The 57,671-nt window shown below is 59.5% G+C and carries 50 protein-coding genes, 1 tRNA gene and 1 pseudogene (2 of these 52 cut by a window edge); 16 read left to right on the top strand and 36 right to left on the bottom strand.

Annotated elements, in window-relative coordinates; all coding sequences use genetic code 11:
* The 4 genes and pseudogenes from GCN74_RS10990 to GCN74_RS10975 all read left to right on the top strand — a co-directional run.
* Positions 1–543, top strand: a pseudogene (locus tag GCN74_RS10990) (malic enzyme-like NAD(P)-binding protein); its annotated part reaches 696 nt to the left of the window's first position; the annotation flags it as partial.
* Between the two features lie 325 nt (positions 544–868).
* Complete coding sequence (locus GCN74_RS10985; RefSeq protein ID WP_226938986.1) at positions 869–2,008, top strand: O-antigen ligase family protein; 1,140 nt, start codon at positions 869–871, stop codon at positions 2,006–2,008.
* A 51-nt stretch (positions 2,009–2,059) separates the two neighbouring features.
* Positions 2,060–3,793, top strand: a complete 1,734-nt coding sequence (msbA, locus tag GCN74_RS10980) for a lipid A export permease/ATP-binding protein MsbA (RefSeq protein WP_152256715.1) — start codon at positions 2,060–2,062, stop codon at positions 3,791–3,793.
* A 34-nt stretch (positions 3,794–3,827) separates the two neighbouring features.
* Entirely contained in the window at positions 3,828–4,928 is a 1,101-nt protein-coding gene (locus GCN74_RS10975; RefSeq protein ID WP_152256714.1) for a glycosyltransferase family 9 protein, read from the top strand.
* Between the two features lie 15 nt (positions 4,929–4,943).
* Here GCN74_RS10975 and GCN74_RS10970 read toward each other — a convergent pair whose 3' ends face one another.
* The 4 genes from GCN74_RS10970 to GCN74_RS10955 all read right to left on the bottom strand — a co-directional run bounded on the left by GCN74_RS10970 (position 4,944) and on the right by GCN74_RS10955 (position 9,327).
* Positions 4,944–5,555 carry a response regulator transcription factor gene (locus GCN74_RS10970; protein WP_152256713.1) on the bottom strand — a complete coding sequence of 204 codons (612 nt, stop codon included), beginning with the start codon at positions 5,553–5,555 and terminating at the stop codon, positions 4,944–4,946.
* On the bottom strand, positions 5,542–7,137 hold the full coding sequence (locus GCN74_RS10965) for an ATP-binding protein (protein WP_152256712.1): 1,596 nt from the start codon (positions 7,135–7,137) through the stop codon (positions 5,542–5,544). Before GCN74_RS10965 ends, GCN74_RS10970 begins: the two co-directional genes overlap by 14 nt.
* Positions 7,138–7,255: 118 nt before the next feature.
* Positions 7,256–8,644 (bottom strand): ATP-binding protein, encoded by a 1,389-nt coding sequence (locus GCN74_RS10960; protein WP_152256711.1) that lies wholly within the window; start codon positions 8,642–8,644, stop codon positions 7,256–7,258.
* Entirely contained in the window at positions 8,641–9,327 is a 687-nt protein-coding gene (locus GCN74_RS10955; protein WP_152256710.1) for a response regulator, read from the bottom strand. The genes GCN74_RS10960 and GCN74_RS10955 overlap by 4 nt, the downstream gene beginning before the upstream one ends.
* 157 nt (positions 9,328–9,484) lie before the next feature.
* Between GCN74_RS10955 and GCN74_RS10950 the strand changes: the two genes are divergently transcribed.
* The 4 genes from GCN74_RS10950 (at position 9,485) to GCN74_RS10935 (ending at position 12,400) form a co-directional block, all read left to right on the top strand.
* Complete coding sequence (locus GCN74_RS10950; protein ID WP_193317039.1) at positions 9,485–10,306, top strand: MipA/OmpV family protein; 822 nt, start codon at positions 9,485–9,487, stop codon at positions 10,304–10,306.
* A gap of 169 nt (positions 10,307–10,475) precedes the next feature.
* Positions 10,476–10,949, top strand: coding sequence for a universal stress protein (locus GCN74_RS10945; protein WP_193317038.1), 474 nt, complete (start codon positions 10,476–10,478; stop codon positions 10,947–10,949).
* Positions 10,950–10,994: 45 nt separating this feature from the next.
* The gene (locus GCN74_RS10940; protein ID WP_193317037.1) at positions 10,995–11,987 is read left to right on the top strand and encodes a VirK/YbjX family protein; all 993 of its coding nucleotides are present in this window, start codon (positions 10,995–10,997) and stop codon (positions 11,985–11,987) included.
* Between the two features lie 182 nt (positions 11,988–12,169).
* Positions 12,170–12,400, top strand: coding sequence for a DUF6139 family protein (locus GCN74_RS10935; protein WP_152256706.1), 231 nt, complete (start codon positions 12,170–12,172; stop codon positions 12,398–12,400).
* Positions 12,401–12,463: 63 nt separating this feature from the next.
* Here the strand turns inward: GCN74_RS10935 and dnaE are convergent, their stop codons facing one another.
* Positions 12,464–16,009: a DNA polymerase III subunit alpha gene (gene dnaE / locus GCN74_RS10930; protein WP_226938985.1), complete on the bottom strand. Its 3,546-nt coding sequence runs from the start codon at positions 16,007–16,009 to the stop codon at positions 12,464–12,466.
* Between the two features lie 213 nt (positions 16,010–16,222).
* On the opposite strand from dnaE, the gene GCN74_RS10925 reads away from it, so the two are divergent.
* On the top strand, positions 16,223–17,131 hold the full coding sequence (locus GCN74_RS10925; RefSeq protein WP_226938984.1) for a sulfurtransferase: 909 nt from the start codon (positions 16,223–16,225) through the stop codon (positions 17,129–17,131).
* 118 nt (positions 17,132–17,249) lie between these two features.
* Here GCN74_RS10925 and GCN74_RS10920 read toward each other — a convergent pair whose 3' ends face one another.
* The 19 genes from GCN74_RS10920 to GCN74_RS10830 form a co-directional block, all read right to left on the bottom strand.
* On the bottom strand, positions 17,250–18,512 hold the full coding sequence (locus tag GCN74_RS10920) for a lipopolysaccharide biosynthesis protein (RefSeq protein ID WP_152256705.1): 1,263 nt from the start codon (positions 18,510–18,512) through the stop codon (positions 17,250–17,252).
* 52 nt (positions 18,513–18,564) lie between these two features.
* Positions 18,565–20,511, bottom strand: a complete 1,947-nt coding sequence (locus tag GCN74_RS10915) for a polysaccharide biosynthesis protein (RefSeq protein WP_152256704.1) — start codon at positions 20,509–20,511, stop codon at positions 18,565–18,567.
* Between the two features lie 115 nt (positions 20,512–20,626).
* The gene (locus GCN74_RS10910) at positions 20,627–21,187 is read right to left on the bottom strand and encodes a sugar transferase (RefSeq protein ID WP_152256703.1); all 561 of its coding nucleotides are present in this window, start codon (positions 21,185–21,187) and stop codon (positions 20,627–20,629) included.
* Positions 21,171–22,157 carry an NAD-dependent epimerase/dehydratase family protein gene (locus GCN74_RS10905; protein ID WP_193317036.1) on the bottom strand — a complete coding sequence of 329 codons (987 nt, stop codon included), beginning with the start codon at positions 22,155–22,157 and terminating at the stop codon, positions 21,171–21,173. The genes GCN74_RS10910 and GCN74_RS10905 overlap by 17 nt, the downstream gene beginning before the upstream one ends.
* A gap of 61 nt (positions 22,158–22,218) precedes the next feature.
* Positions 22,219–22,977 (bottom strand): glycosyltransferase family 2 protein, encoded by a 759-nt coding sequence (locus GCN74_RS10900; RefSeq protein ID WP_152256701.1) that lies wholly within the window; start codon positions 22,975–22,977, stop codon positions 22,219–22,221.
* Complete coding sequence (locus tag GCN74_RS10895) at positions 22,967–24,535, bottom strand: capsule biosynthesis protein (protein ID WP_152256700.1); 1,569 nt, start codon at positions 24,533–24,535, stop codon at positions 22,967–22,969. Before GCN74_RS10895 ends, GCN74_RS10900 begins: the two co-directional genes overlap by 11 nt.
* 13 nt (positions 24,536–24,548) lie before the next feature.
* Positions 24,549–25,832, bottom strand: a complete 1,284-nt coding sequence (locus GCN74_RS10890; RefSeq protein WP_152256699.1) for an O-antigen polysaccharide polymerase Wzy — start codon at positions 25,830–25,832, stop codon at positions 24,549–24,551.
* An 80-nt stretch (positions 25,833–25,912) separates the two neighbouring features.
* A complete protein-coding gene (locus tag GCN74_RS10885; RefSeq protein WP_152256698.1) occupies positions 25,913–27,172 on the bottom strand; it encodes a hypothetical protein in 1,260 nt (419 codons plus the stop codon).
* 132 nt (positions 27,173–27,304) lie between these two features.
* On the bottom strand, positions 27,305–28,243 hold the full coding sequence (locus GCN74_RS10880) for a UDP-glucuronic acid decarboxylase family protein (RefSeq protein WP_152256697.1): 939 nt from the start codon (positions 28,241–28,243) through the stop codon (positions 27,305–27,307).
* Positions 28,244–28,358: 115 nt separating this feature from the next.
* Positions 28,359–29,684, bottom strand: coding sequence for a UDP-glucose dehydrogenase family protein (locus GCN74_RS10875; protein ID WP_152256696.1), 1,326 nt, complete (start codon positions 29,682–29,684; stop codon positions 28,359–28,361).
* A 118-nt stretch (positions 29,685–29,802) separates the two neighbouring features.
* Positions 29,803–30,846, bottom strand: coding sequence for a pseudaminic acid synthase (gene pseI / locus GCN74_RS10870; RefSeq protein ID WP_152256695.1), 1,044 nt, complete (start codon positions 30,844–30,846; stop codon positions 29,803–29,805).
* A gap of 5 nt (positions 30,847–30,851) precedes the next feature.
* Positions 30,852–31,400, bottom strand: coding sequence for a UDP-4-amino-4,6-dideoxy-N-acetyl-beta-L-altrosamine N-acetyltransferase (gene pseH, locus GCN74_RS10865; RefSeq protein WP_152256694.1), 549 nt, complete (start codon positions 31,398–31,400; stop codon positions 30,852–30,854).
* Between the two features lie 6 nt (positions 31,401–31,406).
* Complete coding sequence (gene pseG / locus GCN74_RS10860; RefSeq protein WP_152256693.1) at positions 31,407–32,504, bottom strand: UDP-2,4-diacetamido-2,4,6-trideoxy-beta-L-altropyranose hydrolase; 1,098 nt, start codon at positions 32,502–32,504, stop codon at positions 31,407–31,409.
* Entirely contained in the window at positions 32,501–33,790 is a 1,290-nt protein-coding gene (locus GCN74_RS10855; RefSeq protein WP_152256692.1) for an aminotransferase class III-fold pyridoxal phosphate-dependent enzyme, read from the bottom strand. Before GCN74_RS10855 ends, pseG begins: the two co-directional genes overlap by 4 nt.
* Before the next feature lies 1 nt (position 33,791).
* Positions 33,792–34,571 carry a cytidylyltransferase domain-containing protein gene (locus GCN74_RS10850; RefSeq protein ID WP_152256691.1) on the bottom strand — a complete coding sequence of 260 codons (780 nt, stop codon included), beginning with the start codon at positions 34,569–34,571 and terminating at the stop codon, positions 33,792–33,794.
* Positions 34,568–35,470, bottom strand: a complete 903-nt coding sequence (locus GCN74_RS10845; protein WP_152256690.1) for an aldo/keto reductase — start codon at positions 35,468–35,470, stop codon at positions 34,568–34,570. Before GCN74_RS10845 ends, GCN74_RS10850 begins: the two co-directional genes overlap by 4 nt.
* Complete coding sequence (gene pseC / locus GCN74_RS10840; RefSeq protein ID WP_152256741.1) at positions 35,467–36,624, bottom strand: UDP-4-amino-4,6-dideoxy-N-acetyl-beta-L-altrosamine transaminase; 1,158 nt, start codon at positions 36,622–36,624, stop codon at positions 35,467–35,469. The genes GCN74_RS10845 and pseC overlap by 4 nt, the downstream gene beginning before the upstream one ends.
* 9 nt (positions 36,625–36,633) lie before the next feature.
* Complete coding sequence (gene pseB / locus GCN74_RS10835) at positions 36,634–37,644, bottom strand: UDP-N-acetylglucosamine 4,6-dehydratase (inverting) (RefSeq protein WP_152256689.1); 1,011 nt, start codon at positions 37,642–37,644, stop codon at positions 36,634–36,636.
* A gap of 1,202 nt (positions 37,645–38,846) precedes the next feature.
* Positions 38,847–40,385, bottom strand: coding sequence for a DEAD/DEAH box helicase (locus GCN74_RS10830; RefSeq protein ID WP_152256688.1), 1,539 nt, complete (start codon positions 40,383–40,385; stop codon positions 38,847–38,849).
* A 363-nt stretch (positions 40,386–40,748) separates the two neighbouring features.
* On the opposite strand from GCN74_RS10830, the gene GCN74_RS10825 reads away from it, so the two are divergent.
* A complete protein-coding gene (locus tag GCN74_RS10825; RefSeq protein ID WP_152256687.1) occupies positions 40,749–40,967 on the top strand; it encodes an oxidoreductase-like domain-containing protein in 219 nt (72 codons plus the stop codon).
* Here GCN74_RS10825 and GCN74_RS10820 read toward each other — a convergent pair.
* Positions 40,964–42,646: a methyl-accepting chemotaxis protein gene (locus tag GCN74_RS10820; RefSeq protein ID WP_152256686.1), complete on the bottom strand. Its 1,683-nt coding sequence runs from the start codon at positions 42,644–42,646 to the stop codon at positions 40,964–40,966. The genes GCN74_RS10825 and GCN74_RS10820 overlap by 4 nt on opposite strands.
* A gap of 614 nt (positions 42,647–43,260) precedes the next feature.
* On the opposite strand from GCN74_RS10820, the gene GCN74_RS10815 reads away from it, so the two are divergent.
* Both GCN74_RS10815 and GCN74_RS10810 read left to right on the top strand, forming a co-directional pair.
* Positions 43,261–43,980 carry a Crp/Fnr family transcriptional regulator gene (locus GCN74_RS10815; protein ID WP_152256740.1) on the top strand — a complete coding sequence of 240 codons (720 nt, stop codon included), beginning with the start codon at positions 43,261–43,263 and terminating at the stop codon, positions 43,978–43,980.
* Between the two features lie 68 nt (positions 43,981–44,048).
* Positions 44,049–44,654, top strand: coding sequence for a glutathione S-transferase (locus tag GCN74_RS10810; protein ID WP_152256685.1), 606 nt, complete (start codon positions 44,049–44,051; stop codon positions 44,652–44,654).
* Positions 44,655–44,665: 11 nt separating this feature from the next.
* Here the strand turns inward: GCN74_RS10810 and GCN74_RS10805 are convergent, their stop codons facing one another.
* Positions 44,666–45,082, bottom strand: a complete 417-nt coding sequence (locus GCN74_RS10805; protein ID WP_152256684.1) for a GFA family protein — start codon at positions 45,080–45,082, stop codon at positions 44,666–44,668.
* Between the two features lie 120 nt (positions 45,083–45,202).
* On the opposite strand from GCN74_RS10805, the gene GCN74_RS10800 reads away from it, so the two are divergent.
* Entirely contained in the window at positions 45,203–45,694 is a 492-nt protein-coding gene (locus tag GCN74_RS10800; RefSeq protein WP_152256683.1) for a DUF4265 domain-containing protein, read from the top strand.
* Positions 45,695–45,709: 15 nt separating this feature from the next.
* On the opposite strand, the gene GCN74_RS10795 is transcribed toward GCN74_RS10800, so the two are convergent.
* Positions 45,710–46,243 carry a hypothetical protein gene (locus GCN74_RS10795; protein WP_152256682.1) on the bottom strand — a complete coding sequence of 178 codons (534 nt, stop codon included), beginning with the start codon at positions 46,241–46,243 and terminating at the stop codon, positions 45,710–45,712.
* Positions 46,231–46,956, bottom strand: a complete 726-nt coding sequence (locus GCN74_RS10790; protein WP_152256681.1) for a pyridoxine 5'-phosphate synthase — start codon at positions 46,954–46,956, stop codon at positions 46,231–46,233. Before GCN74_RS10790 ends, GCN74_RS10795 begins: the two co-directional genes overlap by 13 nt.
* 130 nt (positions 46,957–47,086) lie before the next feature.
* Here GCN74_RS10790 and GCN74_RS10785 point away from each other — a divergent pair, with 130 nt between their 5' ends.
* Positions 47,087–47,800, top strand: a complete 714-nt coding sequence (locus GCN74_RS10785; protein ID WP_152256680.1) for a YjjG family noncanonical pyrimidine nucleotidase — start codon at positions 47,087–47,089, stop codon at positions 47,798–47,800.
* Positions 47,801–47,872: 72 nt separating this feature from the next.
* On the opposite strand, the gene GCN74_RS10780 is transcribed toward GCN74_RS10785, so the two are convergent.
* The 8 genes from GCN74_RS10780 to ybiB all read right to left on the bottom strand — a co-directional run bounded on the left by GCN74_RS10780 (position 47,873) and on the right by ybiB (position 56,559).
* Complete coding sequence (locus GCN74_RS10780; protein ID WP_152256739.1) at positions 47,873–48,208, bottom strand: FKBP-type peptidyl-prolyl cis-trans isomerase; 336 nt, start codon at positions 48,206–48,208, stop codon at positions 47,873–47,875.
* Positions 48,209–48,308: 100 nt separating this feature from the next.
* Positions 48,309–48,387 (bottom strand) — tRNA-Ile (locus GCN74_RS10775).
* Positions 48,388–48,495: 108 nt separating this feature from the next.
* Entirely contained in the window at positions 48,496–50,736 is a 2,241-nt protein-coding gene (gene rpoD, locus GCN74_RS10770) for an RNA polymerase sigma factor RpoD (protein ID WP_092796101.1), read from the bottom strand.
* A 464-nt stretch (positions 50,737–51,200) separates the two neighbouring features.
* Entirely contained in the window at positions 51,201–52,997 is a 1,797-nt protein-coding gene (gene dnaG, locus GCN74_RS10765) for a DNA primase (protein ID WP_152256679.1), read from the bottom strand.
* Positions 52,998–53,127: 130 nt separating this feature from the next.
* Positions 53,128–53,580 (bottom strand): GatB/YqeY domain-containing protein, encoded by a 453-nt coding sequence (locus GCN74_RS10760; RefSeq protein ID WP_152256678.1) that lies wholly within the window; start codon positions 53,578–53,580, stop codon positions 53,128–53,130.
* 319 nt (positions 53,581–53,899) lie between these two features.
* Positions 53,900–54,112, bottom strand: coding sequence for a 30S ribosomal protein S21 (gene rpsU / locus GCN74_RS10755; RefSeq protein WP_008451879.1), 213 nt, complete (start codon positions 54,110–54,112; stop codon positions 53,900–53,902).
* 183 nt (positions 54,113–54,295) lie between these two features.
* On the bottom strand, positions 54,296–55,510 hold the full coding sequence (locus GCN74_RS10750; RefSeq protein ID WP_152256677.1) for an NAD(P)/FAD-dependent oxidoreductase: 1,215 nt from the start codon (positions 55,508–55,510) through the stop codon (positions 54,296–54,298).
* A 56-nt stretch (positions 55,511–55,566) separates the two neighbouring features.
* Positions 55,567–56,559 carry a DNA-binding protein YbiB gene (ybiB, locus tag GCN74_RS10745; RefSeq protein WP_152256676.1) on the bottom strand — a complete coding sequence of 331 codons (993 nt, stop codon included), beginning with the start codon at positions 56,557–56,559 and terminating at the stop codon, positions 55,567–55,569.
* A gap of 160 nt (positions 56,560–56,719) precedes the next feature.
* Between ybiB and GCN74_RS10740 the strand changes: the two genes are divergently transcribed.
* Both GCN74_RS10740 and GCN74_RS10735 read left to right on the top strand, forming a co-directional pair.
* Complete coding sequence (locus GCN74_RS10740) at positions 56,720–57,397, top strand: hypothetical protein (RefSeq protein ID WP_152256675.1); 678 nt, start codon at positions 56,720–56,722, stop codon at positions 57,395–57,397.
* A 150-nt stretch (positions 57,398–57,547) separates the two neighbouring features.
* On the top strand, positions 57,548–57,671 hold the beginning of the coding sequence (locus GCN74_RS10735) for a 3-deoxy-7-phosphoheptulonate synthase (RefSeq protein WP_099666639.1). Its footprint extends 938 nt past the window's final position; only the first 124 of its 1,062 coding nucleotides appear in the window; the start codon lies at positions 57,548–57,550; the stop codon falls past the right edge of the window.

The following is a 57,671-nucleotide window of genomic DNA, read 5'->3' as shown; positions in this document are numbered from 1 at the left end:
GACAGCCAGGGCGTGATCTACCCGGGCCGCGACGCCAACATGGAAGAGAACAAGGCGCGCTACGCGAACGACACCAGCGACCGCGACCTGGCCGACGCCATGGTCGGCGCCGACATCTTCATCGGCGTCTCGAAGGGCGGCGTGGTCAGCGCGCAGATGGTCGAATCGATGGCCGCCAAGCCCTTGATCTTCGCCCTGGCCAATCCGCATCCGGAAATCGCTCCCGAGAAGGTGCATGCCGTGCGCGACGACGCCATCGTGGCCACGGGCCGTTCCGACTACCCGAACCAGATCAATAACGTGCTGTGCTTCCCGTACATCTTCCGCGGCGCGCTCGACGTGGGCGCCACCACCATCAACGAAGAGATGAAGCTGGCCTGCGTGCGCGCCATCGCCGCACTGGCCAAGGAACCATTGCCAGGCCATACCACCAGCGCGCTGACGCCGTTGCAACTGATTCCGTCGCCGTTCGACGAGCGCCTGCGCAGCTGGGTCGCGCCCGCCGTATCGCAAGCGGCCATCGCCACCAGCGTCGCCACCCGCGTGCCGGCAAACGCCTGATCCGCCTGACAGGCCTGCGGGCCTCGTCCAATTAACGGCAAGTTACCATTGCTTACAAAAAAACCATGGCTGAAAACCATGGTTTTTTGCATTCTCCCCCTTGAGAACGCCCATACCGTTATCGAAGAGCAAATTCCCCAGGGGCGTTTTTGCAGCCACCTTCGATTACAATGACGCCTACTTTATGTTGCAACAGTTGCCATAACGGCGATGACATGCGTTACCAAGGATATTCATGCTCGGCCTGACCTCTGTTTGTGTTTTTCTCTTTTCGGCATTGGCACTGGCTGTCACCAGCGGATATTCATTGGGCGCCCTGGTTCTTTTACTTGCCAGCATGTGCCTGGTATGGAAACGCCCCCGCCTGAACCTGCAACGCCGCGATTATCTGCTGCTGGGCACCCTGCTGCTGTACTTCGGTATTTTCACGGCCAACATGCTGTATCACGGCGATCCCGCGCGCGAACTCGACATGCCATTGCGGGCACTGCTGGCCATGCCCGTGCTGCTGCTGCTGATTGCCTATCCACCGCGCCCCGCGGCCTGGTGGAGCGGCCTGGCCATCGGCGCCATCAGCGGTGCGGCTCTGGCTTCCTGGCAATTTCTCGTGCTCGAAATGTACCGCCCGCAAGCGGCAACCAGCAATGCCATCCATTATGGCAATGTCAGCATGCTGCTGGGCATGCTGGCCCTGTGCGGCCTGGGCTGGGCGCGTGAGCAAAACCATCGCCTGGCATGGAGCCTGCTCCTGGTGGCTGGCGGCCTGGCCGGCATTCTGGGATCGGTCATCAGCGGCAGCCGCAGCGGCTGGCTGGTCTTACCCGCCTGCGGCTGCCTTTTTGCCTGCCATTATTCGAAAGGCCGCGGCGCCCGCTATCTGGCCGCGCTGCTGGGCGCACTGCTGGCGGCGTTCGTCCTTGCCTACACGCTTCCCAACTCCCGCGTGCCCCAGCGTGTGGCGGTGGCGGTCAATGACATCAAACAGTTTCAGGACAGCGACAACGTGACCACGTCCATCGGCCAGCGCATGGAAATGTGGCGCACCGCCTGGGCGCTGTCGAGCGAGCATCTCTGGCTCGGCATGGGACGCAACGGCTATCTGGCGGCCAAGCAGGAGATGGCCGACGAAGGCAAAATGGATAAAATCATCAAGGACTACACCAATGCCCACAACGACTACCTCGACGCCCTGGTCAAGCGCGGCATCATCGGCGCAATGGCCTTGCTTGCGCTCTTCCTCGTTCCGCTGACCCTGTTTGCCCGCGGCGTGCGCCACAGCGCCGCTGCAGCCCAGCCATATGCGCTGGCCGGCGTGATACTGTGCTCCTGCTACATGATTTTTGGCCTGACGACCAGTTCGCTCACCCTGAATATCGGCATCATCATGCTGGTCTTCCCCATGGTGATCCTGTGGGCCATGCTGCGCCGGCAGGAGCAAACCGCCTGAGCTCGATTTCCGCCCGACCGTTTTTGCCGTCCCCTGCAAGGAACCTTACCGATGCTCACGCCCGACCTGAAGCGCCTCACCGCACTGCACGCGCCCTACAAGAAACACCTGGCCCTGGCCCTGCTGGCGATGGTCGTCACGGCGGCCACGGAACCGCTGCTGCCGTATGCACTCAAGTTGCTGCTCGACAATGGTTTTGGCGGCAAGGTGAGTTTTTCCTTCTGGCTGGTGCCGCTGATCGTCATCGGCATCTTTGCCATGCGCGGCGCGTCGACGTTTGCCAGCAGCTACCTGATGAGCTATGTCTCCACGCGCATCCTCAACGAATTGCGGCGCCGCATGTTTGCCAGCATGCTCAACCTGCCCATCGACTTCTACAACACGCACACGGTGGGCAAAGTCATCAATTCCATCATGTTCGAAGTGCAGCAGATCATTGAAATGGTGACCAAGGTGTTTACCTCGATCGTGCGCTCCTCGCTGACCGTGCTGGGCCTGCTGGCATGGCTGCTGTACCTGAACTGGGTGCTGACCCTCGTCACCCTGGTGCTGCTGCCCCTGCTGACCATCGTCGTGCGCACCACGGGCAAGCGCCTGAAAAAGCTCAACCGCGACTCGCTGGCCGTCAATGCCGAACTGACCCAGGTCATCGAGGAAACCACGCGCGCGCAGCAAGTAATCAAGATCTTCGGCGGCCAGGACTACGAAAAATCGCGTTTCGAAGAGCGCGCCGAACAATTGCGCCGCTACAGCATGCGCATGACCACGACCTTTTCCGCCACCGTGCCCATCACGCAGGTGATCACGGCCGCCGCCGTGGCCCTGGTCATCGTGATGGCTCTGTTCCAGTCGGAGCAGGGACAGATCACGGTCGGCGGCTTTGTTTCCTTCATCACGGCCATGCTGATGCTGCTCACGCCCCTGAAGCAGCTGGCCGAAGTCAACGGCCCCCTGCAACGCGGCATGGCTGCCGCCGAGGAAGTCTTCCAGCTGATCGACAAGACACCGGAACGCACGGGCGGCATGCCCTTGGCTGGCCGCAGCAAAGGCCGCATCGAGTTCCGGGACGTGAGCTTTGCCTACCCCGGGCACCAGGAACTGGCCCTGCGGCACATCGACCTGAGCATCGCTCCCGGGCAAACGGTGGCCTTTGTCGGCATGTCCGGCGGCGGCAAATCGACGCTGGTCAGCCTGCTGCCCGGCTTTTATTCGGCCAGCAGCGGTGAAATCCTGCTCGATGGACAGAATATCGATGCCATCGCCCTGACCAGCCTGCGCAGCCAGATCGCCATGGTCAGCCAGCAGGTGGTGCTGTTCGACGATACCCTGGCCGCCAATATCGCGTATGGCGACGCGGCCCCGGACCGGCAGCGCGTCGAAGCGGCGGCAGCGGCGGCCTTCCTGTCGGACGTCATCGACGGCTTGCCCGACGGCCTGGAAACGCGCCTGGGCGACAACGGCTCGCGCCTGTCCGGCGGCCAGCGCCAGCGCGTGGCCATCGCCCGCGCGATCTACAAGGATGCGCCCATCCTGATCCTCGATGAAGCCACCTCGGCATTGGATACGGAGGCGGAACGGGCCGTGCAAGCGGCACTGGAACACTTAATGCAAGGTAAAACCACCCTGGTTATTGCTCATAGGCTATCAACAATTGAACGTGCGGACCGTATCGTGGTATTGTCACATGGGAAAATAATGGAAACCGGCAGTCACCAGCAATTATTGGATGCCGACGGCGCGTATGCCAATCTGCATCGCCTGCAATTTTCCCAGCAAGTGGCTTGACCCATCGAATGAATACCTGAAATCGTACTGATACATGACGCCTTTGATTCCCGCCGAACTTCTACAAAAGTCGGACAAAATTCTGTTCATCGCCCATCTGGCGCTGGGAGACTTTACATACCTGCAAAACGGTTTCCGCGCCTTTGCCGCGGCCTATCCCCATATCCAGATCCACCTGTGGGTTGATGAAGTACGCCGCACGGCCGACGCACGACAGTGGGAAGGCTTGCGCACCTATTCGCTGTACGACTGGGTGGAGCAATCGGGCCTGTTCACCAAGGTATACCGCAAGACCTACAGCCCCGCCCTCTACGAAGAGTCACTGCGCGAAGCACAGGCAGAGCACTATCCTGTCGTCGTGTCGCTGGCCCACGTCCGGCCGCAGCAATATGCGGACCTTGCCCGCGCGATCAGCCCGAACGGGCTGGTGATCGGCACGCGCAAACCGTTCAGCCCGCTGCGCCCCTGGCATTACCTGGCCTATCGCAAGATCGATGCCGTCCTGGCGTCATATGCTGGGCAGGATGCCGGCGAGCACCATATCAGCAGCGTGTATGCCGACTGGTTCCATCAATTGACGGGACTCGACATTCCCGTGGCCGAACGCTATCCCTTCGTGCACATTCCCCAGCCCGCATTGCAGCAGGCACAGGAACAGTTGGCCGCCTGGGGCTTTGCCCCGCGCCAGGGCCCGCTCGTACTGCTGAACCCGTTTGCCAAGTCGCACAAGCGCGGCTGGCCGCTGGAGCGCATTACCGAGCTGATCGCACGCATGCAAACGCTGCCGAAATGGCAGCACGCCTGCTTTCTGATCAATGCCATGCCGCAGGAACTGGCCAAGGTGAATGCCGTCGTGCAAGCGCACAACTTGCCGCGCACGCAAGCCTTCAGCGCCGTCGACAACTTTTTCCAGCTGCCGGCCATGCTGGCGCAATGCGATCTGATTATCTCGGTGGAAACATCGATCATGCACCTGGCGAATGCCGTGCATGTGCCCGTGGTGGCCTTGATGCGCAAGAAGAATCCCGAATGGGCGCCATTCGACAGCGCCAACAGCACCGTCATCACGGTGGCGCGGCGCAGCGACTGGGTCAAGGCGATTTCAGTCGATCAGGTATTGAAGACCATCGCGTAGACGACTGCTCAACGGCTAGCCGGTGCCCAGCATGCTGATGCGCACCAGGTCGGCCACATTGTCGACCCCCAGCTTGTCCATCAGGCGCGCCTTGTGCACTTCCACCGTACGCACGGAAATGCCCAGCGCCGGGGCGATATCGCGGTTGTGCTGCCCCGTCACCACCAGATGCATCACTTCCCGCTCGCGCGGCGTCAACGCGCGCAGCAGCGCTTGCCCCTCCGCCTGGCGCTGCAGCTGGCCGCGCGCATGCGCCTCGCGCGAAAACGCTTCTTCTATGGCTGCCAGCAACTTGTCGTGATCAAATGGCTTTTCCAGGAAATCGCTGGCCTGCGCCTTGAAGGCCTGGCGTGCCAGGGCGACGTCGCCATGCCCCGTGATAATAATGATGGGCAACATGCATTCCAGTTCCAGCAGGCGGCGCTGCAGGCTCAGGCCATCCATGCCCGACATGCGGATATCGATCAGCAGACAGCCGGCCCACTCGGGCCGCCAGCCTTGCAGGAAATCCTCGCCGCAGGAAAACAGGGCCGTGCGATAGCCGCGTATGCCCAACAGCAAACCCAGCGCATCGCGCACGGCGGGATCATCGTCCACGATAAACACCGTCAAGTTACTTGTCACCATACTCTCCCGTAGCGGCCGCACTGGCACGCGCCAGGGGCAGGATAAACCGAAAAATGCCATGCTTGCCCACTTCGGCCCACAACTGGCCGCCATGTGCCTCGACGATGGTGCGGCTGAGTACCAGCCCCAGCCCCAGGCCGCTGGCCTTGGTCGAGACAAACGGTTCGAACAGGCGTGCCGCCAGGCTGTTGGAAATGCCAGGGCCGCTGTCTTCCACGGACAGGCGCAGCCGCCCGCCCTCGAGCCGCTCGGCCGACACCGTGATGCGACGCTGGCCGCGCGGCTGGCCCATCACCGCATCCTGCGCATTGGCCAGCAAGTTACGCAGCACCAGCTCGATCTGCAGGCGGTCGGCATTGACGGCCAGCGGCGACGTCGGCGCCAGCACCAGCTCGATGCCATGCTCATGGAACAGGGGAGTGAACTGGCGCGCCATGCCCTCGATCAAGGCGCTCGCCTCCACCGCCTCGAGCTGCATCGCGCCAGTACGGAAAAAATCGCGCAGGCGACGCACCACGTCTGCGGCGCGCCCCGATTCCACGATCATATGTCCCACTGCGCCTTGCAGCAAGGCGCCGCTCTCGCCCCGTTCCAGCAGGTATTCGCACGCCTTGCCATAGGTCGACAAGGCCGTCAGCGGCTGGTTCAGCTCATGCGCGAGCGCGGCGGCCATCTCGCCGGCCGCCGCCAGGCGCATCGTGTGCTTGAGTTCATCGGCCACCTGGCGCATTTCATCGACGACAATGCCGATAAAAAATCCCACCAGCGCCAGCACGGCATCGAGCAGTTGCAATTCATAAAACTGGATATCGACGGCATGCGTCCATTTCACAAGAGTAATGATGCATAACTGCAATACAAACACGGCCAGCACGGCGCCATGCAAGCCCTGGCGCGAGGCGGCCCAGATCACGGGGAGAAACAGGAAATAGAAATGCTTGTATTCGGAGCGCACGATGGAACCGAAGACGCTCCACAGCACGAAGCTGGCCAGGGCCAGATACGCGAGGGTTTCCCAGCGCCAGACGGCGGCATGCAGGCGCTCGCGCCCCCGCTCGCTGAACAGCACCCAGATCAGCGGCATCGAGACCAGCAAGCCGACCGTGTCGCCGATGCCGAAACGCCATACGGCCGTCCCCCATTCACCGGCCGGGATGCGTCCCGTCAGCGACAGCAATGAAATATAGCCGAGCGCATTGAGCGCGGTGCCAAGCAGCACGATGGCGACCCAGGCCCCCAGGCGGCGCCGGTTGTCGAAGATATCGCTGCTGCTGAAACTGCGGCGCAGGGCCACGCCGATGCCGCCATAGCCGAGCACCAGCCACGCCGAACAAAGCAGGGTCAGGGGCAGGCCCGCCGGCATGCCGCGCACCAGCACTTCGCCGGCGAGCAAGGCGATAAACCACGGCAACGCCGCCTTGCGGCCATGGATCAGCCAAAATACGAGGCCCAGCGCGGGATCGGGATTCCAGGGGGTAATGTTCAACCCATACATCGGGTCGATGTATGTCGCCCAGTCAAACAGCAGATACAGGCCGACAAAGGCGGGATAGGACAGGTAGCGGGACAGGAATGGGCGCATAACGGTGTTTTCTGACTGTCCCGCATTATGCATCGCAGGCGTGCGCCACGCCATGGCATCTTGCGTTATCGGCACATAAAATAATTTTCATGCAATATCGCAAGACACGCCAGCGGCGTCAGGCCCCGGCCAGCGGCAGGCGCACCTCCACCAGCAAGCCCAGGCCGCCATTGCCTCTGTGCAATTGAATCGTGCCGCCATGCTGGTGCACGACGGAAGCGACGATGGACAAGCCCAGGCCACTGCCTGGCTGCGCCTGCTGCGGCGCGCGGAAAAAGCGGTCGAACACGCGCGCATACAGCTCTGGCGCGATGCCCGGCCCCTGGTCGGCCACATGCAGCACGGCCTGGCCCCGCTCCGCATGCAGCGACACCGTCACGCTGCTGCCGCGCGGGCTGTACTTGATGGCGTTTTCCACCAGGTTGTCGATCAGCGACACGAGGCTCTCGCGCTGTCCGGGCACGCTGAGCGAAACGCTGGCTTGCAGCTCGAGCTCGATATCGCCCGCCTGCGCCAGGCCGGACAGGGCCGCCAGCCGGTCTTGCAGCAAGGTATCGAGGGCCTGCCGCCGCGGCTGCTCGCCCGCGCCCGCCTGCACGTCGCTGCGCGTCAGCTGCAGCAACTGGCCCACCAGGCGCGCGGCCCGGTTGCCGCTATTCAAGATACCGTCCAGCAACTCTTGCTGGCGCGCGTCATGCGCCTGGCCTTGCAAGGCTTCGACATTCACGCGCATGGCCGCCAGCGGCGTGCGCAGCTCATGCGTGGCATCGGCGATGAAACTGCGCTCGCGCGCGGCACTGGCGTCGACGCGCTGCAGCAGCGCATTGATATTGTCGACCAGTGCCGCCAGTTCGCCATGCGGCGGCTTGAACGCCAGCGGACGCAAATCCTGCGGCCCGCGCGCCGCCACCTCCTGCGCCACCTTGCGCCACGGGCGCATGGCAAGGCGGATCGACAGCCAGGCCGGCACCAGCAGGAATGGCAGGCTGATCAGCAGCGGCAGCAGGTAATAGCCGTGCGAATTGATCGTGATGAAAAACTGCCAGGCCCCGCCCACCTCCAGTACCGTCACGCGCGTCTCCCCTTCGACCAGGCTGCGGCTGCGCCAGGCCTGTCCCTTGACGTACACCACTTCCATCTGTTCCGGGCCGGCGCTGCGGATGCCGCTGGGCGCATTCGGCGACTTGTAGACCAGCTTGCCCTCGCGCCAGACCAGGATGCGCGGCGCAAGTTCCGGCACTTTCCCCATTTCAAACTCTTCGCGCAAGGCTTCGTCGATGGCACGCAAGCTTTGCTCCTGGCGCACGGGCTGCTCAGCCAGGTTGTCCGTCACGCTGATAATGGCGTGCAAGACCCCGCGGGTCACATTGCTCGCTTCGCCCGTGCCCTCGAACAGCACGTAGGCCACGGCCAGGCTCCACAGCACGGTCAGCATCAGCATTTGCGCAAGCATCAGGCGGCGCACCAGGGTGGGCCGGCGCAGCATGGCCCAGAAACGCCCCATCATGCGCCAGCGCCCGGCGGAGCGGGGGTGTCGCCTTGCTGGTCGATGACATAGCCAACGCCGCGCACGGTACGGATATATCCTTCCCCTATCTTGCGGCGCAAGTTGCCCATATGCACATCCAGGGTATTGCTGGCATTGGCCAGCCCGCCGGGCAGGATATGTTCCTCCAGCACGCGGCGCGTGATGACGCGGTTGGCGCGCATCAGCAAAGTCTTCAGCAGGGCGTATTCGCTGGCCGTCAGCTCCACCGGCCGGCCGTGCACGCTGACCCGCCGCGTGGGCACCTGCAGCAGCAGGCCGCGCAACTCGATGGTGTCGCCGTCGAAGCCATAGCTGCGGCGTGCCAGCGCGCGCACGCGCGACAGCAGCTCGGCCAGCACGAACGGCTTCACCAGGTAATCATCGGCGCCGCCATCGAGGCCCCGCAGGCGCTGCTCCAGCGTGTCGCGGGCACTGAGGATGAGCACCGGCAAGCGGGCCGCGCGCAGCCGGGCCAGCAAATCGAGGCCATCGCCATCCGGCAAGCCCAGGTCCAGCAGCACCAGCTCGCAACTGTCATGCTCGATGCTGCGCGCCGCATCCTCGAGGCTGCGCACCCAGACCACCTGCATGCCCTGGTCGCGCAGGGCAATGCGCACGCCATTGCCCAGGTCCATATCGTCTTCTATCAGCAGTATCTTCATGGTGAGTATTAAACCACCACAAGCTGAAGAATGGGTAAAGAAGCCGTCTTCATGCAATCTTAATAAAAGGCTCATTCTTCCTTCATGGCACGGGCCGATACTGTCGGCAGTCAATCGAGCCACTCCGGACTCGGTTCTCCACCTGACGGAAAACTCCATGCACGCATCTACAACCTTGTTGACCTCGTTGGCACTGGCCTGCGGCCTGAGCCTGAACCCCCTGGCCGCCGCGGCAGCCGAACCGGCGCCGGAAAATGTCTTCACCATCGGCGGCGGCGTCGCCGCCGTGTCCAGCTATTCCGGCTCCGACAAGCTGTCGGCCTCGCCGCTGATCATCCTCGACTACGCCATGGCCAATGGCCTGTTCATCAGCACCTCGCGCGGCATCGGCTACGGCGGCCAGGCGGGCGCCTTCAGCTACAGCGCCGCACTGGGCTACCGCGGCAACCGCGAAGACCACAAGCGCAAGGGCATCAACGGCTGGGGCGGCAGCGATTACCTGAAGGGCATGGGCGAAGTCAAGGGCAACGCCAGCGCCCTGCTGAGCGCGGGGTACTCGCCAATGCCGGGCCTGTCGCTGAGCGTCTCGAGCGACATTCCCCTGTCGAACCGCGAAAATGGCGCGAATGTGCATTTCGGCGCCACAGGCCAGGTCTACGGCCGGGCCGACGCCAAGGGCATGCAGCAAGACAGCGTGAGCATCGGCGGCCAGCTGGGCTGGGGCGAGCGCAAGTACGTGCAGACCATGTATGGCGTGACGGCCACCCAGGCCGCGAATACCTCGTTCAAGCAATACACGCCCAAGGGCGGCTTCTATGAAGCACAGGCCACCGTCAACTGGGAGCACCGCTTCGATGCGCGCTGGAGCCTCAATACCCTGGTCGGCGTCGAGCACCGCATGGGCGACGCGGCCAAGAGCCCCATCGTGCAACGCAAGACGGCACCGATCGGTGCCGTGTATGTCACCTACCGCTATTAAAACAGGGCTGGCGTAAGGGAAACCCGTACGCCGTTTCGCCAATTTACAGGGGGCAGGGGCGTGGATAAGATGGCATGGTTTTTCCACCACGGCCAACCCTTCCATGCATGCATCGCGCCCTGCCCCGCAACGCCACCGCGCCCCGGATAGCGCCGCGGATGCGTGCGGCATGCCGGGCCAGGATACCTTGCTGCTGCTCTTGCCCGTCAAGCGCGCCAGCGACATCGTGTATGGCGCGCGCTATGCCAGGCGCTTGCAGGAATGGGGCATCAAGGTGCGCGTCAGCCTGCTGCACGTGACACCGGCGCCGCCGCGCCAGGCCAGTGGCGTGCCCCAGCACAGCGCCAGCGAGGGCCATGCGCTGGACCTGGCCACACAACAGTTGATGCACGAGGCGGGCCTGTACCTGAGCCGCACTCATATCGAATTCAACACCCATATTTTCGCCGGCGAACTGCTGTTTACGATCCTCGATACGGCTGAACTGCTGGGTTGCCACGAAGTTGTCTTGCCGGCGCACAGGCACAGCAGCTGGCCGCGCCATTTTTCCGGCGGGCTGGCCGGCAAGCTGGCGCGCGGCAGCCGCGGCACCACCATTCTGCTGGCAAACCACGAGGGCGTCAGCAGCCCGGTACCCGCCTGAGCCGAAACGGCCTGGACGTTCTCTCTTTACATGGACATGCGCACGATGATGCCAACTATTACCCTGTCTGACGGCCTGATGGCGATGCCGCCCGGCATGCGCCGCTGGCGCGAAGTATTCAAGCTACACTTGCGGGCCCGCGTGCAGCAGCGCCCCACCCGCCTCTGGCTACAACTGCTGAACTCGCATCCGGCGTTTCAGGATCTGGTACACGCCTATCCGCACATGATCCACAAGGTCTACCGCCCTTACCTGAGCCTGACCTTGAACTGCCAGCAGCGCGTGGAATTGCTGGCCGAGCACTACCGTTTCATCCTGCAGCAAGGCTGGGGCACGCTGATGGCGCAGGCGGCCCGCGGTCCCGTGCGCCTCGGCACGGTGCCGGGCAAATCGGGCGCGCCCTACCATTTGCAACTGTGTTCGCTGCACCCCATGGACCGCGAAGGCGAGATGGTGCTGCAACTGATGCATGACGACAACGTGCTCTATTCGATCGCCTTCTCCTTCTTCGGCTGCCCGCTGCGCGCCACCCTGGGCATGCGCATCGGCTGCGTGCAAGGCCCGAAGGGGCAGGAAAGCGCACAGCGCGTGCGCGAAGCAACGCGCGACTTGCACGGCTTGCGTCCCAAGACCCTGATGGTGCGCCTGGTGCGCCAGCTGGGACATGAACACGGCTGCCGCAAGATGATTCTTGTCGGTAATATCAACCGCGCCGTGCATCATTCCGCCAAGAAAGGCCGTCTGTTCGCCGACTACAATGCACTATGGCAAGAACTGGGAGCGCAAGCCCGCCAGGATGGCGATTTTGAGTTGCCGTGCGAAAACCTGCCCTCGCCGGTCATGGAAGACATCCCCTCGAAGAAGCGCTCGGAAGCGCGCAAACGCCACGAATTGACACTGGCCATGATCGGCAGCCTGCGTAGCGGCCTCGACGACCATCGCTGCCCCGTGCAGATCGCCTTGCCAGGCGCCGCGGCAACCTCCAGCGAGGTACGGCAATCGGCCATCGACGACGACTACGCTTCCGCTATCGCCTGAACGGCCCTGGCCACCGCACGACGCCCCGCCCCCGCGTCCTTGCCTGCCTTCACCAGCCACTCTCCCTTCCGCTTCCCTCGCCCACACGCTTAAACCCGTCCGCGGCACAATCCTGTTACGCTAGCGCTATCGGCATGCATTACGGTGCGCCGGTTTCCCCAACGCTTACTAGGAGGCAAGTCATGCGCGTAGACATCTACCGCCGGGCCGAGCACGACGGCATTTTTTCCTACCTCGCCGTGCCGGAAGGAAAGATCATTCCTGAAGAAGTGACCAATACCGACTGGCAACTCGAAGCACGCGCCAGCGAAGTAGCCGACGATGCCCAGGTCTTGCCCGACTACCATATTGAACAGCCGCACCAGCAGATCGCCGCCAAGGGCTATGCGATCACGGGCCTGAAAGACATGTAAACGTAAAAAAGCCAAACCAGAATGTCTCCGGTTTGGCTTTGTCATTTGCAACGCGGCCAGCGGTCAGTACTCGACCGCCACCTCTTGCGCACCGAGCACCTGCTCGAGCGCCGTCTGCAACTCGTCCGATGGCGCCACGCGCCACGCATCGCCAAACTGCAGCACGCAGCTGACGCCCTGCGGACTGACCTTGGCGGCGATCGGCAATCCATCCTCGGCCCGGTGCGGCATGATCACATCGCTGATGCGTTTCATGTCCAGCGTCGTGGGCAGGGTCAGGCCCAGCTGGCGGCCATACTGCACGCGCGCGGCGATGATGTCGAAGGCGCTCTCGGCCGTGATGCGCAAGCCGCCCGAGAAACGGTCTTCCGACACCTTGCCCACGACGGCCAGGAATTCATCTTCCTTGAAGATTTTCCGGTTGGAATCGAACAATTCGCCGTACACCGTCACTTCCACCGTGCCGCTCTTGTCGTCCAGGGTGACGATGAGGATCTTGCCCCGCTGCGTCATCTGCGTGCGCAAGCCCGTGATGACGCCGGCCATCATGCGCGGTTCGCGCGACGGCGACAGTTCCGACAATTTCGTGCGCGCAAAACGGCGTGCCTCGGGCGCATACGAATCGAACAGGTGGCCGGACAGGTAGAAGCCCAGCGCGATCTTTTCCTCCGTCAGGCGCTGTTTATCGGTCCACACGGGTACCTTGACGTACTCGGGCGGCGCCACCATGTCGCTGTCGTCGCCGCCGAACAGGCTCACCTGGTTGGCCGCCTTGGCCGCCTGGTCGGCGCATTCCATGGCAAAGGCCACGGAGGCGAGCAGGATGGCGCGGTCGACCTTCAGGCAGTCGAAGGCGCCGCTGCGGATCAGCGATTCGATGGTGCGGCGGTTGATTTGCTTTTTATCAACACGTTTGCAGAAATCGAACAGGCTCGTAAACGGCCCGCCCGCCTCGCGCGCGGCGATGATGGCTTCGATGGCGTTCTGGCCCGAGCCCTTCACAGCGCCCAGGCCATAGCGGATCTGCGTAACCTTCTTGCCGCTGACGGACGGCGCCGCGCCGCTCGGCGTGAAGCGGTAATCGGATTCGTTGATATCGGGCGGCAACAAGGTCAGCTTGCAGATTTCCAGCGAGTCTTCCACCAGGATCTTGATCTTGTCCGTGTCGTCCATGGCCAGCGACAAGTTGGCTGCCATGAAGGCGGCCGTGTGGTGCGCTTTTAAATATGCCGTGTGGTAGGACAGCAAGGCGTAGGCGGCGGCGTGCGATTTGTTGAAACCGTAGCCGGCGAACTTTTCCATCAAGTCGAAGATCTCGTCGGCCTTTTCCGCCGTCAAGCCGTCTTTTGCCGCACCGGCGCGGAAGATCTCGCGGTGCTCGGCCATCTCCTCGGCCTTCTTCTTGCCCATGGCGCGGCGCAGCATGTCGGCGCCGCCCAGCGAGTAGCCGCCGACGATCTGCGCCATCTGCATCACCTGCTCCTGGTACACCATGATGCCGTAGGTTTCGGACAGAATCGATTCCGTGCGCGGATCGGGATAGTCGAAACGTTCGCCGTGCTTGCGCTTGCAGAAGTCGGGAATCAGGTCCATCGGGCCCGGACGGTACAGGGCCACGAGCGCGATAATGTCTTCGAAGCGGTCGGGACGCGCATCTTTCAGCATGCCCTGCATGCCGCGCGACTCCAGCTGGAACACGGCCACGGTCTTGGCCTTGGTCAGCAGGTCGTAGGACGGCTTGTCGTTCAGCGGCAAGGTCGCCAGGTCGAAGTTCGCCTGCGCCGGATCGAGCTGCTTGATGTAGCGCACGGCACGGTCGAGAATGGTGAGGGTCGTCAGACCCAGGAAGTCGAACTTCACCAGGCCGACGGCTTCCACGTCATCCTTGTCGTACTGCGACACGACGCCGGAATCGCCGCCCTGCGTGTACAGCGGACAGAAATCCGTCAGCTTGCCCGGGGCGATCAGCACGCCCCCCGCGTGCATGCCGATATTGCGCGTGATGCCTTCGACCTGCTGCGCCAGGTCCAGCAGCTGCTTGACCTCTTCCTCGTTTTCCAGGCGCTCCTTGAGCAGCGGTTCCTCTTCGATGGCGTCGGCGATCGACACGGGCTTGCCGGGCTTGAACGGGATCAGCTTGGAAATGCCGTCGCAGAAGTTGTAGCCGAAATCCATCACGCGGCCCACGTCGCGGATCGCGCCCTTGGCCGCCATGGTACCGAAGGTGGCGATCTGCGAGACGGCCTCCTTGCCATACAAATCCTTGACGTGCTGGATCACCAGTTCGCGCTTTTCCTGGCAGAAGTCGATATCGAAGTCGGGCATCGATACCCGTTCAGGGTTCAGGAAACGCTCGAACAGCAGGTTGTACTTGAGCGGATCGAGGTCGGTAATCTTCAGCGCATATGCCACCAGCGAGCCCGCACCCGAGCCACGGCCCGGGCCGATCGGCACGTCATTGTTCTTGCCCCACTGAATAAACTCGGCCACGATCAGGAAGTAACCAGGGAACTTCATGTTGATGATGGTGTTGTTCTCGAACTCCAGGCGCGCCTCGTAGCGGGGACGCTCCTTCTCGCGCTGCTCCGGGTCCGGATACAACTGGATCAGGCGCTCTTCCAGGCCCTTTTTGGTTTCCGCCCGCAGGAAATCGTCGATGGTCATGCCCGGCGTCGGAAAGTTCGGCAATTGCGGCTTGCCCAGGGTCAGCGTCAGATTGCAACGCTTGGCGATTTCCACCGAGTTTCGCAGCGCGGCCGGCAGATCGTGGAACAGCTGGCTCATTTCATCCTGCGTGAGGAAGCGCATCTGCTCGTTGAAGCGTTTGACACGCTTGGCGTTGGCCAGCATCTCGCCTTCGGCGATACAGACGCGCGCCTCGTGGGCAATAAATTCTTCCTGCGAAATGAACTGCACGGGATGCGTAGCCACAACCGGCAGACCCAGCTTCGACGCCAGCGCGACCGAATGCCGTACCTGCAGCTCCTGGTTGGGCTGTCCGGCGCGCTGGATTTCGATATAGAAATGGCCGGGGAACAGCGCCGCCCACTTGCTGGCATGGGCTTCAGCCAGCGCCAGGTTGCCGTTTTCAATCGCCGTGCCGACATCGCCAAAGTGCGCGCCAGAGAGCGCAATCAGGCCATTGGCCGCGCTATCGTCCGGATACAGTTCGTATCGATTGCTGGGCAGCGCCTGCAACCATTCGTAGCGCACCTCGGCGCGCCCCTTGTGCTGATTGGTCAGCCAGGCCTGCGACAGCAGCTCGCACAGCTGCAAATAGCCCATGCGATTCTTCGCCAACAACAGCAAACGCGACGGCTTGTCGCGGTTATCGTCGTTGGTGATCCATACCTCGACGCCGACCACCGGCTTGACGCCCTTGCCGCGCGCTTCCTTGTAGAACTTGACCATGCCAAACAGGTTGGACAGGTCGGTGACGGCCAGCGCCACCTGCTTGTCCTTCGCCGCCGCCTTGACCACGTCGTCGATGCGCACCAGGCCGTCGACGATCGAGTACTCCGAATGCACGCGCAGGTGAACAAATCCGGGACCTTGCGGGACTTGCTGCATCGCTTGCGGTGAACCTGCCGGAGCGCCGGCCTCTTGCATTACCATTTCCATCCTGTGTACCGTTTCCTGCAAAATTCAATGGGGTCTATTCTACCGCGTCGCGGCCAGGGACCGGCGATGTGGCGCCCGGTTGCAAGCAAGAAATTCCTGTCGCGCGCGGCCCGCCGGCATGCGACAAGGCGGCATGGCGGGTATCCCGCCCGGCCCGCCGGGCTTATAATATCGGCTGTTCAGTCTAAGCCGATCGCCATCATGCAAGCCATCACCCCAGCAACACCGTCCGTTTCCGCTGCCGCCAGCCCGCTGGGCGCCACGCCCGCCGCCACTTTTGTCAATATTGCAGCGTATAAATTCATTACGCTCGACGATACGGAAGCCATGCGCCCCTTGTATCAGGAGCAATGTCTGGCGCTGGGCCTGAAGGGAACGATCCTGCTGACGCCGGAGGGCATCAATATGTTCCTGTCGGGCACGCGCGAGCATATCGACGCCTTCCTCGCGTGGGTGCGCAGCGACGCCCGCCTGGCGGACCTGGAGTGGAAGGAAAGCTTGTCGAATGAGCAATCGCACAAGCGCATGCTGGTCAAGCTCAAAAAAGAAATCATCACCATGCGCATGCCGCTGATCAAGCCGGAACTGGGCCGCGCGCCGTCCGTCGACGCGCATACGCTCAAGCGCTGGCTGGACGCCGGCGTCGACGATGCGGGCAAGCCCGTGGTCATGATGGAAACGCGCAACGCGTTCGAAGTGGATGTGGGTACGTTCAACAACACGCTGGATTACCGTATCGACAAGTTTACGGAATTCCCGGCCGTCGCCGCTGCCCACAAGGATGAACTGGAAGGCAAGACCGTCGTCACCTTCTGCACGGGCGGCATCCGCTGCGAAAAGGCGGCCATCCACATGAAGGAAATCGGCTACGACAGCGTGTACCAGCTCGACGGCGGCATTCTCAAGTATTTTGAAGAAGTGGGCGGCGAGCACTACACGGGCGACTGCTTCGTGTTCGACTACCGCACGGCCCTGAACCCGAAACTGGAACCGACGGAAACCGTGCAGTGTTTCGTCTGCCGCGCCGTCGTCACGCCGCGCCAGCAGCTGGCGCCGGAATACGTGTATGAAGTGTCATGCCCGCATTGCTACAAAAACAAGGAAGAATAACACCCCGCTCCCCGGACCGGCAGTAAACTGAAACGCCCATCCTGGCCATTGCCTGCCAGGATGGGCGTTTCCAATTCCGCCAGCACATTGCTGCACATGGCGGTCATTGCAGCGATATTCAGTCCGCCATCTTCAGGCGGTTCGCCTGCCACCAGCTGCGGCCAAATACCAGCAGCGAGAAGAATGCCAGGCCGGCCAGGAAGCCTGCCAGCAAACTGTTCGACAACCGGCTGGTGCGGTTTTCCGGCAAGGTTGGTCCCGCAATAAAGCGGCTCTTTTCCAGGTAGACAGCCGTGGCTTTCTGGTTGTCGACAGTAATCATGTTGAAGACTTCCTTGACGGACTCATCATTCAAGTCGCGCTTCTTGAAGACGTTTTCCTTGATCGCTTCCAGCGCCAGCAAGAGCGCTTCGCCCGACTTGTTGCTATCGAGCGCAGCCTTGGCGCCATCATAGTACTCGCGCAATATGATATTTTGCTTCTGTTCGCGCTGCGCCTTGAGAATCGCTTCGTTGGCCATCAGGGCATCGACCTCGGTCGACATCAACTGCGTCGCTGGCGACAGATATCGGGCATTATCCTCGGTCACGCTGACCACCTGGCGGCCGCCCTGCGCCGCAGCGTCAGGATAGCGCGCAACAATTTTCCTCAAGGTCTCGCCTTTACGGGCGAAACTTTCCAGCCGCTCTTTGTTGCTGATAATCTCGTTATCGAGCTTGGTGATCTTGCTGGTCAAATCCAGATGCTTGGAACGCAGGAAGTCCGAATACACCAGATAGATCACGCTATCCATCGTATAGCGGCCCAGCAGGGTAACCATGCGCTGCGCATCCTGGGGCGTTGTTGCCTGGTAGCTGATACGCAAACCGATGACATTATTGCTGATATCCTTGGCCGTATCCATCAACTCCTTGGCATCGAGCTTGGTCATCGGGTAAATCGGCTCCAGGAATTTGGAAAAATTGTCGCGCGCGATCAAGGTACGGCGCAACTCCTGCACCGTAGGATCATTGTTCAGCTTGACTTGTTGCATGTAGTCGTCAAAGCGGCCGCTGCTGCTCAAGGCCGCCACATAGCGTTTATAGTCGCCCAGCGCGATACCGGGAGGCGCTTCCTTTTCTTTTTCCTTGTCCTTTTCCTTGTCTTTCTCAGCAATCACCTGTTCTTTAGGCACGGGTATCGCACCGCCAAACTGGTAGAAGCCTTCGCTTTTGTACGTTGCCATATACAAGGTAAACAACACGCACAAGATCATCACGGCCACCGTACCGCCGACGATCAGCTTGCGGCCTTTCCATAAAACGATCAGTATCTCCGTCAAGGAGAATTCAGGCGCACCTTGCTGCTCCGGCGCTTGCTTCATTTCTGCCAATTTGTCCATGATTCTTCTTTAGCTAATAAGTACATCAAAAATAAAAACGTCTGTCTGACCGTCAGTCGGCATTGGCCTGGCGCGCCATCACCACGACCGGGCTATTGCCCTGCGCAGCGCGCTGGGCATTCCAGACCCAGTCCTCGATGCCGCACTGCGGTTCATATTCGCTAACGATCTCCAGCAACAGCGTTCGTACGGCGGCCTGGTCGAACTGATCGCATGCCCTCGTCAATTCGCCAAGCATGCCTTCCAGCTTCGCCCAAGGAATTTCCACCTCGCGCGCGCGCATGATCAAAGGATGGTCCGTGCCTTCAACATTATCGCCAATCAACAACTCTTCATACAGCTTCTCGCCTGGACGCAAGCCTACGTGATGAATTTCAATCGTGCCATCGGGTGCCTGCTCACTTTTCACTTCCAGACCACTCAAATGCACCATGCGCTTGGCCAGGTCGACGATTTTGACGGGGTCGCCCATATCGAGCACGAACACGTCGCCCCCCTGTCCCATGGCGCCCGCCTGCAATACCAGCTGCGCGGCTTCGGGAATCGTCATGAAATAACGCGTGATTTCCGGATGCGTGATCGTAATCGGTCCGCCCGCCATGATCTGCTTGCGGAACAGCGGCACAACCGATCCCGAAGAGCCCAGTACATTGCCAAAACGGACCATGCAAAACCGCGTCTTGTCCTGTTTGCGGGCAAATGCCTGCAAAATCAGCTCTGCCAGCCGCTTGGTGGAACCCATGACATTGGTCGGACGAACGGCCTTGTCCGTAGAAATGAGCACAAAACGCTTCACCTGGGCATCGACCGCGGCACGCGCCATGCTTAGTGTTCCCAATGCATTGTTACGTATGCCTTCGATGGGATTATGTTCCACCAGTGGCACATGCTTATATGCGGCCGCATGATACAAAGTTTCAACACGGAAGGTCCGCAAAATTCTTTCGCACTTGGCGGTTTCCAGCACGGAACCCAGAAACGGCAGCAACTCCACGTCGACCCGCAAGACTTTTTTCAATGCCTGCAATTCCTGTTCGATGGAATACAAGGCAAATTCCGACATTTCATACAGAAGCAGACAGGCCGGCCGCTGACGCAATATCTGGCGGCACAATTCCGAACCGATCGACCCGCCAGCCCCCGTCACCATGACCGTCTTGCCAGAAATACACATGGCCATCAAGTCCTGGTCCGGCTCCACCGCGTCGCGCCCCAGCAAATCCTCGATTTCGATTTCGCGCAAATCCTGCACCTGCGTACTGGCGCGTATCAAGCTCTTGATTGGCGAAGTCACCAAGGTCTTGATTTTCAGCGGTTCCAGTTTTTCCAGGATACGCCGTTGCTGCGCCTTGCTCAGGGACGGCATGGCAAGCAGCACCTTGCTGATGTTCTTGCTTGCCACCAAATCCGGCAAGGCGTCGGGCGCATATACCCGCATGCCGCCGATACTGGCGCCATGCAGCTCTTTCTTGTCGTCAATTAAAGCGACTACCTTGTACTCGCCAGCATGGTTCAAGGCCTGCGCCAGCTGATTGCCGGAAGCGCCTGCGCCATAAACGACCACGCGAATGCCATCCGCACGCCGGTTGGTGTACAGGAAATACGCGCGCGCCAGGAAACGGCTGGCCGCCACATACATGATGGCGCACACCCAGAAGATGCCGAAAACGCCGCGCGACAAGCCATTCATGCCATTCAAAAACACCGCCATGGCCAGCAATACGGCCACGGACAAACTGACGCCAAGAAACACCACATAAACGATCTTGTAGTCGATAAAGCGGATCACCGCGCGGTACAGCCCCAATTTGATAAAAATAGGCAATGAGACGAGCGGTGCCGCCAGGATCAGCCAGATGTAGGGGGAAAACTGGGCATTTGCCAAGCCATCGAAACGCAAGGCAATCGCAATGCAAAAAGTCAGCGGCAAGAAAAACAGATCGGCAAATGCCGCCACAATCTGCTTGTGAAAACGCGAAAAATTGAATACGGGCTTCATTCAAAGCTTCCTTTTTCTACAGCGGCTGGCGCCAGTGCCGGGCGGCACCGGGCCTGCGCCATCACCGATACGCGATTGCCAGACACAATCGCTGGCAGACCGGACGAGATATTCATCAATGGGTCACTCCATCCCGGCGCACCACTTTCAGGAAAGTCAGGAACAGAATGCGCAGATCGAGCGCCAGCGAACGGCGCTGCAAATAATCGACGTCCAGTTTGACCTTGTCCACGATAGGCAACTCATCGCGCCCATTGATTTGCGCCCATCCCGTCAAGCCAGGCAAGATGCCGTCGACACCATGGCGGCTGCGCAATTCGATCAGGTCGTACTGGTTGAACAAAGCGGGACGCGGCCCCACAAAGCTCATGTCGCCCTTCAATATACTCCACAGTTGCGGCAATTCGTCGAGGCTGGACTTGCGTAAAAAGGAGCCCACCGGGGTCAGGAATTGCTTGGGGTCCGGCAGCAAATGTGTCGCAACAGCGGGGGTATCGACACGCATGGTGCGAAACTTCGGCATCTTGAAGATCTTGTTGTGCCGCCCCACACGATCGGACCAGTAAACGATGGGACCCGCGGACGTCAGCCGCACCATCAGGGCGACCAGGCCAACCGGAATAAGCAGCAATAACGACGCGATCAACGCCAATACCAAATCAAATACTCGTTTCATTCATCTTCCCTGATATGTATTCCCGTCCCGCGCGCTCGAGTGCCGCGCTACTGTCGTATGGCGCGCGCCACCCAAGCATGGTCCTGGCTTTAGTCGTATCAACCAGCAATTGTGCGGTCAATTTCGCATACATTTGCCGCTTTCCGCAGAGCGTCGCCACGGCACGCACCACGGCCGCAGGAATGGGCCATATATGTTGGCTTTTGCCCATGCCCGTCCCTATGTGCCGGAAAATATCGCCCAGCGTCAAACTTTGCTCATCGGACACAAGAAATGTTTCTCCGGCAGCAGCCGGATGCGTGGCGCACACGTGCAGAAAATCCACCAGATTCCAGATGCTCAACAAACTGCGCCGGGCGGGTATTCTACCAAAGGGCAATGGCAGGGATTTGGTTGCCAGCTTGAGCAACAAGGCAAAATTGCCCGGTGCGTCAGGGCCGAAAACCAGCGTCGGCCGCACAATGACAAATTGCATTTCGGATCCGGGAATCAGCTCTCCAATCATTTGCTCCGCTTCATGCTTGCTGATCGCATACAAATCATGCGGAGCCGCCGCATCCTTCTCCGTAAATGGATGCGCAGCGCTGGCATTGCCATTCACGCCGATCGAGCTGACAAAGACGAAGCGCTTGACACCGCAACGGGCCGCATCGGCAATCAAGTGCCGCGTCAGCTCCACATTTACTTTACGAAACTCCGCCAACGGATCGGCCACGTCATCGTGCAAGACATGGGCACGCCCGGCAAGGTGGATGACGACATCGCAGCCCTCAAACACCCGGCTGTCCGGCGCCAGCGCAGCCAGATCCTGGACGACTTGCTTTACCTTGACCGGCTGCGCACCCTGCGCACGCACGATCGCCCGCACCTGGTGCTGCCGGTCGCTCAAGTGGACGCATAACTGCCTGCCGATAAAGCCATTTGCACCGGTCACGGCGATGTGTCTGGATGCACCTTGATTATTTTGCACAATATAATTACCTGAAGAAAAACTACGTTGCCAGCTCGCACCGGCAACGGTGAATGGCCGTCTATGAATTGCGATACTTTCTGGAGGCGTTCCAGGCATAGTTCACGAAATACCACGACGAAGCGAGGACGCCCAGTTTTTCCAGGTCGCGATAGGCGCGCCACACTTTCATGGCCGACTTGCTCTTGTTGCGGGAGAGCGACTGATTCACCACGCGGTAACGCATCAGGTCCTCGCGCAAGCCATGCGCCACCAGCCCGCGCTTGAGCACGGTCAGCCACAAGGCAAAATCATCATAATAAGTACGCGTGATGGCAAACGGCCCCGTCTTCTCGCGATCGATGATGGCCGTGGACGTGGCAATTGCCGTATTGCCCAGCAACTGGCGATACGTGAGGCTCAAGGGGATGGCAATCGGTTCGCCGCAGCTATCGCCGTTTTCGGAAATACGCCGGAAACTGGTGTAGGACAAGGGGGCCGCCGTGCTTTCCATGAAAGCCAGCTGGCGCGTGAGCTTTTCCGGCAGCCACACGTCATCGCTATCGAGAAATGCGATATAGCGGCCGCTGGCCGCCTTCAAGGCCGTTTCGCGCGCCACCGCCGCGCCGCCGTTTTTTTCATGGCGAATCAGGCGTATGCGCGCATCCTCCGCAGCCAGGCGCTCGATGACCGCGCAGGTATCATCCTTCGAACAATCATCGACGATCAACATTTCCCAGTGCGGGTAAGACTGGCTTTGCGCCGAACGTATCGTCTCTTCCACAAACCTGGCCGCGTTATAGGCCGGTGTGATGATCGATACCAGTTTATTATTTTCCATGCCACAAATCCCCTGTAGGTAACTTTTCACGCGCGCGGTCCAGCCAGCGCAAACCAACGCGACGGCCGATGTCGATTTCCGGACGTACAGGCCTGCCCTCATCGAATACCGCCAGCTGATCCCATTTCTTGTCCAGCATCTTGGCCACCACTTCCATTTCACTGCGGTCATCGGCGGCCACTTCCGGATCATCGCTTTCAAGCATGCCGGAGCACAGCGCACGCACGATCCTGCCGGCGTCGGCGCCCGCAAAATAGCGGAAGCGCGACGGCGTCAACGCTTCGACATAGTCAGTGAATTGCGCAAAACGGCGCGCCATCGTATAACCGTAGCGCAAGGTGCGGCGAATTACATCCAGCGGTTCATGCTGCTCCAATGCCTGCAGCTTGTACAATTCGCCACGATTATCCAGATGCACGGCGATGCCCGCTTCCTGATACGTGGAATGGCCCAGGCAGATAATCTTCTTGCCGCAGGCACCCGCCTCAAACGCCGCGCTGCTGCCATTGACCAGCAAGATGTCGCATTGCTGGATCAAGTCAAAAGTACTGGCTGTTTCGCGTGCGCCGATGCAGCGGATGCCCTGGCCTTTTGCCCAGTCGGCGTAATAGCGTTCGGAACTGGCGCCGTCGGCGACGCCAATCTTTTCGCTCCAATTGGGATGACAACGCAGCACCACATTCGCCGCGGGAATACCCAGCGATGCCAGCACCAGTTCAAAGCCTTCCACATAGCTTTCCCAGCCGCTTTCCTGTTCAGGGTGTCCCTGGAATTCATTACGGCTGCTTGGCAGTATCAGCACCTTGGGACCGGCAACGGCATCGGTCGGCCAGTCGGCTTGGGTGGCATTCAGGTTATACGCCCGCCACTCCTTCAAATTCGTGCGCACAAAGCGCGAGGCAATTAATTGGGCTGCCACGCCGGCCTGGCGCGCGGTCAGCGGCACGTCGCGGTACTGGGTATTCAGACGGTCGACGTCTTTCAAGGACAGGCAGTTGGCCTGAGGGATGAATTGCAACCCATCACTAAACCACGACCGTTCCATCGTCAGGTAAGGAATGGACAGCTGTTCGCACGCATAAGTGATGGCACGTGTGCCATCCATCCTGCCGTTGAAACAAATCACGCCATCGAGCTGATTGTTCTTGATCCATTCAGCGGCATTGCCAAACATCGTTTCGACGGGCTTGTGGAAAGTTGCCCTCAATGCCAGATAGTCGGGCAAATGTGTATCGGCTTCCGTTTCGGTACGCAACAAGGTACATGCGCTCGATGAGGCCAATAAATTACGCTCTTCTTCGGACAAGTCAACGCGATGCTTGGCACGGACCGAGGTAATTTGCGAAACCGGGAATGAACGGATGCCGCCCGCCATGCAGGTAGGACATTCCGCCAACTTGGAGGTTCCCTTCAAGGCCCGCCCATAGCAGTTATCCAGCGCACTGTCACATGTCAGGAAGAACACTTCGTGGCCGGCTTCTTTCAGCAGTGTCGACACATAGTACAAATGTTCGACATGGGGCCGAAATGAATACAGGGAAACTAAACCTAAACGCATTTTTACACCTACTTTATTTTGTAATTCTGAATTTGGAAAACAATACGCCAAACATGATAAATTCGAACACGATGAAGGGAAAACTCATCAGATCAGGGGCAAACAGCAATGGTGACAGAAATAGCACGGTATATACGGAAGATATAAAGCCAACCCGCAGCAGGGACATTTCTTTCGCCCGCGCGAAGAAATTGGCGCAGCCTGTCAACATGCCCAGCAACAATGTACCTGCACATAACAACAAATAACCGCCATCATGGAACAAGGCTCCAGGCAATGAAGGAAAACGCCCGGCAAGAAACCAGTCAGTACTCTGCGGCCCCAGTACCCCCAGCTTTGACAGCAAGGTACGCAAGTGGTTAAACAGAATCAAGGGGTCGCCGCTGTATTCCGCCTGATGCTGCAAATACTCGGCAAAAATGAAAACGCTGTGGCACAGATAAGTGATGATCAACATGCCAAAGGCGACAATGGAACCCACGACGGGAAAGGCACTTTCCAGTTTTGCCGGCCATGCCAGCGTCCCCAGTCCCATGTATTCCTGCATCCCTTCCATATATGCCGAAGCCGAAACACCATCCTGGGTAGCGCTGGCGCGCGACATGAACACGTAAAAAATATACATGATCATCACGGCTCCCAGCACCATCAATCCTGTCTTGGTTCTCGGTGACAGCGTGTACGCCTTGCCCCCGCGCTCCAGGCGCATGGCATAAAAAGCGAAAGCAAATGTCAGGGTCAGCAAGATGATGGTTCTGCCGCCGGTGAGAATAGAATTGAGCATCACAAACAGGAACAAACTGCACAGAGCGACACCAATCCTGGCAGAGCTGAGCGAGGCAGGCTTGAGCATGATAGGCACCAGCGTCACCACAAAGCAGGTCGAGAAGGCATAGCCCATGACGCTATATATTGACGATACGCCCTCGCGTCCCTCGCCCAGTTCGCGCCACTCTTCCCGGGCCCGTGCCAGCTCGCCGCTGTAGTCGATATGCTGTACCTGAATCTTGTCAAACATGAGCGCCAACAATCCCAGCAAGGCGAGCCACACGCTCAGCTTCAGAATGGTGCGGGAAATACCGGCCGGAATTGCATAGCGCTGCGTGTGATCGTTCCGGATATTTTTTTCCAAAAAATGGTGCGTCAACACGGCGGCGAGCAAGGTCAATACAACAAACAGGATGTCCAGCATCACCGCCTGATGCATTTCCGAGGTCAACGAATAGGCAGGGGCAACTGCAACCAGAAAGAAATACAGCAGCCAAATCCCAACAAATGCGCGCAGACTATAAGACATAGGTTTGTTTCAATAAAAAATAATCACAGCATGGAGCGGCCTGCAAGTATGGCCGGCCAAGTCTCTTCATCAGGCCAGAATCAGGAAGCTGCCCTGTGTCCGACGAAAAACGCCAACAATGCATTGACGAAGTAGTTTCCTGCAGCTAAAAACAGCGCCAGCAACGTAAAGTTGTACGGATCCTGCATCCACGCAGTCCCATCCAAAGCAAAGCGGCAATAGACAAATGCCACCACAATCAAGATGACCTGCGTCACCAGCAAGCTCACATGGCGATGTGTAATGATCAAAAAACTGGACCAGAAATCCGACACCCGGAATGCCGCCGCCGCCAGCAAGGGGAGAAACAAGGGCAAAGCATCCTGATATTGCCCATACCAGATGGGGATAGCCCAGGCGATCAATTTATTGGCGAGCAGTACAAACACCAGTGCTGCCAGCAACAGGCCCACCGATACCAGCGCCGTCACGCGCAACGCCTTCTGATCCGAACCAGCCACGCGACGTTGCGCAATCAGCGGAAACAGGCCTGCATTCAAGAGTGCCTGCATCGACAAGGCAGCCACCAACGGTATCCACGAAAAGGAATACAAGCCGAATTGCTTGGCACTGAGGACATCCGCCGCCAGCCACCGATCAACACTGGTACTCAAAAAGGATAATGTCGTTCCCAACAACAGAATGGCCGCGACATGCCATTCCTTCTTCGTGAAGCCCTTCTTGCACAAGCCTGCAAATACGGCCCAGGAAAAACCTATCCCTTGCAGCATTTTCTTCATCAAGTTCACGCTCAGCACGACGGTGACCGCCAGTTCCGCCAGCAAGATGCCCAAGGCGCCGCCGCCCAGCGCGGCCACACCACTGGCCACAACACAGCACAGTACCGTTCTGAGCAGGATCTGCAAGGAGTACGGCACCATCTCCAGCCGGCTACGGCTGTCCAGTACGACCAGCATGAAACTTTGTTGCGCCCAGCCATGAATAACGGCGATCAACAAGGCCAGTCCCGCCACATTCAGCGGCACATAGCCAAACAGGGGAGTGACGCACAACAGCAGCGCCACCGCCGACGTAATCATGCAAGCCTTACCCAAAATAACCAGGCCGCGGCGGTAGCGTTGATGGGCAAACATGGCCGGCAAGTCGCGCTGCGCCAGTATCTGAAAGCCGCAGCTACCGGCCACACAGAAAAATCCTGAAATCAGCAGCAACTTCGACAAGAGGCCAAAGTCGTCCACGCTCAGTAATCTGGCATAGATACCGATGCGGACAAAACCGATCAATGCCGCCAGACCGAGTATCGGTGTGTACTTCAGATGTGCGATCAGGCGCGCCGCCAAGGACTGAACGCCCCTAAAAATTTTCAAAATTTCACTTCCGACATTTGTTTAAGCCGACGTGGCGCATGCGGGGAAAGCATGCGCGCACAATCGGCCAGTCATCACCGCGATCAGCTTGTATGGCCCACCGTCTTACAGATGCAATTCTTTCTTGAAATACTCGATAGTGCGCGTCAAGCCATCTTCCAGGCTGACCTTCGGTTCCCAGCCCAGCTTTTCCTTGGCCAGCGCAATGTTTGGCTGACGCTGTTTCGGATCGTCCGATGGCAGGGGTTTGAAGACCAGTTTGCTGGTCGAACCCGTCAGCTTCAAGACCATTTCAGCCAGTTCCAGCATCGTGTATTCACAAGGATTGCCGATATTCACAGGACCGGTGAAATCGTCCGGCGAATTCATCATGCGCACCATTACATTGATCAAATCATCGACATAGCAGAAGCTGCGAGTCTGCTGGCCTTCGCCATAGATGGTGATATCTTCGCCGCGAATTGCCTGCACAATAAAATTGCTGACGACACGGCCATCGTTCGGATGCATGCGCGGGCCATAGGTATTGAAGATGCGCACCACTTTGATCAGCAAAGCGTGCTGACGCCAGTAATCGAAGAACAGGGTTTCAGCGCAGCGCTTGCCTTCGTCGTAGCAACTACGGATGCCCACCGGGTTCACGCGGCCCCAGTACTCTTCCGGTTGCGGATGCACTTCCGGATCGCCATACACTTCCGACGTCGATGCTTGCAGGATGCGCGCTTGCAGGCGCTTTGCCAATCCCAGCATGTTAATGGCGCCATGCACGCTGGTCTTCGTCGTTTGCACGGGATCGAACTGGTAGTGCACGGGCGAGGCCGGGCATGCCAGATTGTAGATTTGTTCAACTTCTACATACAAAGGAAAGGTGACGTCGTGGCGCATCACTTCGAAATACGGATTGGTCATCAAATGCGCGATGTTACGCTTGCTGCCGGTAAAGAAATTATCGACACACAAGACATCATTACCCGTCCGTATCAATTCCTCGCACAAATGTGAGCCAAGAAAACCGGCACCGCCGCTTACTAGAATTTTTTTCATCGCAATATACTTTTAAAAGTTTGCCTATTCGGCAGGTTTGGCGGTCAAGCGCCCATATCAATATGCGGCGGTGCGGCGGCCAGCATGGAGCCGGCACGCCCCGCCTGCGTCGCTGCTATGCCCGGCGGCCAATCGGGAAATACTCAAAGCCATGCGCAAGCACCGTCGCCGGGTCGTAAATATTCCGTCCGTCGAAAATCACCGGCGTTTTCAATTTTTCCTTGATCGCAGCAAAATCAGGGCTGCGGAATTCTTTCCACTCGGTCACGATCACCAGGGCATCGGCGCCATCCAGGGCGTCCTGATGCGATTCCGCAAAGGTGACTCCCTCTTGCCCAGCATAAATTCGCTTGGCTTCGTGCAAGGACACGGGATCGTACGCGCTCACCACGGCACCGGCCGCCAGCAAATCGGCGATCAGCTCACGGCTTGGCGCTTCACGCATGTCATCCGTATTCGGCTTGAATGCCAGACCCCAGATGGCGAAACGCATGCCCTTCAGGGTGGCGCCAAAACGGGCCTTGATTTTTTTTGTCAGCACATGCTTTTGGGCATTGTTGACCGACTCCACGGCATTCAATATCTGCAGATCCTGCTGGTGTTCCTTGGCGGTACCGATGAGCGCCTTCACATCTTTAGGGAAACAGGAACCGCCGTAGCCGCAACCGGGATACAGGAAGTGATAACCGATGCGGGGATCGGAGCCCATGCCCAGGCGCACCGACTCGATATCGGCGCCGAGGCGCTCGGACAAATCGGCCAGTTCGTTCATAAAGGAAATACGCGTTGCCAGCATCGCATTCGCTGCATACTTGGTCAGTTCGGCCGACTTCACATCCATGATGATCAAGCGCTCATGGTTGCGCTGGAACGGCGCATACAACTCGCGCATCAGGTGGATAGCCTGTTCATCATCGGCGCCCACGACGATACGGTCGGGACGCATGAAATCGTCGATGGCGGCGCCTTCCTTCAGGAATTCCGGATTGGACACTACGCTGTAGCCGATGTCGGCGGAACGCAATGCCAATTCTTCTGCAACAACGGCAGCAACCTTGCTGGCCGTGCCTACCGGTACCGTCGATTTGTCGACAATCACCTTGTAACCCTGCATGTGCTGACCGATGCTGCGCGCTGCCGCGAGCACATACTTCAGATCGGCCGAGCCATCTTCATCTGGCGGCGTGCCGACAGCAATAAATTGCACCGAAGCATGATCAACAGCTTTCTTGACGTCGGTGGTGAACTGCAGGCGGCCGGCGGCGATATTACGCTGTACCATTTCCAGCAGATGCGGCTCAAAAATAGGGATGCCGCCTTCATTCAGGATACGGATTTTCTCCGCGTCCAGGTCCAGGCACAGCACATTGTTGCCGACTTCCGCAAAACAGGTACCGCTGACCAAGCCAACATACCCCGTGCCAATGACAGTCACATTCATAATCTTACTCTTTTAAAAATCTTCTACTTTATCGATGGATAATGGCTATCCCGTCTGATGCTGGCAACAGAAGCCGGCATCAGGCATCAGGCCCATACGGGCATGGCGAACGCGATGCTTAACCGATCAGGTCCCAGGACAGGGGCGTACCGCGCGGCACATCGCTGGTCACGCACTTGCCCAGGAAAACGTCCATGAACTTGGTCGGCAGACCCAGGCCAGGACGGATTGCACGCAGATTTTCCTTCGTTAACTTCTCGCCCGCCTTGATATCTTGCGAAACATACAGCGAACGACGGAATTGCAGCGATTTCATCTCGGCTGCGGTGGGACCGTAAGCAACGTGACCCAGCGCTTGCCAGGCACGCTCGGTCTCGACCACCAACTGCGCCATTTCAGCCGGTTCCATCGAGAACGTGCTATCGACACCGCCGTCGGCACGGCTCAAGGTGAAGTGTTTTTCCACCACACTGGCGCCCAGCGCCACGCTGGCCACCGACACGCCCACACCCATGGTGTGATCGGACAGGCCGACTTCACAGCCGAATAATTCACGCAAATGAGGAATCGTCAGGATATTCGTATTCGCGGCCGTGGCAGGATAAGTGCTGGTGCATTTGAGCAGAATCAAATCGCGGCAACCGGCCTCGCGCGCTGCGCGCACGGTTTCGTCGAGCTCGGCAACGGTTGCCATGCCCGTGGAAATAATCACCGGCTTGCCGGTGGCTGCCACGCGGCGTATCAATGGCAAGTCTGTGTTTTCAAACGAGGCAATCTTGTAGCAGTCCATGTCCAGCGTTTCCAGGAAGTCGACTGCCGTGTCGTCAAACGGTGTGCTGAACGGGATCATGCCAAGCTCGCGCGCGCGCTGGAAGATAGGCGCGTGCCATTCCCACGGCGTATACGCTTCACCGTACAGCTTGTACAGCGACGTGCCGGCCCATAAGCTATTCGGGTCACTGATATGGAACTCCCGCTCGTCAATATCCAAGGTCATGGTATCGGGCGTATAAGTCTGTATCTTCAAACCATGAGCACCGGTTCTAGCCGCAGCTTCAACGATTTCCAGTGCGCGTTCCAGCGATTGATTATGGTTGCCAGACATTTCGGCGATAACGAATGGAGCATGACCTAAACCAATATTTCTATCTTTAATTTTCATAGTTATCACCGAAAACAACGGTTGAAGAGAGTATTCTTACTGGCAACCCATTCCGTATCGAACAAGGCAAGCGCCACGACATCCTGAAATGATTCAGATTTTTTCATATGTTGCTTGAAAAGACCTTCTTGCTGGAAACCAAATTTCTTGTGCAAATTGACGACCAATTGGTTAAAAGAAAACACTTCGCAGCACAGCTTTCTGAAATTTAGAACTTCAAAAGCCTGTACCAGTGCAAAATATTCCATTGCGGAACCAGATCCCTTGGGAACATCTGTCTCACCCAGATAAAATGCCCAATCTGATCGACGGTCCAAAACATTAACCTTGGTAAAAGAAACAAAGCCAACCGGCCTTTCCTGATACTCAAAAACAAAATAATGATTAACCGTATCAAGCAATGCCTTTTCAAACCATTTATTGTGCTCCAGCTCACCAATAATATGGTCCGTATACATATTTTCCCGGATGTTATCTTTATTACGCCAAGTGCGCAATAAATCACGATCCGAAGCCTTGATTCTTCTTAAACTATAGTCGGCAAAAGATGGCATATTTATTTAACAAAAAGTAGTAAAGATGGTTTCTTGAATTTTTTTGGCGCCATGCCCAACCAAGGAATTGCTAATTTTAGACATACTTAAAAGCATATCCTTATTATCAATGCAATCATTCAAGACCTTATAAATGTAATGACTGGATATCTTCCCAGACTCTCCAATTATCTTCAATGCGCCGATACTTTCCAGGTCTCGAGCGGCAATCTCCTGGTTCTTCGCCAGAATAATAATCAGACTTGGCAAACCAAGATAGCCACGCTCCCATAATGTAGAGCCGCCTGCACCGATAGCCAGATCAGCGGCCAGCATCAATTCCGCAATATTATCTATCTGGCAGTGATATTGATAATTTCCCGCTTCTTCACATAGCGACTGGATCAAGGAACGATGCGGATTGCTGGCACCAACGACCACGTCGACCTCAAGATCTGCTCGTTTCAGCATGCGCAGAGCATGAATTACATTACTTGTTTCATTGGCAGGATCTGCGCCGCCCAAAAAAACAAGAATTCGCTTTACAGTGCCATCACGTAGTCTGGAGTGATTGCGCATCCGAATAAACTCAGGACGCAATAAAGCATAGGCGGGACCAAGTAACTTCGTGGATATCGAAGGGATCAAATTATCATAGCGCGATTGCATGTCGCAATAATAATTTTGGTCCAGCAAGATATCGCAGCCATGTTGACGATCAGCAAGATCATCAATCACCATCATTTTTCGGGTAAATGGGGCAATCTGCCGCTCCCATTCCAGCTCAAGAGCATAGTGATCAACAATGATGCAGTCGACTGTAGGGCGTTGCGACAACACGCCGACAACCTCGTCAATTTCCTGTTGCAACGATACACCCAACCAATGCAGATGCGCAGGATAATCCCCCACCTCGTCATTGCTGACGCTGGGGGATGCGAGTCGAATTACCTCATACTCTTTTGACAATAACCAGTCAATATAATTGCCGGGAAAATCTCGACAAATAAAAGTTACGGTGACGCCATTGGCTCTGAGCTCATCAGCAAGCGTGGCGCACCGCATGACATGCCCACTTCCCATTTGCACCGAAGCATCTGTGCGAATGACGATAGATCTTTTCATCGCACCTTAAACAAAGGTTCAAGCGGCTTGCAACGCAACAGTCCTTCCAGCGTGCCATCCCTGACCGCATTAACGAGCATGGGAACAACCTCTTCATATGCGGCAAACAATTGCTGCAGGTCGCTATCGCTATGGCTATAGTTGACATTATGTGAACCAAAAGTCAATATCCCACGCGCCAGCATTTCTTGCATAAACAAGGTCTTGATGTGCCATTGCGTATACGAGCCAGCATCCTTGATCAGTACGAAACTCCAGCTCGAATGTCCTGCGACGCTCAGGATATGCTCGGCCTCATTGGCAGCGATGATGGCGTTGAGGCGATCGATAATTTTTTGCCCCTGCTTCTTGATCGTCGCCACGACAGGTTCGCGCTGCAATTTTTCCATTGTCGCCAGGGCCGCTGCCAGCGACAGCGTTTCGCCACCGAAGGTAAACGAGAAGAAGATTTCTTCCATCAGCTTCATGACATCGGCGCGGCCGGCGATGGCCGATACCGGGTAGCCATTCGCCAGGCCCTTGCCGAATGTGGCCAGGTCGGGCGTGACGCCAAACAGCTCTTGCGCACCGCCATTGGCGTAGCGGAAACCCGTGATGGTTTCATCAAAGATCAGCAGCGCGCCGTGCTTGTGGGCCAGGGCCTTGACGCCTTCGAGGAACCCTTCCACCGGCGCGTACACATTCATCGGTTCGAGGATCACGGCCGAGATCTGCTCGGGGAAGTCGGCAAACAGCTTTTCCAGCGATGCCAGGTCGTTATACACAAAACTGTGCGTCAGTTCGCGCGTGGCAACAGGAACGCCGCGGTTGCGCGCGGTCGAACCGATATACCAGTCCTGCCAGCCGTGGTAGCCGCACACGGCCACATGTTCACGGTTGGTGTAGGCGCGCGCCAGGCGGATCGCACCGGCGGTGGCATCGGAACCATTCTTGCCGAAACGCACCATCTCGGCGCAAGGCACGATTTCGCAGATCTTTTCCGCGACCTGCATTTCAATCTGGTGCGGCAGGCTGAAGATCACGCCCTCGTCCATTTGCGCCTTGACCGCGTTGTTCACGTCCTCATCGTTGTAGCCGAGCGTGATCGACGCCAGGCTGCTGATGAAATCGATGTATTCATTGCCATCCACATCCCATACATGGCTACCCTTGCCGCGTTGAATAAAATACGGCGAAACACCCAATGGAAACTGGGTTTTGCTCTTGCTGAAAGTCTGCGAGCCGAGCGGGATCGTTTTAAGGGCGCGTTCCAATAACTCTTCAGAGCGTTGATAGCGTGTAGACATATTAGTTCTCTATGGTGGGGGGGGTAGTCGGCATGGCATCGGCGTCGAGCGATTTCTGATATCCCTCGTTACGTCCATGCATGGTGTTCCAATTTACTAATTCGGGGCGCTGCTCCAGCAGGGAAAGGACATCCCGCATGGAAAAACGCGCGTTCTTCGGATACAACGCGTCATAAATCATGGTGACCAGCTCGAAATCCTTCGGTTCATCCACAGTCCAGCGCAAGTGCGACAAATCCGCGGCGTTACGGTACACGCCCACCTTGTAGCGCCCGGCTTGCTGGTGAATGAACGGTGTGACATGCTCGCGCTGCGACGACAAACGCGCTTCGCGCCACGCCTCGTCCAGGCATGAGGCGCGGAAGATCTCCACATCGAGGCCATCCGGATAGGTGGCTTCAACACTATTGCTGACGTAGTCGTAGTCGCCGGCCAGATAAAACGCGATGACCTCGTCGATCAGCGCGGGGTCGGTCAGCGGGCAATCGGCCGTCAGACGCACGATATGCTCGGGTGCAAACGTGTGCGCCGCCTGGTGAAAACGCTCCAGCACGTCGTTCAGGTCGCCCCTGAAGCAAGCGATGCCATTGGCCGCGCACAATGTTTCAATGGCGTCATCCGACGCTTCGCGGCTCGTTGCCACCAGCAATTGATCGATCTGGCGCACGTCGCGCAAACGCTCGATCTGGCGCAGCAGCATCGGCTCGCCCAGCAAGGGCTTGAGCACCTTGCCTGGCAGCCGCGACGACGAAAAACGGGCCTGCAATATTGCCAATATCATGATTTACCCTTTGCATGCTGCCACAAGGCAGGATTGACGATCGCTTCGTCGCTGATCGCAAACGCGTCATAGCCTGCGCGCGCGGCGCCTGCGGCCGCGTGTGCGGCCGCCGCGCATATTTCTTGCAATTGCACGCTGGAATTGACGCCACAGACCACCTGGTCGATCTCCTCCAGCCCGGTCACAAAGCCCAGCGCCGCTTGCAGCGGCGTCAAGCCTTGTCCGGCAATAAAGCGGTGATAGGCGGCCAGATGCTCGCGCACGCCGTCAAAATGGGCCGGCAATTCGTGCGGAGCCATCAGCAGCAAGCCTTGCAGGAAGGCGGAACGGGCATGGATCTCGACACCTGCCTGTTTCAATTTGCGCAGATGTCCGCTATGCAGCAAACGCTGGTCCAGCACGTTGACAGGCAGCTGAATCAGGTCGATCGGGAAGCGCGCCAGTACGGCATCAATCTGCTGCCCGGTATAGACGGACACGCCAATCTTGCTGACCAGGCCACGCTGCTTCAACAGCACCATGCGCGCCATCAGCGCATCGCCACCGGGCAACAGCAAGTCGTCGACGCGGTGGATCAACAAACCATATACGGCGGGACGCTGCAGCTTGCGCAGCGAGGCGTGCAGGCTGTCTTCCAGTTGCTGCGCTTCCGCCTCAGTCACGGCCGAACCCGCAAACTGCGGCGTCTTGGTCACGATATCGAAAGCTGCGGCAGGTGACATCGCACGGCCCAGCACGGCTTCGCTGTCGCCATACAGTGCCGCCGTATCGATCAACGTCAATTGCAGCTGGGCCGCAGCGGCCAGAATCGCCGCCACTTCCCCTTCGCTTACCTTGCCTGCCGTATTGGCGATACCATAATCGAGCCCGAACTGAACTGCGCCCAAGCCTATTTTCATTTCAGCGCTTTCCGCAAGGCCTCGATGACGCGGTCTTGCTGCTCTTCCGTGAAGGTGGCGTACATGGGCAGGCTGATGGCTTGCGAATAGTAATGTTCCGCTTCCGGGAAATCGCCAGGCTTGAAGCCTTTTGCTGCATAGTAAGGCTGGAGATGCACGGGAATATAGTGCAGATTGACGCCTATCGATTGCGCGCGCAGGGCGTCGAAGACCTCGCGGTGCGTCTGCGTCAGCTGCCCGGTCTGCAGGCGGATCACATACAGGTGCAAGCCCGAATAACCATCGGGATGCTGCCATGGCGTGATGACAGGAAGATCCGCCAGCAAGGCGTCATAGCGGCGCGCCATGACATGGCGATGCGCCACGAAGTCATCGAGCCGTACCATCTGGCTCAGGCCAAGCGCTGCCTGCATGTCGGTCATGCGGTAGTTGTAGCCGAGCGTGACCTGCTGGTAATACCATGCACCATCGGGCGCATGCGTCATCAGCTCGGGATCGCGCGTAATGCCATGGCTGCGCAATTGTTGCAGGCTGGTCGCCAGCTGTGCGTCTTGCGTAGTCGCCATACCGCCTTCGGCACTGGTAATAATCTTCACGGGGTGGAAGCTGAAGACGGTAATGTCGCTGTAGCGGCAATTGCCTATGGGTTCGCCACGATACTTGCCGCCTATGGCATGCGAAGCATCTTCGATAATCTTGAAGCCGTATTCCTGGCCCAAAGCATGGATGGCAAGCATGTCGCAAGGCTGCCCCGTCAAATGCACGGGAATGACCACCTTCGGCAGACGTCCCGCCAGCTTCGCCTGTGCCAGCTTATGCGCCAACGCCTCCACGCTCAGGTTGTAGGTGCGCGCATCGATATCGACAAAGTCGACATCGGCACCGCAATACAAGGCGCAATTAGCACTGGCAACGAAGGTATTCGGACTGGTCCAGACCAGATCCCCGGGGCCGACGCCCAGTGCCAGGCATGCGATATGCAAGGCACTCGTGGCGCTATTGACCGCGATCGCGTGGGATGCGCCGCAATATGCCGCCAGCGCTTGCTCGAACGCCGGCACCGCCGGCCCCTGCGTCAGAAAGTCGGAGCGCAAGACATCAACGACGGCCTGAATATCGGCCTCGGAAATATCCTGTCGGCCGTAAGGAATCATCGTCATGTTTTACGCGGTATGGGTAGGGTCAACGTGAGCCTGGATCAGCTCGCGCAATTGTTCTTTGCTCAGGAAGTCGGTATTGCTGCCGCTGTCATAGCAGAAACCCGGCGGCACCAATTTGGCACCCATCTTGTCGCAATACTCTTGCGTCGAATACTTCGCGCTCATCGGCAGGATGGCGTAGTACTTGCCCATGTCAACGGTGTTGAAACTGTCGCTGGAGGTGATCATTTCTTCATGAATCTTTTCGCCTGGACGCACGCCGACCACCGGGAAGCTGCACTCGGGACCAATGGCTTCAGCCACATCGGTGATGCGGTAGGAAGGAATCTTCGGTACCAGCACTTCGCCGCCCCATGCGTTTTCGAGCGACCACAGCACCATGTCCACGCCCTCTTGCAAGCTGATGTTGAAGCGAGTCATGGCCGTATCGGTGATCGGCAACACGCCCGTCGCGCGGCGCTCGAGGAAGAAAGGAATCACCGAGCCGCGGCTGCCCATCACGTTACCGTAACGAACGACGCTGAAACGCAGATCGCGATTGCCAACGATATTATTTGCTGCAACGAACAGCTTGTCCGAGCACAGCTTGGTGGCGCCGTACAGATTGATCGGCGCGGCAGCCTTGTCGGTAGACAAAGCGACTACACGCTGCACTTTGGTATCCAGGCAAGCCTCGATCAGGTTTTGCGCACCCAATACGTTGGTCTTGATGCATTCGAACGGGTTATATTCCGCCGCGGGCACTTGTTTCAGCGCGGCAGCATGAATCACGATATCAATCCCTTCCAGCGCGCGGCGCAGACGGGCTTCGTCGCGGATATCGCCGATGAAATAACGGATACCGGCATATTTTTCGTCCGAAAACTCATGCGCCATTTCAAACTGTTTCAATTCATCGCGCGAAAATACCACGAGACGCTTGATGGTCGGATAACGCTCCAGCACGGTTTTGACAAAGGCCTTGCCGAACGAACCCGTTCCGCCGGTAATGAGAATAGACTTATCTGATAACATTTTTATATTATTAATTAAATGAGAATAACGAATTAAATAAACACAACATGCTCAGCAGACACCGATATCGTTAACAAATCGGCATCATATCCATCAGGGCGACTCGGTAGCACATTGCACTAACCAGGAGAAGGAGAGGATAGATATTGCCCGAGACTCAGCCGGACATACATTTACCCTAGCCTGGTCAGCGCAACAAATTGACGTGCTTCAAAACGGAAACCGTAACCAGCTCAAAGTAATCAAGAGCCCGAGCAACACAGCCAGCCACTTTGACAACCTACTAATCGATGAATCACCGCACATCAAAGATGACATGGATTCAAGAAGATCAGAATGCGCTGAATGATGTGACGCAAGATATTTCTAATTGCTTTTTAAAAATACAGTCGCACCATTTTAACATTATTGTCTTGCTAAAAATACGGAATTCTCGCCTAAAAAACCACATTCCACCATGCAGCCATGGTTCCATTTCTTCGCAACAACGATAGACAGAAAGCAAATTACCTGCATTAATATACTGCACCATATGCAGGAAATATTTTCAACTAAGCAAACAATGACTGAATGGCTGATGCTGCAATTGACGGCCTGCCTGGCACTCCATGCCACACGGCACAAGCACTGCGGCAGCGACACCCTCCGCTACCCCGCCCGGCAACAAACACCACTTCCACAATTCCGGATACGACCTTCCAAGCCTGCATGATATATGCACCGCCGCCGATTTTCTAACCATCTTGTGCGGTTTTACACCTTGTCACAATTACGCAGCAACATAGCCAGCGCCACCACCTATAATATTTGCCCTGCATGCCAGATTCTGCCGCACATGCTTTAAGGCAAGCCGATACGGAACAATTCCTGCCTCCCGCGCCCATGTCAGCCAGCAGGGTCGCCAATGCGCCCGCACCGGCCAATGACAAAGTTCATAGCCGCCGATCTTGAGCGGCCGCCTGCAGGCGGCGCACGAATAATCACATCAGCAACACCAGCAACAAGTTCGGCCAACGACGGCAAGGCAACCGCGCCACATGCCGCATGGACGCCAAGCCCGCTCAGGAAGCACGCCCACCCACCGTTACACCCACGGCCGCTAGCGCGGCGCGCCCTGACGCAACAACACGCCGTCAAAAAAAAAGCGCCGGGACCAATGCCCCGGCGCTTGCGCCATCCAGAATACCAATGCATCAACGTTATTACTTCAATAACCCACCCAGCAAGGCCGCCACTTTCTGCTTCGGCTTGGCCGCCACAGGCGCCATGCTGGCAGCCGCCGGGGCTGCCGCCTTGGCTGGCTCATACGGCTTCAGGAACCAGGGATCGGTCTTTTCGCGGCGGGCGCCGGGACCGAAGGCGGGACGCGTACCGCGCTCGGCGGAACGGCTGTCGCGGCTGTCGCCGGCATGGCGGCCCTCCGGGGCGCGTGCGGGACGCGCCTCGCCACCTTCGCTGCGGCGCGGCGGACGGCGCTCGCTGTCGCTGCCGCGGGCGGGTGCCGGATTGAAGCCGGCGAGTTCACCGCGCTTGATGCTTTGCTTGATGAGTTTTTCGATATCGGCCAGCAAGCGCTCGTCTTTATCCGAATAGATCGAAATGGCGTCGCCCGACGCACCCGCGCGGCCAGTGCGGCCGATGCGGTGCACATAGTCTTCCGCGTTGTACGGCAAGTCGAAGTTGATGACGCAGGGCAAATCGGAAATATCCAGGCCGCGCGCCGCCACGTCGGTAGCCACGAGCACGTCAATCTCGCCCTTCTTGAACGCTTCCAGCGCCGCCATGCGCTCCTGCTGGCTCTTGTCGCCATGAATCGCCGTGGCGCTCATGCCTTCCTGCTCCAGCACGCGGGCCAGGCGCGAGGCGCCGATCTTGGTGTTGGAGAACACGATGACCTGCTTCAGGTCGCGCTGGCGCAGCAGATGGGCGACCAGCGCATGTTTCTGATCTTCCGGCACCTTGTAGACCACTTGCGTGACCTTGTCGGCCGTCTGGTTGCTGCGCGCCACTTCGATCGTCAGCGGATCGTTGAGGAAGGTCGCGGCCAGCTTCTTGATTTCTGGCGAGAACGTAGCCGAGAACATCAGGTTCTGGCGTTGCTTCGGCAACATGTTGATGATGCGCTGCAAGTCCGGCAGGAAGCCCATGTCCAGCATGCGGTCCGCCTCATCCATGACCAGCATCTGCACCTGGCTCAGGCTGATGTTCTTTTGCTCGATATGGTCGAGCAGGCGGCCTGGCGTGGCGATGACGATTTCCACGCCGCCGCGCAGGATGACGGTTTGCGGCTTCATGTCCATGCCGCCGAAGACGACGGTCGAGCGCAGCGGCGTATGCTTGGCGTAGGCCTTGACGTTTTCAGCCACCTGCACCGCCAGCTCACGGGTCGGCGTCAGGATCAGCGCGCGCACCGGGTGGCGCGCCGGCGACATGCTGCTGCTGGCATGCGCCAGCAACAATTGGATGATCGGCAAGGAAAAACCCGCCGTCTTGCCCGTGCCCGTTTGCGCGGCGCCCATCACGTCGCGGCCTTGCAGCACGACGGGAATCGCTTGTTCCTGGATCGGTGTCGGGTGGGTGTAGCCTTGCTCGGTCAGGGCGCGCTGGATTTCAGGCGCGAGGCCGAAGTCGGCAAAAGTCAGGGCGGGAGCAGCGGATGCGGCAGGTGCAGGGGCGGCGGCAGGCGCCGCTTCAGGGGCAATCGCCGGGCTGGGCGTAGGAGTCGATTCGGTTTCAGACATAAATTTTCTGGTGTGCCTCCGCACTGCGGAAGCCATGCTTTCTCAATAAACAACATTTCGGGGCACAGGCAGCTCCGTCTTGCAAGCCATGGATCATCGTTCTTGCGGCACCTGCGCGCTCCGGGACATGCTGAACGGCGTATGCGGGAGCGTCGAAGAGGTGTGCTGCGATGGCGGCGGAGATCGCGCCGGCGGAACATCGCGCGCAGAAGATACAATATCAGTGCTGTAAACGATACCCTAATTCACCGCAACTGTACACGGAAACCGTGATTTTTGAGCAAAAAGCGTTCCAGCAAAGGCACGCCGGGATGCCGTATGATGCCTGCTCCGCTACCAGCTCCGCCGCCCTCTGTCCTCACCATGCCCACCCCGCCTTTACCCCACGATCCGCAACCGCAAGCGCCCAGGAAACCGGACAATGACGAGTGCTGCCGCAGCGGTTGCACCTTTTGCGTGCTGGAAATGTATCAGGAAGACCTGGCCGCCTACGAAGCGGCCCTGAGGGCATGGCAACAGCGCCAGCAAGCCGCTGCCGCCCCCACCACTCCGACCGTCAAAAAACCGCGCAAGCGCCCTTAAAAGCTTTCCCACTCATCCACTGGCGCCGCGCGGCGCGGCGTGGCGGCCAATTGACGGGGCGCCGGCGCCACCGCTGCGGGCGCCTTGACAGCCTTGGTCGGCGCGCTCGGCGCCCTTCCAGCGGCGCTGGCGGCGTCAAGCCTGAAGATGCTGACCACGGCGCTCAGGCTGGCGGCCTGCTCCTGCATCGATTCGGCCGCCGCGGCCGCCTCTTCCACCAGGGCCGCATTTTGCTGCGTCACCTGATCCATCTGGGCGATGGCCTGGTTGACCTGCTCGATGCCGGCGCTCTGTTCGCTGCTGGCAGCCGTGATCTCGCTCATGATGTCCGTCACGCGGGTGATGCTGGCAACGATGTCATCCATCGTGCGGCCCGCCTGGTCCACCAGTGCCGATCCCGCCTCGACTTTCTCGACCGAATCGCCGATCAGAACTTTGATATCCTTGGCCGCCGCAGCCGAGCGTTGCGCCAGGTTGCGCACTTCCGTGGCGACGACGGCAAAGCCCCGTCCCTGCTCGCCCGCGCGCGCGGCCTCGACGGCCGCATTCAAAGCCAGGATATTGGTCTGGAAAGCAATGCCGTCGATGACGGCGATGATGTCGACGATCTTGCGCGACGAAGCGTTGATCGACGCCATCGTGCCCACCACTTCGCTGACGACCTTGCCGCCCTCGATGGCGATGCTCGACGAAGTCAGCGCCATGGTATTGGCCTGGCGCGCATTGTCCGCATTCTGCTTCACGGTCGACGTCAGTTCTTCCATCGAGGACGCCGTTTCTTCCAGCGAACTGGCCTGCTCTTCCGTGCGCGACGACAAGTCCTGATTACCGGCGGCAATCTGGCTCGATGCCGTGGCGATGGTGTCCGTGCCGCTGCGCACCTGGCCCACCAGGTTCTGCAGGCTGGCATTCATGTCTTTCAGGGCCTGCATCAATTGCCCCGTTTCGTCTTGCGATTGCACAACAATATGCGCGGTCAAGTCGCCCGCCGCCACCTGGCGCGCCACGCCGACCGCCTCGATCAGGGGACGGGCCACGCTGCGCGCCACCCACAGCGCCAGCAGCATGCCGATGACGACGATGCCTACCAGCAGGCCGATCAGGCTGGCGCGCGAAGCCGCATACGTGGCATCGGCGCTGGCGCTCGAACGCGCGCCGCCCTCCGTATTGATGGACACGAGTTTATCCAGGGTCACCATCATGTCCGCCATGACCTTGGCCGACGGCCCCACGGCCAGCGCGCGCGCCTCTTCCTTCTTCATCTCGCGCGACAGGCTCAGCATGGTTGCGTGCAGGCGCATGAATTCATCGTTGAGCGCAAGGAAACGCTCGAAGACTTCCTTCTCGCCCGGCTCCGAAATCAGGGCGCGGTAATTGTCGCCGTCCGTCTTCAGCTTGCTCTGCGTTTCCGTCATGCGCGCTTCATTCTGCGCCATGTCGGCATCCTGCGCGGCCAGCATGTGCGCCAGTTCCCAGCGGCGGAAATCGCTGACATCGCTGCGCATGGACATGGCTGCCAGCACGCTGGGCATCCAGTTGGCGGACAGATCCGTCGACGCGGTATTGATACGCGCCATGGAAAAGATCGCCGATACGCCCAGGGCCGCCGTCAACAGCAGCACGGCGCCAAACGACAAGATCAGTTTGGTGGCAATTTTCAAATCAAAAAACCATTTCATGCGTTGCTTTCCTTCATTAATCGGGACTGGACAAATACCCGCCGGCAAATGCACTGCACGGGCAGTGAGGCGACCCATGAAAGCATCGCAAGATGAAGCAGAAAGGACCCGGGTTCGGCAGCGAGACCAGCAGCCTGCGCAGTGCAGCCGTCGCATACAACGACAAATGCAAACGACAAGCGCAACGACAGCTGCCGGCACGCGCGCCAATTTCCACAAGGCAATATTTTATCACCATCGTATTTTGGCGCCGACTGGTTTGATCGCGGCAGACGGCCAAAGTTCGCGGAGAACGGGCAGCAGGCCGTCTTTTTGCCCTGGCACGCTGGTTTCCAAACGGAGAAAAATGAAAAAACAGGCGTAGGAGTCGGATGACACGAGGCAATGTTCCTAGCCTACATAAGCACGTCGGCTCATCCGATGCCCGCCTGCGCCCCCCCGTCTTATAGTGGATACAAGATTCAGTACAACGCTAGCAAGCCAGAAACGCAGCGCCATCCAACAAAATCAGAAGACGAGGCCCTACCATGTATAAAGCTTATAGCAACCTGACCCCAGCAACGAATAGCCACGCCGCCGTCCAGCACAACTGGCAAGCCGCCCCCGCCACACCCATGATCAGCATCACGGGCGCACAACAGAACGAATTGCTGCGCGCCTTGTCGCGCGCCGATCTGGAGCGCCTGTTTTGCCAACTGGAACTGGTTGCCCTGCCTGCCGGCAAGCACTTGTTCGATTGCGGCGGCAAGATTGAATATGCGTATTTCCCCACCAACGCCATCGTGTCCCTGCTGTATGTGATGGAAGACGGCGCCACCACCGAGATCGCCGTCATCGGCCGCGAAGGCGTCGCCGGCGTGGTGCTGTACGAAGCCGAGCGCGCCACCTGCACGGCCATCGTGCAGACGGCCGGCTACGGCTACCGCCTGAAAACGGCCTTCCTGCGCGAAGTGTTCAACGAAGGCGGCGCGCTGGCACAATTGCTGATGCGCTACACCAGCGCCATGTTTGCGCAAATGGCACAGAACGTGGTGGGCGGCCGTCATTGCAGCATCGAACAGAAACTGTGCCGCTGGCTGCTGGACCGCCTCGATCGCTCGCTGTCGAACGAGCTGAAGGTCACGCAAGACACCATGGCCAACATGCTGGGCGTGCGCCGCGAAAGCGTCACCGTCACGGCCCGCAAGCTGCAGGACGAAGGCTTGATCCAGTACCGCCGCGGCACGGTCGAAGTGCTGGACCGCGAAGGCCTGGAAGCGGCCGCCGGCAATTGCTACAAGGCCGCGCGCGCCGGTTTTGAACAGTTCCGCAACGGCATTAGCGCACACAATTAAGCAGGACGCTGGCCAGCGGGCAGGCAAGCGGGTATCGTGGATACTCCTGACTACCCCGGAGACTGGCCATGAAACTGATCGGCATGCTCGACTCGCCCTATGTGCGCAGGGTCGCCATCTGTTTGCAACTGCAGGGAATTGCCTACGAGCACTTGCCGCTGTCCGTGTTCCGCAACTTGGATGCCGTGCGCGAGATCAACCCCGTCATCAAGGTGCCGACCCTGGTACTGGACGACGGGCAAGTGCTCATGGATTCCACCTTGATCCTCCATTATCTATCGCTGCTGCGTCCGGACACCGCCGCCCCCTCCCTCGCCGACAGCGTACGTACGCTGCGCCTGACGGGCCTGGCGCTGGCCGCCTATGAAAAAGCCGTACAGATCGTCTACGAACGCAAGCTGCGTCCGCTCGACAAGCAGCACGCGCCATGGCTGGAGCGGGTCGGCATGCAACTGCGCGCCGCCTGGACCGCGCTGGAACAGGAGTGCGCGCAGCTGCCCCTGCCTGGCGAGACGGGCAGTATCGACCAGGCGGGCGTAACCATCGCCGTCGGCTGGAGCTTCGCCCAGCTGGAAACGCCCGATATCGTCAAGCCGGCCGACTATCGCTGCGTGCACGCCTACACGCGCTCGGCAGAAACCCTGCCTGCCTTCCTGGCCACGCCGCCCGTCTGACGCACGGAGGATTACTTGCCTGCGCCGCCCGGCCCGGGTGCGGCGACGGCCCGCTCGAAGTGCCACCAGAGCGGCCTGAGATCGTCAAAAGAGTGGTATGCGGGCGCAAAGGCCGCCCGGGCAGGATGATCAAAACTACCCACCAGCAAGGCCACCGTCGGCGCATCGTCGATGGCGCCGATGGAACTGCCGCACGCGGCGCAAAAGGCCCGGCTCGAATACCCGGAAGAACGGTAGGTTGCCGGTGCACCAGCCGTGCCCGTCCAGCGCACTTGATCGCGCGCAAACTCCACCCACGCCACAGTGGGCGCGCCCGTGTGCTGCTGGCAATTGCGGCACGAGCAGCTGTGCGGATTGCTGCCCTCGCCTGTCACTTCGAAGCGCACGGCGCCACATAAGCAGCCGCCGACCTGTACCACATCCTTCATTGCCTCTCCTCGTTTGCACTGTTGCGTACCCGGCCAGCGGGCACGTAGCCGGTACAATATTGCCATAAACCCACCCTGGCGCAGCCCGCAGTGCGTGACGCCGGCACTATGAAAGAATGAATGGAAGACATCAATTGCGAAGGCTTGCCGCATATCCGCGTATTGGCAGGTGAAAACACCCACGGTCCCGTGTATGAAACCCTGCCCGCACGCCAGATTGACGAGCACGTCTATGAACTGCTGGCCTCGCCCGGCCTGACCCTGAACCTGGCGCGCGGCGACATCGTCAGCATCGCCGACCCGCTCGCCCCCGCCGAAGTATTGAAGCGCGGCGGCAATTTCTGCATCCAGGTGTATGCCGACGACGTGCCGCAAGCAGCAGTGGACCAGCTCGAACGCGACGTGCAAAGCCAGCTGGGCGGCACCATGGACGGCCAGTACAAAGGCAACCTCACCTTCAGCGTGCCGGGCCACCACGGCATCCACAACGTCAACGCCCCCTTCGACGCCTTCCGCGCAGCAACGGGCGTGGAATGGTACTTCGCCAATATCTACGTCAACCTCGATGACGACGATGATGAAACCTTGCTCAACTGGTGGGTGGATATGTAATCGCTGCATGCACACTCACGACGCGAGTTCCTGCCCCTCCTCGCCACCCGCCTGTGCCCCATGCGGCCTGCACCAGACGAACTTGCCCGTGGCCGGCTGGTACAGCAAGGGGCCTTCATCGGAAATGGCCAGCAAGCAAGGCCTGCATGCGGCAAGCGCGGCCGGTGTCAGCGCATAGGCGCGCGCCCGGCTGGCCATGAACAAGACGGGGGCCGCCCCGGCAGCCTGAAAGTGGGACACGAGAAACGCGGCCACGCGGCCCGATTGCGCCGGGTGCTCGCTGGGAACGGCATCAAACTCGGCCAGCCAGTCCGGCCCCGATACCCTTGGCTGCAGGCGGTGTCCTGCGCGCAACTGCATCGGGTGCGTTTCAGCGGGATGGGCCGATACATGGCGCGTCCACAGCAGCGCCGCAGCGTGAGGCGTCAGCGCCTGTACCTGCGCCAGCACCTGTGGCGGCACGAAAAAATCGGCATCGAAGAACGGCCAGTCGCGGTCAGGCTGCAGCGGCCGGCCAGCTTCGTCGCCCAGGCCCCCTACGATCGACATATTTCAAGATAGCGGCCCAGCACCTTGTCCATGCCCTGCTCGATGCACTCGACCACCAGCGCATGGCCGATCGACACTTCCAGGATGCCGGGAATGTCCAGGAAACGCGCCAGGTTGTGCAGGTCAAGATCGTGCCCGGCGTTCACGCCTAGTCCCAGCGCCTGGGCACGGCGCGCCGCCTGCAGATAGGTATCGAAGACGGCATCGGCCTGCCCGCTGCCATAACTCTCGGCAAACCGTTCCGTGTACAGCTCGACCCGCGCCGCGCCCACTTCGCGCGCCCAGTCCAGCGCCGGGTAGTCGGCATCGACAAACAGGCTGACGCGGATGCCCAGGTCGTTCAATTGCGCAATGGCGGGACGCAGCAGCGCCGCATGCCGTTCGATGTCCCAGCCGTGATCGGACGTCAGTTGCCCCGGCATGTCCGGCACCAGGGTGCATTGCGCCGGACGCGCGCTTTTCACGACCTGCAGAAATTCCGCCGCCGGATATCCCTCCACGTTCAGCTCGCGTCCCCGCTCCGCGCACAGGCGCTGCAATGGCGCAACATCATCGTAGCGCGCATGGCGCTGGTCCGGACGCGGATGCAAGGTGATGCCGGCGGCGCCCAGATCGAGAAAGCGCGCCGAAAAAGCGAGCAGGTCGGGGAAGTTGCGGCCGCGCGAATTGCGCAGCAGCGCGATTTTATTAACGTTGACGGAGAACTCGGTCATGGGCAGGAATGGCGTGAAGACAACAGGTGTGGCAGCGATTGTAGCGGATCGCCCGCGCAGGGCACGGCCAACCGAACTCGGCGCTACGTGCTACGATGCAAAACAAGTTCCACGCTTTCAACAACATGCCATGAAATACACATTATTCCTGTTTGACCTTGACGATACCCTACTTGATTTCAGGGCGTCCGAAAAACGCTCGTTTCTGCACACCATGCACGAACTGGGTTTGCGCGACGGCATCGACGGCTTGTTTTCCCAATACCAGGCGATCAACGTCGACCTGTGGAAACGTTTCGAGACGGGTGACGTGAGCAAGGATTTCCTGAAAGTGGAGCGCTTCCGCAAGACGTTTGCACTGAACGCTATCGCCATCGATCCGGAACTGGCCAGCCGGCTGTATCTGGACTCGTTGCCGGACACGGTCGTGCTCATCGATGGCGCCAAACAAGTGTGCGAAACCCTGTCGCGCATCGGCGAAGTGGGCATCATCACCAATGGCGTCGAAGCCATCCAGAACCGCCGCATCGCCGCCTCCGGCCTGGGCGACTACATTTCCTTCGTCGCCACCTCCGAAGCGTGCGGCCACGCCAAGCCGGACGTGCGCTTCTTCGAATATGCGGCCGACATGGCGCGCGCCTTCAGCAAGGAGACGACCATCATCATCGGCGACCGCCTGGACGCCGACATCCTAGGCGCCAACCGCTACGGCATCGACAGCTGCTGGTTCAACCCGGACAGCATGGCCAATACCTCGGCCGCCATCCCCACCTATGAAGTGGCCAGCCTGCACGACATCGTGCCGACACTGGACCTGGTGCCGGCCAAGCTGAAACAGGCTTGACCACCCACAGGCGCGGCAGTTGAAATGTGCTGGGAGAAACTGAAGCGATTAAGCTGATACCGCTGCCCGCCATCAATCGCGCGTCAGCACTTCCAGCAATTCAATTTCGAACAGCAGATTGGAATGCGGCGGGATCAAGCCCACCTGCCGCTCGCCATACGCCAGTGCTGCCGGCACCCACAGCTTGCGCGTGCCGCCAACCTGCATGCCCTGCAAACCCAGAATCCAGCCCTGGATGACCTTGTTATTGCTCAACACGCAGCGAAAAGGCTCACCCCGCTTGTGCGACGAGTCAAACTCCGTCCCATCTTCCAGCCAGCCCCGGTAGTGGGCCGTGATCAGCGCACCACGCGCCGCCGCCTTACCCTCACCGACCACGATATCTTCCATCTTCACTTCAGCCGTCATCTCATTCCATCCATCATCAATCGTAATGCCGCGATTGTACGACAGCACGAAAAAAGCCCCGGCAGTTGCCCGCCGGGGCTTGATCTATTGCTGCAAATTCTGGTGGGCCTCCCGTGAGTCGAACACGGCACCAACGGATTATGAGTCCGCTGCTCTAACCAAGCATGAGCTAGAGGCCCGGGAACTGCGGCGTGGCGGCGCTGTTGATGCCCGCCTCGCGCGGCCGTTTTGGAAACGGACACGCGAGGATAGGGGTATCAGGGGCGTACGTCAAGCCCTATTGGCTTCTAGTTGCCTTCCAAGAAGCTTTTCAGCTTGTCGGAGCGCGATGGGTGGCGCAGCTTGCGCAGCGCCTTGGCTTCGATCTGGCGGATGCGCTCGCGCGTCACGTCAAATTGCTTGCCCACTTCTTCCAGGGTATGGTCGGTGGACATCTCGATGCCGAAACGCATGCGCAGCACTTTCGCTTCGCGCGGCGTCAAGGAATCGAGCACGTCCTTGACCACGCCGCGCATGGACGCGTGCAGGGCCGCATCGGCCGGCGCCAGGGTGTTGTTGTCCTCGATGAAGTCGCCCAAGTGGGAATCGTCGTCGTCGCCGATCGGCGTTTCCATCGAGATCGGTTCCTTGGCGATTTTCATGATCTTGCGGATCTTGTCCTCGGGCATCTCCATCTTGATCGCCAGGGTGGCCGGATCGGGCTCCGCGCCCGTTTCCTGCAGGATCTGGCGGGAAATCCGGTTCATCTTGTTGATCGTCTCGATCATGTGCACGGGAATGCGGATCGTGCGCGCCTGGTCGGCGATCGAGCGCGTGATGGCCTGGCGGATCCACCAGGTGGCATAGGTCGAGAACTTGTAGCCGCGGCGGTACTCGAACTTGTCGACGGCCTTCATCAGGCCGATATTGCCTTCCTGAATCAGGTCGAGGAATTGCAGGCCCCGGTTCGTGTATTTCTTGGCGATCGAAATAACCAGGCGCAAGTTGGCCTCCGTCATTTCGCGCTTGGCCTTGCGCGCCTTCATTTCACCGGCCGCCATCTGGCGGTTGATGTTGCGCAAGTCCGGCAGCGGCAAGACGACCCGCGCCTGCAGGTCGATCAGGCGCTGCTGCAGTTCCTTGACGGTCGGAATGTTGCGGCCCAGGATGGCGCTGTACGCGTGTCCTGCGTTGACTTCGCCATCGACCCAGTCTAGGTTGGTTTCATTGCCCGGGAAGACCTTGATGAAGTGGGCGCGCGGCATGCCGCAGCGGTTCACGGCCACGTCGAGGATCTGCTTCTCGATATGGCGCACTTCGTCGACCTGGCCGCGCAGGGTGTCGCACAGCTTTTCCACCACCTTGGCCGTGAAGCGGATGCCCAGCAATTCTTGCGAAATGGCTTCCTGCGCCTTGGCGTAGGGTTTCGAGTTGTAGCCTTCTTTTTCGAAGGCGCGGCGCATCTTGTCGAACTGCTGAGAAATGACGGCAAATTTTTCCAGTGCCGTGCGTTTCAGGGTTTCCAGCTGCTCCGCCGAGAAACCGGCGGCGCCCGACGCGCTCGCTTCTTCTTCCTCTTCTTCTTCCTCTTCTTCCGCTTCGCCCTCTTCCTCGTCTTCTTCGACGGGGGCGGCCACGACAGGCGCGGCGACCGGTTCGTTTTCATCGACGAGACCGTCGACGATTTCGTCGATCTTGATCTCTTCGTTGGCGATGCGGTCGGCGGCGGCGATGATTTCGGCGATCGTCACGGGACAGGCGGAAATGGCCTGGATCATGTCTTTCAAGCCATCTTCGATGCGCTTGGCAATCTCGATCTCGCCTTCGCGCGTCAGCAGCTCGACCGAACCCATTTCACGCATGTACATGCGCACGGGGTCGGTGGTGCGGCCGAAATCGGAATCGACGGTCGACAATGCGGCCTCGGCCGCTGCTTCCGCCTCATCGTCGCTGGTGACGACGGCAACGTTATCGGACAGCAACAACGTTTCCGCATCGGGCGCGTGCTCGTAGACGGCGATGCCCATGTCATTGAAGGTACCGATGATGCCTTCGATGGCTTCCGGATCGACGATGTTTTCGGGCAAGTGATCGTTGATTTCCGCATACGTGAGGAAACCGCGTTCCTTGCCGAACTTGATCAGGGTCTTGAGTTTCTGGCGCCGGCGCTCGAGCTCTTCCTCGCTCGCTTCCGTGTCGGACGAAAACGCGTCTTTCAGCAGCGCGCGCTCCTTCGCCTTGCGGTCCTTGGCCTTGGCCTTGTCGACGGCCTTCAGCTCGGCCCGCTCGACGGCGTTCAGCGCGGCGACTTCATCATTTTCTGGCTGGAATTCTTTGGGCTTGCGGCCGCGGCGGCCTGGCACTTTTACCGACGGCAAGACATAACCGGACGTATCGATGGCTGCCAGGGTGGCAGCATCGGTGGTCTGGCTGACCACAGGCGGCGCGCTGGTTACGCGGGCTTCTGGCCGGTCGAGCGCCTTTTCGGCTTTCGTGGTAACTTTAGTGGGCTTTGCAGCCGCTTTGGATTCGGGTTTCTTGATTGGCACAGGCGCTTTCGATTACACAACGACTTGCTTTACGGTGGATTAGGATAAAGTTTGCTGCCAGCTCCCTGTCTACCTGCGGGAACCACCATCTTCGAACCTGCCGACTACGCAAATTCGACACTGTTACGTTACTTACACCTCATCGGCCACGATCCGCGGGAAGCGCAGCAATTCCTGTCCACCGGCTGTTGCCAGCCGTCTCGGCAAAAATTCCTGCATCGACCGCGTTGGGAGCGAGAGCCTGGCGCGGCTTGCCAGCGTCTGCGGGCCTTGCCCGCAACGCCGAAAACGCCAGTTGGCCCTGGCTGCCGACACGATCCACCGCGCCGATCAAGAGCCTAACTTACTGAAAACAAATACTATTTACGAAACAGAACTAGCTTGCCAAAGCACACAATACTTAGCATTTAATTATAGCACGCGAAAAATGTTTTTCCAGTGCGCGCCATGCCCCCAGAGCAAGGTTATCGATTCACCAACTCGGCATCGCGCTCACGCTCCAGCTCACCTTGCTCCTGCATGATTTCGCGGTAGCGTACACCAATTTTCTCGGATGGCAAACCCGACGCAAACAATTGCTGCAATTCCGCCTTCAAGGCATTCAATTTGATCTCGCGGATGGTGCTTACCAGCCACGACAATTCGCTGTCGTAATCGGATTCCGTGCCGGCCGCGATTTCGCCGATGATCTCGTCGTATTCGCTGCCCAGCTCCTTCAACTGCTGCGCCAGTGCGGCAAAACTGCCGTGCTCGCCCAGCGCCTGGCCCACGGCCACCAGCTGCCCCAGACTGTGCGCCGCATCGGGCCCCAGGTGCTGGAAGGCGGCCAGGGCGGCCTCGTCGATGCGCAGGGTCAAGGGCGGATGCGCCACCAGCATGCGCATGATCTTCAATTCCAGCCCCACAGGCACGGGACGGCCCGATTTCGGCGGCGCGCGGTGCGCCACGGCAACGGGCTTGGCCAGCTCGAACAGCGCTTCGATCTCGGCCGGCGTGGACTGCGTCAGCTGCGCCAGCCCACGCACGATCTGCAAACGCAAGGACGACGGCGCCATCAGTTGCAGCAGGGGCTTGGCGTCGAACTGCACGCGGGCGCGCCCTTCCGGCTCCGACAGATCATGCTCGCCCGACACTTCCTTGAGCAGGAATTGCGACAGCGGCATGGCTTCATGCACTTGCTGTTCGAAGCCTTCGGCGCCGAATTCGCGGATGTAGCTGTCCGGATCGTGTTCCGACGGCAGGAACAGGAATTTGATGGTCTTGTTGTCCGACACGTGGGCCAGGCTCGCTTCCAGCGCGCGGCGGGCGGCGCGGCGGCCGGCCTTGTCGCCGTCAAAGCTGAAGATCACGCTATCGGTCTGGCGCAGCAGTTTTTGCACGTGGGTGGGCGTGCACGCCGTGCCCAGGGTGGCCACCGCTTGCGGGAAACCCATCTGCGCCAGCGCCACCACGTCCATATAGCCTTCCGTCACCAGCACATAGCCGGCGTCGCGGATGGCCTGGCGCGCCTCGAACAGCCCATAGAGTTCGAAACCCTTGGAAAACAAGGGGGTTTCCGGCGAGTTCAGGTATTTCGGTTCGCCATGGTCGAGCACGCGGCCGCCAAAGGCGATGACCTGGCCCTTGGTATTGCGAATCGGAAACATGATGCGTTCGCGGAAACGGTCGTAACGCTTGCGGTTATTGCCCTCTTCATCGACCTTGTCGATCACCAGGCCCGCTTCGGCCAGGGCCACCACGTCGTAATCGGGAAAGACGGAGCGCAGGTTGTCCCAGCCGCCGGGCGCGAAACCCATGCCGAAGCGAGCGGCCACTTCGCCCGTCAAGCCCCGATTTTTGAGGTAGGCGATGGCTTCCGGTGCGTGGCGCAATTGCCCGCGGTAATAATCGCAAGCCTGCGTCATGGCGTCGGACAAGGCCAGGCTTTGCGCCTGGATCTGCGCGCGCTGGGCCGGCGGGATCTTGTCGTCCGCTTCCGGCACGACCATGCCCACGTTCTGCGCCAGGTCCTTGACGGCATCGACAAAGCCCATGCCCGAGTATTCGATCAGGAAGCCGATCGAGGTGCCATGCGCGCCACAGCCGAAACAATGATAGAACTGCTTGGTGGGGCTGACGGTAAAGCTGGGCGATTTTTCACTGTGGAACGGGCACAAGCCCATGAAATTGGCGCCACCTTTTTTCAGTTGCACATAGCGGCCCACGACATCGACGATATCGACGCGGTTGAGCAAATCGGAAATGAAGGATTGAGGTATCACTGGCTAGGGCGGGTCTTGTTATAGGTCAGACTATACTACCGCACGTGGCCGGAGGTTGAGCCAGGTCAACGTGTGGGCTGTTAACAGGCTGCCAGCGCGACGACTGGCAGCCTTTACTACTATTGTATGCTTACGCTGCCGGCGTCAAGGCTTTCTTGACCAGCGCGGAAACAACGGTCATGTCGGCGCGGCCCGCCAGCTTCGGCTTGACGATGGCCATGACCTTGCCCATGTCTTGCGGACCGGCGGCGCCCGAGGCGGCCACGGCAGCAGCCACTTCGGCCGCCACTTCGTCTTCCGACAAGCCCGCAGGCATGTAGCCGATCAGGTGCACCAGTTCGGCTTTTTCGATGTCGGCCAGGTCGGCACGGCCGCCGGCTTCGAACTGGGTGATCGAATCCTTGCGCTGCTTGATCATCTTTTCCACGATGGCCGTCACGTGGGCATCCGTCAATTCGATGCGCTCGTCGACTTCCTTGCGCTTGATTTCCGCCAGCAACAGGCGAATCGTGCCCAGCTTGCCCGCTTCCTTGGCGCGCATGGCGTTTTTCATGTCTTCGGTAATTTGTTCTTTCAAGCTCATGGCAATCCTCGTGTTGGTAAGTAGGGCTCGATGCTGATGTGCGCAGACCAAGAGTACCTGACATAAGCTCCTGCGCGTCGCGATTTGCGGCCTCCGATGCTCACTGTGCATTCGCACAGCTGCGCTTCTCAGCCGCAACTCACTGCCGCTCGCTACGGTTCTGTCAGGTACTCCAAGCAGGCGGCCACAAAAGCGAAAACCCGCTGCGGCGAACCGGAGCGGGTATGCGACTCATCTGAAGTATCACTCCAGGCGAATCAAAACAAAACCCGTGGCGAACAATGCGCCGAACTACCCGGGTTGGTTCTGACTAACAGTCTTAGAATAATTTTTTCGGCAGTTGTTGGCTGCGGATGCGTTTGTAATGACGCTTGACAGCAGCTGCCAGCTTGCGCTTGCGCTCAGCTGTTGGCTTTTCGTAGAATTCGCGAGCGCGCAATTCGGTCAGCAGACCCGTTTTTTCGATGGTGCGTTTGAAGCGACGCATTGCGACTTCGAACGGCTCGTTTTCTTTAAGGCGAATAGTGGTCATGTAAAATTCAAACCGTTGAGGTGGTGTATAGGAAGAGATAGATAGTAGCAGCTTTTATTCGGAAAGGGAAGCCCCTCCCCCACTTGCGTGCGGCATGCGGCCTGCGATCGCTGCCGGAATGTGGCGTAAACCACGCACCGGGGCCGGCGCACCGGGCGCCAGAACCCCATCCTACAGACTTGCTTACTGCAAGGCAATACCTGCCGCCACGCCGGAAGCCCAGGCCCACTGGAAGTTGTAGCCGCCCAGCCAGCCTGTCACATCGACCGATTCGCCGATGAAATACAGGCCCGGCACCTTATTTGCCATCATGGTCTGCTGCGACAGCTCGCGCGTATCGATGCCGCCGCGCGTCACTTCGGCCTTGCGGTAGCCTTCGGAGCCGTTCGGCACGATGGACCAGGCATTGATGGCCTGCCCCAGCTTGCGCAGCTGGGCGTCGGGCATGTCGGCGATGCGCGCGTCCGGCGCCAGGCCGTTGACGGCCAGCAAGCAGTCCGCCAGGCGCTGCGGCAGCCATTGCGCCACGATATTGCCCAGCTGTTTCTTCAAGGTGCCCTTGCCTTCGATCAAGGTCTGCGCCACGTCCACTTCCGGCAGCAGGTTGATGACGATGGGCGTGCCGGGCAGCCAATAGCTGGAAATTTGCAGAATCGCGGGACCCGACAGGCCGCGGTGCGTGAACAGCAAATCTTCGCGGAAACGCGCGCCCGTTGCCTTGCGGCCTTTCAGGCTGCCCGTCTCCACGTCCACTTCCAAAGCGATGCCGGACAGTTCCGCAAACGGCGCCCAGCTGGCCGGATCGAACGTCAGCGGCACCAGGGCCGGACGGGGCTCGACCATCATCAAATCGAATTGTTTGGCGATGCGGTAGGCGAAATCCGTGGCGCCGATCTTCGGAATCGACAGGCCGCCCGTGGCGATGACGATGCTGGCCGTCTCGATGTCGCCGCTGTCCGTCTGCAGCACGAAGCCGCCATCTGCTTGCTGGGCAACATTGTCGATCTTGCACGGCATGCGCCAATGCACGCCGCCAGCGGCGCACTCGTCCTTGAGCATGTCGATGATCTGCTCAGCCGATTCATTGCAGAATTGCTGGCCCTTGTGCTTTTCGTGGTAGCCGATCCGGTATTTTTTCACCAGCGCGAGGAAATCCTGCGGCGTGTAGCGCGACAGCGCGCTCTTGCAGAAATGCGGGTTTTCCGAGAGGAAATTTTGTGGCGTGGCGTTAATATTGGTGAAATTACACCGTCCACCACCCGAGATGCGGATCTTTTCGGCCAGCTTGGCCGCGTGATCGATCAACACCACGCGCTTGCCTTGCTGGGCGGCAACAGCCGCACACATCATGCCGGCCGCGCCCGCGCCGATCACTGCCACATCAAATTGTTTTGCCATAAGAATTCCGGTCACCGCTGATTACAAAGACGCCATTGTAAACTGCGGCGGCGCGGCTAGCGCGGCCGTGCTGCAATCTGCCGCGACGTCATCAGGCATTGCGCGACCTGCTCGGCGATCGATGGCGGCACGGGCACCTCGCCCCGCAGCACGGCGGCGATCCAGTCGGCCGTGGTGACCGCATCGCGCTCGGCCGGCAAGTGCGGCAATTCGTCCACCAGCAGCTGCTTTTCCACCAGCACCGTGCGTTCGCCGCCGTGAAACCAGTCGATCTGCTGCGCCTTGTTGGCATTGGCCACCGTCTCGCCTTCCGTGCCCCGCATCAGGAACGCGTCGCCGCGCGCTGGCGGCGACGCCGTGAGGAAATATTCGCCGAGCATTTCCAGGTATTCCGGATGCGTGTACGACACCAGCCGCAGGGCGGGACCCGCGAACGGCTGCATGATCTTCACCAGGGTGTGCGTGGAATTGCGCACGCCCAGCACGCGCCGCAGGGACAGCATGTACGCCAGGCGCGGCGCCAGCGCGGCGATGGGCAGGAAGGCGACTTCCCCGCGCGCCATGGCGGCCTCGGCCTGCGCGTGGTCGGGCGAGGCGGGCACGCCCAGCGCGGCCAGCACTTCGGCCGTCGTGATGCGGCCCGGGTCGCTGGTGACGCCATGCACGAGCACGGGCGCGCCCGCGCGCGCCAGCAGCAGCGCCAGCAGAGCCGTCAAATTGGCCATCTTGCGCGCGCCGTTGTAGCTGGGAATGATGATCGGCGCGAACTCGCCGGCTGGCGCGGCCAGCGGGACGAACGACGTTTCGGCCGCGTCGAGGAAGCCGGCGATTTCCTCGACGGACTCGCCTTTGATGCGCATCGACAACAAAATGCCGCCCAGTTCCAGGTCCGACACGCGGCCCTCGAGCATGGCGCGGTACAGGGCGCGGGCGTCGTCGCGCGTCATGCTGCGCGCACCGTTCTTGCCGCGTCCTATTTCCTTGATGAAACGGGCGGCGGGAAATGGCTCGCCGGCCACGTCGGTATGGGGTATGGAAACAGTAGTCATGGCGCCAGCTTACACGGATTTTTCCCCAGGCAGACGGCTTGGCGGCAGCAAAATGCGCCAATGCAACAGTCCGCCAGAAAAATATTTCCTCCCGAAATATGCATCGCGCTGAATCCAGCCATGCCACCGCTGCGTATATCCCTACACAGGAGGACTCATCATGGAACACGCGACCAAACAGGAAAGCGCCTTCGTCGGCATCGAAACGAGCAAGCTGCTGCTCAAGGCCGTGCTGATCTCGGGCGGCGAGGTGCTGTGCAAGGTGCTGGAAAACGACCTGGCCGGCTACCGCTGGCTGCGCAGCTGGCTGCAAAGGAACGACGTGCCCGTCATGGGCTTGCGCGTCTGCATGCGCCTGGACGACCCGTACAGCGAGGTGGCCGCCCGCGTGCTGGCCGACATGGGCATGCTGGTGTGCGATGCCAAGCCGGGTCCGCTGGAAGCGTATGCGCGCGGCTGCGGCCTGCCTGGCGGCGCGGTGCGCGGCGCCGTGGTGCTGGCGCAGTATTGCGCGGCGACACGCCCTGCCCCCTGGACGCCGCCGTCGGCCGCCTACGTGGAACTGTGCCTGTGGCTGCGCCGCCTGCAAGCCGTGCGGCAACTGCGCAAGCAGGAGATGCTGCGCCTGGAAGACCATTTCCATGCGGGACAGATTGCACTGCATCAATTGCTGCGCCAGCAGATCGCCTGCCTGGATGCGCAGATACGCCAGCACGAAACGGCCATCCTCGCGCACGTGCGGCGCCACCCCGGCCTGCCCAGGCCGCCTGAGCTGTCCGACAACTACCAGCGCATCGCCCGCTACACCTTTGGCGCCAGCCTGGCCGGCGGCCATTGAGCAAGCGCTCATGGGAGGCCGGCGGCGTGGCGACCCTGCCATAAAAACAACTCATCCATTCCCGTTTTACCCCCTTCCCCGCCGCCAGGCCGCATTTCCGCTACACTATTGCCTCTTAAAGAACGCAATAGCGAAAGCCTAGCCAGAATCATGAATACGCCAGACATCGAAAATATCAACGTCACCTCCTTCGCGCCCATGCCGACGCCGGCCGAACTGCACGCCAAGCTGCCCCTGTCGGAAAGCGCCTTCGACACCGTCAGCCGCGGCCGCG

The organism is Janthinobacterium sp. FT14W, from assembly GCF_009208755.1.
In the GTDB taxonomy this organism is placed as follows: domain Bacteria; phylum Pseudomonadota; class Gammaproteobacteria; order Burkholderiales; family Burkholderiaceae_D; genus Janthinobacterium; species Janthinobacterium violaceinigrum.
Note: the sequence above shows the minus strand (reverse complement) of the source record. Positions and strands in the feature narration are given on the sequence as shown.

Bases quoted from the DNA above. Each gene is read 5' to 3' on its own strand.
- GCN74_RS10920 (WP_152256705.1), bottom strand. From the start codon at position 18,512: ATGGACAAATTGGCAGAAATGAAGCAAGCGCCGGAGCAGCAAGGTGCG.
- GCN74_RS10965 (WP_152256712.1), bottom strand. From the start codon at position 7,137: ATGCGCCCATTCCTGTCCCGCTACCTGTCCTATCCCGCCTTTGTCGGC.
- GCN74_RS10935 (WP_152256706.1), top strand. From the start codon at position 12,170: ATGCGCGTAGACATCTACCGCCGGGCCGAGCACGACGGCATTTTTTCC.
- GCN74_RS10825 (WP_152256687.1), top strand. From the start codon at position 40,749: ATGCCCACCCCGCCTTTACCCCACGATCCGCAACCGCAAGCGCCCAGG.
- GCN74_RS10900 (WP_152256701.1), bottom strand. From the start codon at position 22,977: ATGGAAAATAATAAACTGGTATCGATCATCACACCGGCCTATAACGCG.
- msbA (WP_152256715.1), top strand. From the start codon at position 2,060: ATGCTCACGCCCGACCTGAAGCGCCTCACCGCACTGCACGCGCCCTAC.
- GCN74_RS10750 (WP_152256677.1), bottom strand. From the start codon at position 55,510: ATGGCAAAACAATTTGATGTGGCAGTGATCGGCGCGGGCGCGGCCGGC.
- GCN74_RS10780 (WP_152256739.1), bottom strand. From the start codon at position 48,208: ATGACGGCTGAAGTGAAGATGGAAGATATCGTGGTCGGTGAGGGTAAG.
- GCN74_RS10805 (WP_152256684.1), bottom strand. From the start codon at position 45,082: ATGAAGGATGTGGTACAGGTCGGCGGCTGCTTATGTGGCGCCGTGCGC.
- pseC (WP_152256741.1), bottom strand. From the start codon at position 36,624: ATGATTCCTTACGGCCGACAGGATATTTCCGAGGCCGATATTCAGGCC.
- GCN74_RS10790 (WP_152256681.1), bottom strand. From the start codon at position 46,956: ATGACCGAGTTCTCCGTCAACGTTAATAAAATCGCGCTGCTGCGCAAT.
- GCN74_RS10785 (WP_152256680.1), top strand. From the start codon at position 47,087: ATGAAATACACATTATTCCTGTTTGACCTTGACGATACCCTACTTGAT.
- GCN74_RS10925 (WP_226938984.1), top strand. From the start codon at position 16,223: ATGCAAGCCATCACCCCAGCAACACCGTCCGTTTCCGCTGCCGCCAGC.
- GCN74_RS10955 (WP_152256710.1), bottom strand. From the start codon at position 9,327: ATGAAGATACTGCTGATAGAAGACGATATGGACCTGGGCAATGGCGTG.
- GCN74_RS10800 (WP_152256683.1), top strand. From the start codon at position 45,203: ATGGAAGACATCAATTGCGAAGGCTTGCCGCATATCCGCGTATTGGCA.
- pseH (WP_152256694.1), bottom strand. From the start codon at position 31,400: ATGCCATCTTTTGCCGACTATAGTTTAAGAAGAATCAAGGCTTCGGAT.
- GCN74_RS10960 (WP_152256711.1), bottom strand. From the start codon at position 8,644: ATGATGGGGCGTTTCTGGGCCATGCTGCGCCGGCCCACCCTGGTGCGC.
- GCN74_RS10740 (WP_152256675.1), top strand. From the start codon at position 56,720: ATGGAACACGCGACCAAACAGGAAAGCGCCTTCGTCGGCATCGAAACG.
- GCN74_RS10875 (WP_152256696.1), bottom strand. From the start codon at position 29,684: ATGAATGTGACTGTCATTGGCACGGGGTATGTTGGCTTGGTCAGCGGT.
- GCN74_RS10910 (WP_152256703.1), bottom strand. From the start codon at position 21,187: ATGAAACGAGTATTTGATTTGGTATTGGCGTTGATCGCGTCGTTATTG.
- GCN74_RS10895 (WP_152256700.1), bottom strand. From the start codon at position 24,535: ATGCGTTTAGGTTTAGTTTCCCTGTATTCATTTCGGCCCCATGTCGAA.
- rpsU (WP_008451879.1), bottom strand. From the start codon at position 54,112: ATGACCACTATTCGCCTTAAAGAAAACGAGCCGTTCGAAGTCGCAATG.
- GCN74_RS10845 (WP_152256690.1), bottom strand. From the start codon at position 35,470: ATGAAAATAGGCTTGGGCGCAGTTCAGTTCGGGCTCGATTATGGTATC.
- GCN74_RS10950 (WP_193317039.1), top strand. From the start codon at position 9,485: ATGCACGCATCTACAACCTTGTTGACCTCGTTGGCACTGGCCTGCGGC.
- GCN74_RS10880 (WP_152256697.1), bottom strand. From the start codon at position 28,243: ATGAAAAAAATTCTAGTAAGCGGCGGTGCCGGTTTTCTTGGCTCACAT.
- GCN74_RS10795 (WP_152256682.1), bottom strand. From the start codon at position 46,243: ATGTCGATCGTAGGGGGCCTGGGCGACGAAGCTGGCCGGCCGCTGCAG.
- GCN74_RS10810 (WP_152256685.1), top strand. From the start codon at position 44,049: ATGAAACTGATCGGCATGCTCGACTCGCCCTATGTGCGCAGGGTCGCC.
- GCN74_RS10940 (WP_193317037.1), top strand. From the start codon at position 10,995: ATGATGCCAACTATTACCCTGTCTGACGGCCTGATGGCGATGCCGCCC.
- GCN74_RS10850 (WP_152256691.1), bottom strand. From the start codon at position 34,571: ATGATATTGGCAATATTGCAGGCCCGTTTTTCGTCGTCGCGGCTGCCA.
- GCN74_RS10945 (WP_193317038.1), top strand. From the start codon at position 10,476: ATGCCGGGCCAGGATACCTTGCTGCTGCTCTTGCCCGTCAAGCGCGCC.
- GCN74_RS10855 (WP_152256692.1), bottom strand. From the start codon at position 33,790: ATGTCTACACGCTATCAACGCTCTGAAGAGTTATTGGAACGCGCCCTT.
- GCN74_RS10970 (WP_152256713.1), bottom strand. From the start codon at position 5,555: ATGGTGACAAGTAACTTGACGGTGTTTATCGTGGACGATGATCCCGCC.
- GCN74_RS10915 (WP_152256704.1), bottom strand. From the start codon at position 20,511: ATGAAGCCCGTATTCAATTTTTCGCGTTTTCACAAGCAGATTGTGGCG.
- GCN74_RS10815 (WP_152256740.1), top strand. From the start codon at position 43,261: ATGATCAGCATCACGGGCGCACAACAGAACGAATTGCTGCGCGCCTTG.
- ybiB (WP_152256676.1), bottom strand. From the start codon at position 56,559: ATGACTACTGTTTCCATACCCCATACCGACGTGGCCGGCGAGCCATTT.
- GCN74_RS10820 (WP_152256686.1), bottom strand. From the start codon at position 42,646: ATGAAATGGTTTTTTGATTTGAAAATTGCCACCAAACTGATCTTGTCG.
- GCN74_RS10975 (WP_152256714.1), top strand. From the start codon at position 3,828: ATGACGCCTTTGATTCCCGCCGAACTTCTACAAAAGTCGGACAAAATT.
- dnaE (WP_226938985.1), bottom strand. From the start codon at position 16,009: ATGCAAGAGGCCGGCGCTCCGGCAGGTTCACCGCAAGCGATGCAGCAA.
- GCN74_RS10890 (WP_152256699.1), bottom strand. From the start codon at position 25,832: ATGTCTTATAGTCTGCGCGCATTTGTTGGGATTTGGCTGCTGTATTTC.
- pseB (WP_152256689.1), bottom strand. From the start codon at position 37,644: ATGTTATCAGATAAGTCTATTCTCATTACCGGCGGAACGGGTTCGTTC.
- pseG (WP_152256693.1), bottom strand. From the start codon at position 32,504: ATGAAAAGATCTATCGTCATTCGCACAGATGCTTCGGTGCAAATGGGA.
- GCN74_RS10760 (WP_152256678.1), bottom strand. From the start codon at position 53,580: ATGAGCTTGAAAGAACAAATTACCGAAGACATGAAAAACGCCATGCGC.
- pseI (WP_152256695.1), bottom strand. From the start codon at position 30,846: ATGAAAATTAAAGATAGAAATATTGGTTTAGGTCATGCTCCATTCGTT.
- GCN74_RS10830 (WP_152256688.1), bottom strand. From the start codon at position 40,385: ATGTCTGAAACCGAATCGACTCCTACGCCCAGCCCGGCGATTGCCCCT.